At 42.7% G+C, this 46188-nt stretch carries 39 protein-coding genes and 1 pseudogene; 26 read left to right on the forward strand and 14 right to left on the reverse strand.

Annotation, left to right across the window (positions count from 1 at the left end):
• Window positions 1-266 precede the first annotated feature (266 nt).
• The 6 genes from QO187_RS10905 to QO187_RS10930 all read left to right on the forward strand — a co-directional run bounded on the left by QO187_RS10905 (window position 267) and on the right by QO187_RS10930 (window position 5828).
• The gene (locus QO187_RS10905; protein ID WP_371548351.1) at window positions 267-614 is read left to right on the forward strand and encodes a hypothetical protein; all 348 of its coding nucleotides are present in this window, start codon (window positions 267-269) and stop codon (window positions 612-614) included.
• Window positions 615-994: 380 nt separating this feature from the next.
• On the forward strand, window positions 995-2053 hold the full coding sequence (locus tag QO187_RS10910; protein WP_114701987.1) for a TRAP transporter substrate-binding protein: 1059 nt from the start codon (window positions 995-997) through the stop codon (window positions 2051-2053).
• A gap of 17 nt (window positions 2054-2070) precedes the next feature.
• On the forward strand, window positions 2071-2598 hold the full coding sequence (locus tag QO187_RS10915; protein ID WP_201508194.1) for a TRAP transporter small permease: 528 nt from the start codon (window positions 2071-2073) through the stop codon (window positions 2596-2598).
• Window positions 2595-3884, forward strand: a complete 1290-nt coding sequence (locus tag QO187_RS10920) for a TRAP transporter large permease (RefSeq protein ID WP_371548352.1) — start codon at window positions 2595-2597, stop codon at window positions 3882-3884. Before QO187_RS10915 ends, QO187_RS10920 begins: the two co-directional genes overlap by 4 nt.
• A gap of 245 nt (window positions 3885-4129) precedes the next feature.
• Window positions 4130-5182, forward strand: a complete 1053-nt coding sequence (locus QO187_RS10925; protein WP_160023294.1) for a 5'-nucleotidase — start codon at window positions 4130-4132, stop codon at window positions 5180-5182.
• Window positions 5183-5222: 40 nt separating this feature from the next.
• Window positions 5223-5828: a rhomboid family intramembrane serine protease gene (locus tag QO187_RS10930; RefSeq protein ID WP_114701886.1), complete on the forward strand. Its 606-nt coding sequence runs from the start codon at window positions 5223-5225 to the stop codon at window positions 5826-5828.
• A 63-nt stretch (window positions 5829-5891) separates the two neighbouring features.
• Here the strand turns inward: QO187_RS10930 and QO187_RS10935 are convergent, their stop codons facing one another.
• The 3 genes from QO187_RS10935 to QO187_RS10945 all read right to left on the reverse strand — a co-directional run bounded on the left by QO187_RS10935 (window position 5892) and on the right by QO187_RS10945 (window position 8735).
• Window positions 5892-6440, reverse strand: a complete 549-nt coding sequence (locus QO187_RS10935) for a hypothetical protein (RefSeq protein WP_102093497.1) — start codon at window positions 6438-6440, stop codon at window positions 5892-5894.
• Between the two features lie 161 nt (window positions 6441-6601).
• Window positions 6602-8470, reverse strand: coding sequence for a sodium:solute symporter family protein (locus QO187_RS10940; RefSeq protein ID WP_101205297.1), 1869 nt, complete (start codon window positions 8468-8470; stop codon window positions 6602-6604).
• A 4-nt stretch (window positions 8471-8474) separates the two neighbouring features.
• Window positions 8475-8735: a DUF4212 domain-containing protein gene (locus tag QO187_RS10945; RefSeq protein WP_101205298.1), complete on the reverse strand. Its 261-nt coding sequence runs from the start codon at window positions 8733-8735 to the stop codon at window positions 8475-8477.
• Window positions 8736-9487: 752 nt separating this feature from the next.
• Here QO187_RS10945 and QO187_RS10950 point away from each other — a divergent pair.
• On the forward strand, window positions 9488-10984 hold the full coding sequence (locus QO187_RS10950) for a sodium:alanine symporter family protein (RefSeq protein ID WP_102093499.1): 1497 nt from the start codon (window positions 9488-9490) through the stop codon (window positions 10982-10984).
• 136 nt (window positions 10985-11120) lie between these two features.
• Here QO187_RS10950 and QO187_RS10955 read toward each other — a convergent pair whose 3' ends face one another.
• Window positions 11121-12758, reverse strand: coding sequence for an electron transfer flavoprotein-ubiquinone oxidoreductase (locus tag QO187_RS10955; protein ID WP_371548376.1), 1638 nt, complete (start codon window positions 12756-12758; stop codon window positions 11121-11123).
• Window positions 12759-13309: 551 nt separating this feature from the next.
• On the opposite strand from QO187_RS10955, the gene QO187_RS10960 reads away from it, so the two are divergent.
• The 4 genes from QO187_RS10960 (at window position 13310) to QO187_RS10975 (ending at window position 17004) form a co-directional block, all read left to right on the forward strand.
• A complete protein-coding gene (locus QO187_RS10960) occupies window positions 13310-14122 on the forward strand; it encodes a DUF1285 domain-containing protein (RefSeq protein ID WP_102093500.1) in 813 nt (270 codons plus the stop codon).
• Between the two features lie 284 nt (window positions 14123-14406).
• Complete coding sequence (gene murI / locus QO187_RS10965) at window positions 14407-15321, forward strand: glutamate racemase (protein ID WP_371548378.1); 915 nt, start codon at window positions 14407-14409, stop codon at window positions 15319-15321.
• Window positions 15322-15492: 171 nt separating this feature from the next.
• Window positions 15493-16503 carry a DUF4062 domain-containing protein gene (locus QO187_RS10970; RefSeq protein WP_371548354.1) on the forward strand — a complete coding sequence of 337 codons (1011 nt, stop codon included), beginning with the start codon at window positions 15493-15495 and terminating at the stop codon, window positions 16501-16503.
• A 201-nt stretch (window positions 16504-16704) separates the two neighbouring features.
• On the forward strand, window positions 16705-17004 hold the full coding sequence (locus tag QO187_RS10975) for a hypothetical protein (RefSeq protein ID WP_057761845.1): 300 nt from the start codon (window positions 16705-16707) through the stop codon (window positions 17002-17004).
• Window positions 17005-17121: 117 nt separating this feature from the next.
• On the opposite strand, the gene QO187_RS10980 is transcribed toward QO187_RS10975, so the two are convergent.
• The 4 genes from QO187_RS10980 to msrA form a co-directional block, all read right to left on the reverse strand.
• A complete protein-coding gene (locus tag QO187_RS10980; protein WP_371548356.1) occupies window positions 17122-18582 on the reverse strand; it encodes a lytic murein transglycosylase in 1461 nt (486 codons plus the stop codon).
• A 226-nt stretch (window positions 18583-18808) separates the two neighbouring features.
• A complete protein-coding gene (locus tag QO187_RS10985) occupies window positions 18809-19522 on the reverse strand; it encodes a DUF1499 domain-containing protein (protein WP_371548357.1) in 714 nt (237 codons plus the stop codon).
• Between the two features lie 52 nt (window positions 19523-19574).
• Window positions 19575-20267, reverse strand: coding sequence for a thiopurine S-methyltransferase (gene tmpT, locus QO187_RS10990; RefSeq protein WP_371548358.1), 693 nt, complete (start codon window positions 20265-20267; stop codon window positions 19575-19577).
• Between the two features lie 178 nt (window positions 20268-20445).
• Window positions 20446-20967, reverse strand: a complete 522-nt coding sequence (msrA, locus tag QO187_RS10995; protein ID WP_057761837.1) for a peptide-methionine (S)-S-oxide reductase MsrA — start codon at window positions 20965-20967, stop codon at window positions 20446-20448.
• Between the two features lie 260 nt (window positions 20968-21227).
• On the opposite strand from msrA, the gene cmoA reads away from it, so the two are divergent.
• From cmoA to QO187_RS11015, 4 genes and pseudogenes are all read left to right on the forward strand, one after another.
• Window positions 21228-22025, forward strand: a complete 798-nt coding sequence (gene cmoA, locus QO187_RS11000; RefSeq protein ID WP_371548361.1) for a carboxy-S-adenosyl-L-methionine synthase CmoA — start codon at window positions 21228-21230, stop codon at window positions 22023-22025.
• Window positions 22026-22135: 110 nt separating this feature from the next.
• Window positions 22136-23830 carry an AIPR family protein gene (locus QO187_RS11005; protein WP_371548363.1) on the forward strand — a complete coding sequence of 565 codons (1695 nt, stop codon included), beginning with the start codon at window positions 22136-22138 and terminating at the stop codon, window positions 23828-23830.
• 146 nt (window positions 23831-23976) lie between these two features.
• Window positions 23977-25023: a tRNA 5-methoxyuridine(34)/uridine 5-oxyacetic acid(34) synthase CmoB gene (cmoB, locus tag QO187_RS11010; protein WP_371548365.1), complete on the forward strand. Its 1047-nt coding sequence runs from the start codon at window positions 23977-23979 to the stop codon at window positions 25021-25023.
• Window positions 25024-25114: 91 nt separating this feature from the next.
• Window positions 25115-26169 (forward strand): annotated as a pseudogene (locus QO187_RS11015) (DUF1176 domain-containing protein).
• A gap of 165 nt (window positions 26170-26334) precedes the next feature.
• Here QO187_RS11015 and QO187_RS11020 read toward each other — a convergent pair.
• Window positions 26335-26553 (reverse strand): DUF2788 domain-containing protein, encoded by a 219-nt coding sequence (locus QO187_RS11020; RefSeq protein ID WP_101205310.1) that lies wholly within the window; start codon window positions 26551-26553, stop codon window positions 26335-26337.
• A gap of 378 nt (window positions 26554-26931) precedes the next feature.
• On the opposite strand from QO187_RS11020, the gene argS reads away from it, so the two are divergent.
• The 3 genes from argS (at window position 26932) to QO187_RS11035 (ending at window position 30875) form a co-directional block, all read left to right on the forward strand.
• Entirely contained in the window at window positions 26932-28761 is a 1830-nt protein-coding gene (gene argS / locus QO187_RS11025) for an arginine--tRNA ligase (RefSeq protein ID WP_102093450.1), read from the forward strand.
• Between the two features lie 87 nt (window positions 28762-28848).
• On the forward strand, window positions 28849-29655 hold the full coding sequence (locus QO187_RS11030) for an SPOR domain-containing protein (protein WP_102093451.1): 807 nt from the start codon (window positions 28849-28851) through the stop codon (window positions 29653-29655).
• Between the two features lie 125 nt (window positions 29656-29780).
• Window positions 29781-30875, forward strand: a complete 1095-nt coding sequence (locus QO187_RS11035) for a PTS transporter subunit IIC (RefSeq protein ID WP_371548368.1) — start codon at window positions 29781-29783, stop codon at window positions 30873-30875.
• A gap of 160 nt (window positions 30876-31035) precedes the next feature.
• Here QO187_RS11035 and QO187_RS11040 read toward each other — a convergent pair whose 3' ends face one another.
• From QO187_RS11040 to clpP, 3 genes are all read right to left on the reverse strand, one after another.
• Entirely contained in the window at window positions 31036-32022 is a 987-nt protein-coding gene (locus tag QO187_RS11040; protein ID WP_371548370.1) for an SDR family NAD(P)-dependent oxidoreductase, read from the reverse strand.
• A 326-nt stretch (window positions 32023-32348) separates the two neighbouring features.
• Complete coding sequence (gene clpX, locus QO187_RS11045) at window positions 32349-33623, reverse strand: ATP-dependent protease ATP-binding subunit ClpX (RefSeq protein WP_057761822.1); 1275 nt, start codon at window positions 33621-33623, stop codon at window positions 32349-32351.
• Window positions 33624-33810: 187 nt separating this feature from the next.
• Window positions 33811-34437 (reverse strand): ATP-dependent Clp endopeptidase proteolytic subunit ClpP, encoded by a 627-nt coding sequence (gene clpP, locus QO187_RS11050; RefSeq protein ID WP_197411852.1) that lies wholly within the window; start codon window positions 34435-34437, stop codon window positions 33811-33813.
• Between the two features lie 908 nt (window positions 34438-35345).
• On the opposite strand from clpP, the gene QO187_RS11055 reads away from it, so the two are divergent.
• The 7 genes from QO187_RS11055 to QO187_RS11085 all read left to right on the forward strand — a co-directional run bounded on the left by QO187_RS11055 (window position 35346) and on the right by QO187_RS11085 (window position 42179).
• Window positions 35346-36374, forward strand: coding sequence for an urease accessory protein UreD (locus QO187_RS11055; protein WP_102093456.1), 1029 nt, complete (start codon window positions 35346-35348; stop codon window positions 36372-36374).
• 118 nt (window positions 36375-36492) lie between these two features.
• Window positions 36493-36795 carry an urease subunit gamma gene (gene ureA / locus QO187_RS11060; protein ID WP_057761815.1) on the forward strand — a complete coding sequence of 101 codons (303 nt, stop codon included), beginning with the start codon at window positions 36493-36495 and terminating at the stop codon, window positions 36793-36795.
• Between the two features lie 56 nt (window positions 36796-36851).
• Window positions 36852-39041 (forward strand): urease subunit alpha, encoded by a 2190-nt coding sequence (gene ureC / locus QO187_RS11065; RefSeq protein WP_102093457.1) that lies wholly within the window; start codon window positions 36852-36854, stop codon window positions 39039-39041.
• A gap of 165 nt (window positions 39042-39206) precedes the next feature.
• The gene (ureE, locus tag QO187_RS11070; RefSeq protein WP_102093459.1) at window positions 39207-39851 is read left to right on the forward strand and encodes an urease accessory protein UreE; all 645 of its coding nucleotides are present in this window, start codon (window positions 39207-39209) and stop codon (window positions 39849-39851) included.
• Window positions 39841-40635, forward strand: a complete 795-nt coding sequence (locus QO187_RS11075) for an urease accessory protein UreF (protein WP_102093460.1) — start codon at window positions 39841-39843, stop codon at window positions 40633-40635. The genes ureE and QO187_RS11075 overlap by 11 nt, the downstream gene beginning before the upstream one ends.
• A gap of 57 nt (window positions 40636-40692) precedes the next feature.
• Window positions 40693-41376, forward strand: a complete 684-nt coding sequence (gene ureG / locus QO187_RS11080; RefSeq protein WP_102093462.1) for an urease accessory protein UreG — start codon at window positions 40693-40695, stop codon at window positions 41374-41376.
• Window positions 41377-41426: 50 nt separating this feature from the next.
• Window positions 41427-42179, forward strand: a complete 753-nt coding sequence (locus QO187_RS11085; RefSeq protein ID WP_371548374.1) for a HupE/UreJ family protein — start codon at window positions 41427-41429, stop codon at window positions 42177-42179.
• A 153-nt stretch (window positions 42180-42332) separates the two neighbouring features.
• On the opposite strand, the gene tig is transcribed toward QO187_RS11085, so the two are convergent.
• Together tig and rdgB are read right to left on the reverse strand one after the other, a co-directional pair.
• Entirely contained in the window at window positions 42333-43682 is a 1350-nt protein-coding gene (gene tig / locus QO187_RS11090) for a trigger factor (RefSeq protein ID WP_102093465.1), read from the reverse strand.
• Between the two features lie 534 nt (window positions 43683-44216).
• Window positions 44217-44870, reverse strand: a complete 654-nt coding sequence (gene rdgB / locus QO187_RS11095) for an RdgB/HAM1 family non-canonical purine NTP pyrophosphatase (protein WP_102093467.1) — start codon at window positions 44868-44870, stop codon at window positions 44217-44219.
• 552 nt (window positions 44871-45422) lie between these two features.
• On the opposite strand from rdgB, the gene QO187_RS11100 reads away from it, so the two are divergent.
• The gene (locus QO187_RS11100; RefSeq protein ID WP_101205324.1) at window positions 45423-46052 is read left to right on the forward strand and encodes a superoxide dismutase; all 630 of its coding nucleotides are present in this window, start codon (window positions 45423-45425) and stop codon (window positions 46050-46052) included.
• Window positions 46053-46188 lie beyond the last annotated feature (136 nt).

The raw sequence follows: 46188 nt of genomic DNA on the forward strand, positions 1-46188 counted from the left end.
TCATCGTCAGCTCTCTATTCTAGATAAAGCCCCCTTTGCTAACCCAAAGGGGGCTTTTCTTTGTCAGCAGTTTGGTGATAATTCTTAGATTAACAGCCGCCAATCTCATTCAGTAAAATAATTATATTTGGTGACGGTGCTCGGTTTCAGGAGGTTTAGCACTAGATACTTCGGTCAAAACTCAAACCTTCCTACAAATCAGTTTGATGTGATACTATTTATTCACTTTTAGAATCTACTATTTGTCATTTATTTTGGAGCATATTATGGGCGTTCCACTCTACTATACTGCTGAACGTTCTACTCTCTTGACTCAACAGGAGCAAGAAAAGGTTGCGTCAATAGTTAATGAATATAATGACAAATTCGAGCATGCAGATGATGCAGAGACTTTCGATCTCTATGCATATGATGATAGTGAGTCAGAGGTCATATTAGCAGGAGCTACAAAGCTACCTGCTAGTATGGATGTAAAAGATCTTATGTATACCTTAGAGCATTGGCTACAATGTTTGACTGAGATTCGTCTTGCGGTAACTGATGCAGAATGGCATGTACATCTAGATGATAACGATGCTGTGTGGGTAGATGATAAGTGGCAAATGGAAAAGTAGCGCTTCATCGCTATTATTATTTATCTAAATGCTTATATCAGTTTCTATATATTCATATGATATTTACAAAAAAAGCTCTCAACTGCGTAGCAGGCTGAGAGCTTTTTTATGAGGAATTATTTTATTCTGCTTACTTTTTACTATTATCTATATAGACAATTCAAGTATTAAGATTATATTTATAATATGAATATATCCTTTATAATATGCTCAAAATGATTTGACTTCTATCATTATAGCTGCTAATTTTAAACTGTATTTTTATTACAGGTGTGTAAAAAATATATCTAAACCTTGTAGACAATTTAATCTAGGATGAATCAAATTGTCTGCTCGTAACACATTACTCCTATTCTCATAATTATCAAAAGGAATTGATAATGAAGTTAGCTCCTCTTTTTTCAATTGGTGCTTTAGCCGCTATTAGTCTTCTTGGCTGTTCTAACCAGTCTGCTGATACGACTGATGGTTCATCAGCTACTTCTCAAGAAACTACCGTACTACGGTTTTCACATTTTTGGCCAGCAACCTCATCTATCAGTAAAGAAGTCTTCGAGCCTTGGGCAAAACAGATAGAAACAGATTCTAATGGTCGTCTAAAAGTGGAGCTTTATCCATCAGCGGGTCTTGCTAAAGCAGACGTTACTTATGAATCTGCTGCTAAAGGTACGATCGATATCGGTTCACAAGCGCATGGTTATACCAACGGTCGCTTTCCTTTGACTCAGATTACTGAACTTCCAGGTTTATCAAATTCAGCAACTCAAATGGGCTGTATGCTACAGACCTTATATGATGACGGTACTTTAGCAGGTGAATACGAAGACTCACATTTATTATTTATGTACGGGGCTGGACCTGGGGCGCTTCATACAACTGATAAGCTAATTCGAACACCTGAAGACATGAAAGGTATGCGTATTCGCCGTCCTTCAGCTGTTGCTGGTGATATTATTGAAAGCGCTGGTGCCTCGCCAGTAGGTTTACCTGCTAATGATATGTATACCTCGTTACAGCGCGGCGTTGTTGATGGTTTGAGTTTCCCTTGGGAAGCAGTAACAGCGTTTAAAATTGATGAGATTACCAAGTATCATACCAATATTCCTTTCTATAGTTCAGCGCTTATGGTCACGATGAATAAGGACAAATATGACAACTTACCTGATGATCTAAAACAAGTTTTGGATAAAAACTCAGGGATGGCATTAGCTAATAAGGTCGGTGAAGTGTTTGATAAACATGACCAAATGGCAATTCAAGCTGCTAAAGATAAAGGTGATGAAATTATCGAAATTCCTGATCCATTAAATGATCCAGACTGGAAAGGGCCACTTGAAAGAGGAACACAAAAATATCTAAAGGATGTTAATGCTTTGGGTTTGGATGCTGATAGTGTCTATGAAAAAGCAAAAGCTGCCAGTGCTGCCTGTAAGGTTTAACCTATTGGAGGTGTCACATGGCATTTTTAGTCAAGCTCAGCGTCTTAATCTCTAGATTATGCCAGTTCATTGGTGGGATCAGTCTCATCATCATCGTACTAACCACCATGCTCGACGTCAGCGCGCGCTACATATTCAAACTCACCGGCGGTGAGTTTGGCTTTACCGTCAAAGGCAGTGTAGAGATCGTCTCCTACTTCATGCTATTTGCATTACTCGCTGCCTTTGCTGCCTTCGTTGAACGCTCACAAATCATCGTCGACGTCTTCACCCAGAAAATGCCCCAATCTATCAAGGGCTACCTCATGGCTATCTTTATGCTGGGCTTCTTCGTCATCGGTATCGTCTTCTCATGGGGACTCTACGAGAGTGCCATTGACGCTATGGAGTTTGGGAAAGTTACCCAAGACTTAAGACTCTCTATGATGCCTATCTACCTGATCAGTGCCTTGTTAAGTGCTTTTCTAGCCATACGCTCATTGATCGAATCTATCAACATATTTAAGACAGGCGAATTCTTTGACGCCGAGGAGACAGGCGCATGAGTCCAGAAATTATCGGTGCGATTGGCCTAGTGGTCATGATCTTGCTTGTCGTCCTACGCGTACCCGTCGCACTTGCCATGTTAGGTGTGGGTCTAGTAGGTTTTGGTGCGGTTACCGCGCCTAGTGGTGCCTTACAAATGCTCAAAGACATCCCAGTCGATGTCTTAGCAAAGTATGACTTTAGTGCCATTCCCTTATTTATTCTCATGGGTGTGTTTGCTACCCACTCGGGCATGGCAGGTAAACTCTTTGAAGCCACCCGGACCATATTTGGCGGGGTAAGGGGCAGTCTTGGTATTGCAGGCATTGGTTCATCCGGTATCTTTGCCTCTATCTCAGGCTCGTCACTTGCCACTGCCTCTACCATGACCAAAGTCGCGCTACCGCAAATGGAGAAGTACGGCTATCAGCCAGGGTTTGCCTGCGGTATCTTAGCCGCTGGCGGTACGCTTGGTATTATGATTCCGCCCAGTATTGCGCTACTGGTCTATGCCATCTTAACCCAGCAGTCAGTGGGTGACATGTTCATCGCTGGCTTCTTACCCGGTATGCTCGGCATGGTGATGTATTCCATCACGGTCATGATTATGGTGCGCTGGAAACCGCATTTAGCAAAACGTGGTGAGAAAACGTCTTGGAAAGCCAAGCTACTGTCACTGACTGGTCTGATACCATTTAGCTTTATCTTTATTGTGATTATTGCCGGTATCTTCTTTGGGCTATTTACCCCAACAGAAGGCGCCGCAGTAGGGGCGTTTGTCTCATGGGCTTATGCCTTTGCTAAAGGCATGCGTCTAGATGGTCTCAAGCAGTCATTGATTGAGACGCTAGCGCTCTCTGCCGTGGTGTTCTTTATGCTACTGGGTGCAGAGGCATTGGGATACTTTATTTCAGTCTCACGCTTGTCTTATACCTTGGCATCTTGGATCGGTGGATTGGCGGTCAGTCCAATGATTGTGCTGATCTGTATTCTATTCATGTACTTCCTATTGGGATTGTTCATGGATGCCTTAGCGATGCTAGTAATCACCATTCCCGTGGTATATCCCATCATTCTAGCGTTAGGGTTTGATCCGGTCTGGTTTGGCATCATTGCGGTATTGACGGTGGAGCTTGGTTTGATTACGCCGCCGATGGGGATGAATATCTTTGTGATTAAGGCGATGGCACCGCACATTAAGCTGAGCGATATGTTCCGCGGGGTGGCACCATTCATTGTCTCTGATGTGATCCGTTTGGTTATCTTGGTGATGTTCCCTGCGATCTCGCTTGTGCTGCTCGGGTAGGCTGAACCTAAACTAAAACTTAAACCATAGCTTATAAGTTATTGTATACAGCCATATTGCTAATAAAGCAGTGTGGCTTTTTTAGTATCTGATATTTTGTCTAAGAATTAAGAGAGGAACATTTTACAAACTCACAATCCATGACGCTGCATGGTGATAACTTTTCTTAGTGTTATAAAGGCCTGTGAATGTAGTAAACTGGTTTTCATCCATTTTCCTATATAACTTTATAAGTAGAGATAGTCATGGCTGTCGATTTTAGTAATACGCTTATCGTCGCAATTTCTGCGACGGCACTTTTTGATTTGACTGAGTCAGAAAACTATTTGCTAGAGCTGCTAGAGCAACGACCTGCAAGTGCTATAAAAGAATTTAGGGAGTACATGACCGAGCGTGAAAATGACCCCTTGAATATTGGTGCAGGTTATCCGCTAATTAAAGCGTTACTAAACCTAAATAAATATTGTGATAATAACGATGGACAAGAATCAGACATTGAAACACCATTGGTCGAAGTCGTTATCGTCTCAAAAAGTAGTCCAGATACAGGTATTCAGGTACTTAATGCAATTCTAGAACATGATATTAATATCTCCCGTTCTGCTTTTGTTTCAGGTAGCTCTGTTGCGCCTTATATCAAAGACTTTAATGTGGACCTATTCTTGACCACCAATCGCGACGATGCCCAGCAAGTTGCGGATGCTAATATCTGTGCCTGTGCCATACTAGACGCTACGCCTGTGAACACTTATGAGTTAGATACTGAGCAGCTGCGCATTGCCTTTGATGGGGATGCAGTGCTTTTTGATGATTCAGGTGAACTGCTATACAAACAAAAAGGGCTACGAGCCTTTCATGATCGTGAAGTACAAATGCGTGATTTGCCAATTGAAAAAGGCCCTTATGCTGAATTATTGATTAAATTGTCAAATCTGCAAGAGCGCCTACCTGCTGGTTTAAAATACTCGCCAATAAAAATTGCGCTGGTGACCGCGCGCAATGCACCAGCTGACTTACGGGCTATCAAGACATTACGAGAGTGGGGCGTGAATGTTGATATGGCATTTTTTTTGGGAGGATTAGAGAAAACAGCGGTACTCAGAACATTTGCGCCGCATATCTTCTTTGATGATTCAATCAAGCACATTGACGCAGCACGTCGATTTATTCCTACGGCCTTGGTTCCTTATCATTCGACGTCATTATTGCATGGTGACAACTATCTCACTGCTGATGAGGATGCATCATTGTTATCATTCAAACCTGCTGTGCACCCACTATTTGCTGTAAATCATTAAGTAGGTATAAAAAATTTAGGTAATAAGGATAGGATGGTATATGAATTGGCAGCAGTTGCTTAACTTAATTGTCGTGCGGATAAAGCAGGTCATTGGACTGTATGCTTTTGTGCTTATACCGATGTGGGGCATGTTTTTTCTAAATGAAGTGGCCTTATTTGGTATGTGGAATATCTTTGGTATTGTACCGCGTGCTTTAGATGTGGGTAGTATGATAGGGGTATTCGCTTCATGGACCATGCATGGCAATTTGTCGCATTTGACTGGCAATACGGTGACGCTATTACAGATTTTGTTTTTGTTTGGACTGTTTGAAAAGAATGCTTATCGCACGGTAATTAAACTGGTGGTCGCCTCAGGACTGGTCACTTGGGTTATCGGGTCGCCATCTTCTATCCATATCGGCGCATCAGGGCTTTGTTTTGCAATGTTAGGTTATATGATAGGCGGAGCTATATTTGCGCGGCGTTGGGGTTATCTGATTGCTTGTATTGTCATGGGAACTGGCTATTGGCTGACCATCAAGCAAGGGTTGATGCCGCAACAAGGCATCTCATTTGCGGCACATTTTGGTGGCTTGTGCGCTGGGCTATTGCTAGGAGCTAATTCAAAGCATACTTATTCAGCCGCTTCTCAACGCTATTAAAAGCAACTGGATGTCAGTATTTAATGAACCAGCATAATCATAACCGTACTAAGCGTTATAGGATCAGACGATTTCATCAGTACAGATTTTGATAAATAAAGGATCGTCTGTAGTCAGCTCTCGCCACGCAGTGGTCTGTTTAACATGTTCATTCACCGTCAGTGTGTTACCTTTTTCTGGTATAACGTAATCTGCACGCGCAGGAACACTGCAATCGATAACTTGTGGAACTTTCTCTACACTTCTTCGTCTTTCAAATAAATATAAATTGAATAAATATATATTTGGGTTGTCTACTTGCACACTAGTATTTCCAGTATCGGCAGCGATAAAACGTAATATTTGTGGTTTAGCATAAGACCATGGGCGGAACCATTCCGTGCTTTCTGCTGTTTTGACGACTTCTACGCCTTCTGGCAGATCTCGCACTTGTTGACCATACCAGCTGTATTCCTGGTTTATCTGGAATGCAAACATCCCAATAGCAGCAAATAAGGGAATCAGCCATTTAGGTGCACTTTTGCCTGCCAGTTTGCTGAGGTGAGTTATGATAAGTGCTAGTCCAGCCATACCAAATGCGGCAGCGATGGTAGCGATAAACTCAAAAAGCATAAAATATTCCTTAATGCGTTAGATGTGTCTAATTGAACCTCTTAGATAAAGTAAAAATCTAAAATTTAGTTATTATAGCTATAGGATAAAAAAATCACCCACAAGCAGCTACTGCCTGTGAGTGATATATAGTAACAGAAGATATATCCTCAGTTGTGAGCTTAGTGGTCGACCGCACCGCCAGCGCCACGTGGAGAACGTACGCTCTCAACCAGCTCTTGAATATGTGCTGGTGGTGGCGCAGTAGCATAAGATACAGCGAATGCTACGATGAAGTTAAGCAATGCACCAACTGCACCAAATGATAGTGGTGAGATACCAAATAACCAGTACTCTTCAGTATCAGGGAAGTTCGCTGTACCACTGATGAAGAACCAACCTTTGAACATAAAGATATAGACAAGAACGACTATTAAACCAGTCAACATACCTGCAATAGCGCCAAGATTGTTGATGCGTTTAGAGAAAATACCCATCATTAACACAGGGAACAATGAAGAGGCAGCAATACCGAAGGCCAGTGCTACGACCTGTGCGGCAAACCCTGGCGGATTCATACCTAAGTAAGTTGCTACTACAATCGCCACACCCATAGTGATACGAGCATATTTTAGCTCTTGTTTATCAGTGATATTTGGGTTTAAGTTACGTTTGATCAAGTCATGACTGATGGCTGATGAAATTGCGAGCAGTAGGCCTGCAGCGGTTGATAGTGCTGCTGCCAAACCACCTGCAGCAATCAGACCAATAACCCATGGTGGAAGCTGTGCAATTTCTGGATTCGCTAGAACTAAGATATCAGCGTTAACATCAAGCTCGTTACCTGCCCATCCAGCGTTAGCAAAACGACCATCAAGCTCTGCATCATGTGCAATACGAGCGGTTTCTACCGCTGCAGTTGCTGCAGCAACATCGCCACCGTCAGTTTGAGCAGTATTAAGGGCGATCTGAGCAGCACCTAACCCACTATCACTGTACAACTGAATACGACCATCATTGTTTAGATCGTTATACTTGATAAGACCTGTTTCTTCCCATGTCATCATCCAGTCTGGACGTTGATCATATTCTAGAGGCGCTTCTGCAACCCCTTGTGGGTAAACGGTGTCAATTAGGTTTAGACGAGCCATAGCACCTACTGCTGGAGCAGTAAAGTATAGTAGCGAGATAAATACCAGTGTCCAACCTGCTGTCCAACGTGCATCAGCCACTTTAGGTACCGTGAAAAAACGAATGATAACGTGTGGTAGACCTGCTGTACCGATCATTAGCGTCAAGGTAAATAGCACCATGTTTAGCTTGTTAGGAACGTCAGCCGTATAAGAGGCAAATCCTAAGTCAGTCACAACTTGGTTAAGCTTAGTCAAAATAGGGACACCTGACTCGACATGGTTTGAAAACAAACCAAGGCCTGGAATCGGGTTACCGGTCAACTCAAGTGAAATAAAGACAGCAGGAATAGTATAGGCAATCATCAGAACCACATACTGTGCAACCTGCGTATAGGTAATCCCTTTCATACCACCAAGTACGGCATAGAAGAAGACAACAATAGCCGCAATGATAAGACCAGTACTACTCTCAACTTCTAAGAAGCGCGAGAATGCAACACCAGCACCGGTCATCTGACCGATAACGTAAGTGGTCGATGCGGTAATCAAACAGACCACAGCAATCATAGCAGCCGTTTTTGAGTAAAAACGATCGCCGATAAAATCAGGAACCGTGAACTTACCGAACTTACGTAAATAAGGCGCTAAAAGCATCGCTAGCAGAACGTAACCGCCAGTCCAACCCATCAAATAGGTAGAAGCGCCATAACCACTAGCAGCAATAAGACCTGCCATTGAGATAAATGACGCCGCACTCATCCAGTCAGCAGCTGTTGCCATACCGTTAACGACCGGATGGACACCACCACCAGCAACATAAAATTCACTGGTTGAACCAGCACGAGCCCAAATCGCGATACCGAAATAGAGAGCGAAGGATAGACCCACAAAAATAAGATTAATTACAAATTGACTCATGGGGCTATTCCTCGTCTACGCCATATTGTTTGTCTAACTTATTCATACGCCAAGCGTAAAAGAAAATTAGGATGATAAATATACCAATGGATCCTTGCTGAGCAAACCAAAAGCCCAGATCAGTACCACCGATTTTGATACCAGCTAACAATGGACGAAACAAGATACCAAAGCCATATGAGCATAGCGCCCAAACAACCAAGCTGCCGAGAATGAGACGAATATTGGCGCGCCAATATCCAGATGGATCGTTGTGGTTTTCCATAGGACAACTCCTTTTGTCTTACCTAAAAAATATCAACCATATAAAAAGAACTGCGATTATTTCTTACCACGAAAAGTATAAAAAATAGTCAGGTACTGCTTTATATAGTGAAAACGATGATGCGTGATAGTACGTTTAATGCTCGGTAATTCTCTACTTCAAATAAAAGTAGTTAACTATTTAAGCATCGTATTGACCTAAACCATCGAATGGCAAAAATAACGTTTCTTGAGGAAGACAGAAGGGTGGACTATCCAGTGTCTTTTTAACAATCTCGTCTTCCTGACAAGAGTTTTAATCTTTTTAACACGCTAACCTGTTGTGCTTCTTGTACTGATTAATAGCTTCGATAACCATAAAACAGTCTAAACGGATATAGAATTTATATTAGCACGGTTTAATAAAGATAATTGCAAACTACTACGCATAAATAATAAGTAAATTACTAAAAATTAGTTTGCTAAATATTTATTAAAGAACCTAACGTTACGGCAACCGAGTAATTTATACGATTAAATTATCACTTAATCTATTCTATATAAGATGAAACATAAGCATTATTTATTTTGAAAATAGTTATATGAAGTCGATAAGCAAACGTGATGGTCGCATGTCGCTCAATATCTATATTATGCACGTGTCTTTTTGGTATCAGGTATTTTGCACAGAGGCTTATATAGTCCATGGTAACCAAAATATGATATCGATATAAAACTTAAGTAACGCGTATAAAGAATGAATAAGGAGCCCATATGAACGAAGGGATAGTAGGTTGGTTTAATAACATCGTAAATTATGGTGTCGGTATTATCTGGGGTAACAACGATTGGCTGATTGCTAGTAACCCTTGGTATGGATTACTGATGTTCTTACTAATTGGTGCGGGTCTTTACTTCACCGTCGTGACACGTTTTATTCAGTTTCGTCATTTTGGTCATATGTGGAAGTTGCTACGCGTGTCCAACCAAGGACGCAAAGATGGTGGTATTAGCTCATTTGAAGCATTGATGACGTCGCTGGCCGCGCGTGTTGGTACTGGTAACTTGGCAGGTGTGGCAATTGCAATCTATCTAGGTGGACCAGGTGCTGTATTCTGGATGTGGATGACGGCACTGGTCGGTATGTCGACCAGCTTTATCGAGTCAACCTTAGCACAGGCATATAAAGTACCGCACAACGATAATGTGTACCGCGGTGGCCCTGCTTATTACATCGAAAAAGGTCTAGGCAAGCGCTGGCTTGCCGTGTTTTTCTCATTATGTTTGTTAGTGGCCTTTGGTTTGGCATTTAATGGCGTACAATCCAATACCATCGCTCAAGCGACCAACGAAGCCTTTGGTGTGCCAACGTGGATGACAGGTTTGGTATTGGTAGTACTGGTAGCGCCAGTGGTATTCGGTGGTTTACGCTCAGTAGCTCGTATCGCAGGTAAAATCGTACCAGTGATGGCTATCTTGTACATCTTGCTAGCGCTATTCATTATCGTGACTAATTTCAGTCAATTCCCAGCAGCGATCGCGTTGATTGTAAAATCAGCATTTGGCTTTGAGCAGGCAGCAGGCGGTGTCATCGGTTATGGTATTGCGCAGGCAATGATTAACGGTATCAAACGTGGCTTGTTTTCTAACGAAGCAGGTATGGGTTCAGCGCCGAATGCTGCAGCAACGGCAAAGAGTCATCCTGATCATCCAGCAGTGCAGGGTTTCATGCAAATGCTTGGCGTATTTATGGATACCCTTATCATTTGTACCGCGACGGCGTCGATTATTATTTTGTCTGGTGTGGTCGACCCTAATGTCGAGCAAGAAGGTATTCAGTTAACTCAGTTGGCCTTATCGCAGTATGTGGGTGACCTAGGTGTGGTGTTCGTGGCGATTGCGATTTTCTTCTTCTCATTTACGTCTATCATCGCCAACTATAGCTACGGTGAGTCAAATCTTGAATTTATCTCTGGTGCCAAAAACGCCAAAGTGATGATTATGGTTTTCCGCTTCCTAGTGTTAGGTATGGTATTTATTGGGTCTGTTGCTAGCCTACCTGCTATATGGAACTTCGCTGACTTGTCTATGGGTCTGATGGCCTTGGTCAACTTAGTGGCAATCTTGCTGTTGTCTCCTGTAGCGCTAAGAATACTACGTGACTATGAGCGTCAGGTAAAAGAGGGTAAAACAGGCGATCAGATTAAGTTTGATCCTGATAACTTTGTAAAACTTAGAGATGAAGCCAACCGTGATGCTTGGACAGATTAAGCAGAATTGATTGGTAAAACTAGCTTGTTCTAAGCATTAAAAAACCGCCCGACTCTTATGCAGAGAAGGGCGGTTTTTATTGGAGTACAGTTTTAATGATATTAACTGTACCAGCTCAAACCAGAATTATTCTGATTTACATGTTTGGATAGTTTGGACCACCGCCACCTTCTGGTGTTACCCAAGTGATGTTCTGTGAAGGATCTTTGATATCACAGGTCTTACAATGTACACAGTTCTGCGCATTGATAACAAACTTGGCACCCTCAGCATCTTTGACGACTTCATACACACCCGCTGGGCAGTATAGACGCGCAGGCTCAGCGTACAACGGTAAGTTGATTGAGATAGGTACCGTTGGATCAGTAAGTTTTAGATGCGTTGGCTGATCTTCTGCATGGTTGGTGTTAGAGATAAATACTGACGATAACTTGTCAAATACCAGCTTACCATCAGGCTTAAGATAGGTTGGTTGATAAGCATGATTAGCACGCTCCAACTGATCGTAATCTGGGATGTTGTCATGCAAAGTGAATGGCATTTTACCTTTTAGCAAGTTGTGCTCGATAAAGGTGAAAGCGCCGCCCATGAACAGACCCATACGGTGAATCGCAGGTGAGAAGTTGCGCGACTCATAGTTATCTTGATACAACCATGACTCTTTGTACATTGTGATATAAGCAACCACTTCATCATGCTGACGTTCAGCTTGCAGCGCCTCAAAGATAGCTTCGGCTGCGAGCATGCCTGACTTCATAGAAGTATGTGTGCCTTTGATTTTTGCTGGGTTTAAGAAACCAGCATCATCACCTACCAACACGCCACCTGGGAAGGTGAACTTCGGTAGTGAGTTTAGACCACCTTTGGTCAACGCACGGGCGCCATAAGAAATACGCTTACCGCCTTCTAAAACATTTTTGATAACAGGATGTGTTTTTAAGCGCTGCATTTCATCAAATGGAGACATATAAGGGTTGTGGTAAGACAAATCGGCCACAAGACCAAAGCTTACTTGGTTGTTTTCATCAAAGTATAACCACCAGCCGCCAGTAGAGCCAGTTTCAGTCAATGGCCAGCCAAGACCATGCATGACAACACCTTGCTCATGCTTTTCAGGCTCAACTTCCCATAGCTCTTTTAGACCGATACCATAATGCTGAGGATCAGAGTCTTTATCTAGATCGAAGCGGCTGATTAAGCGTTTGCCTAAATGTCCACGGCTACCTTCCGCAAAAATAGTGTATTTGGCAAGAAGCTCATAACCAGGCTCAAAACTTGGCTTGGCTTCACCATTGGCCGCCACACCCATATCACCCGTTAATACACCTCGGACCGAACCGTCGTCATTGTATAGGATGTCATCGGCAGGGAAGCCTGGGAACATCATAACTTCAAGCTCTTCTGCCTGTACGGCCAACCAACGAACGACATTACCTAGCGAGACAATATAGTTGCCATCGTTGTGCATCGGACCTGGAATCAAAGAGTCAGGCACTTTAGTTGAGCGTGTAGCAGAGTTCAAATAATAGAAACGATCTTCTGTCGCTGGCACGTTAAGCGGTGCGCCTTTTTCTTTCCAGTCAGGGATTAGCTCATTTAGAGCGCGTGGCTCGATGACTGCACCAGACAACGTATGGGCACCAAACTCAGAGCCTTTTTCGACCACACAAACCATAAACTCATCATTACCAGCTTCAATTGCGAGCTGGCGCAAACGTATGGCAGCAGACAGACCTGCAGGTCCACCGCCAACAATGATGACATCGAACTCCATTGATTCGCGTTCGACTTCAGGTTCCGCGGCAACTGGCGCTACGACTGGTTCTACTTTATCTAGCGTTGCGGTCTCTGTCGCTACTGGTGCGTCAGCATTCACAGTATTACCATCAATAACTGGCGTTTGATTGTCTTGCTCTTGCATACCTACTCCTAAACTTTTAGTGGCTTATCTCAGGGCATCATTAGCTTAACAACTGAATAATAGACTTGCGGCGCTAACGTCACTCAGACATATGGCTGCCCGATAAAACTGTCTTTGCGGCATCAATTGACCTGTTATGGTTAATACCAATTTGTCTAAGGATATCAACGTATAACGTAAGATGTGTCATCAATACAACACCCACTTGACCATTTCAATAAAAAATCGTTACTCATTATAAAAGAAAAGTCCTACAAACACGATACGCATTTATGAGTATCGATGCTAAGGTAATGTTAAGAAAATGAGGTTGTTATAACGATAAAGTTTCATCATACCTGAAACAAAAATTTATAGTAATAATAGATAAGCCAAACTTTGAATACTAAATAAAGGAATTAATAATGAATAACGATAATAATAGTACTGAAGACAGCTATGAGAAAATAGCAGAAGCCCCGACCAGTAAGCCTTATAGCCTAGATAGCTTAGATAATTTAGATGCATTAAGCCAGTATATTAAGTCTACGAAAGGGACTCGCGAAGGGCGTGCGATACCACCGCTTGAAAAATGGCATCCTGAAGATATTGCTGATATGGATTTGATTATCAAAGCAAACGGAGAATGGTGGCATGAAGGCGGGCAAATGACCCGTGAGTCATTGGTCAGCTTGTTTGCCACGATACTATGGAAAGAAGAGAATAATGGCACTACTGAGTACTTTTTAAAGACCCCTGTACAGAAAATCCGTATCCAAGTTGAAGATGCACCACTTCTGATAAACGATGTTGGTATTGTCCATGAAGATGATATGAGTTGGTTAGAGTTTACAACGACGACAGGGGATGTGGTTCGCTTAGACGATGAGCATTCGATTGTATTAAAGGCGTATAATTCTAATAAGAGCGATTCTAATAAGAGCGACTTTAGTGAAAGCGACTTTAGTGAAAGCGACTTCAATAACAGTGACTTTAGTGAAAGCGATCAAGCGAATCAAATGAGTACAGCTGACGATGTTGCAGATTCTCAGGAATTAGCGTCTACAGAACAGGTACGCCCTTACATGATGGTCAGAAATGGCTTAACCGCACTTATCGGCCGCAATACTTTTTATCACCTGACTGAAATTGGAGCATTATCAGAAGAAAATGGTAAGACGATATTGACGCTACAGAGTGGTGGGCAGTCTTATTCATTATCGATGCCTACTGATTAAGTATTATGTTTATCTATTAATTGCTGTATGCCGATGAGTGCTATAATTTTATAATATAGCTTGATTCTATTAGTCTGAAAAATTCCTATCGTATAAAGGTAGTTGATAGATAGCTGACGTAGAGTAACGCCATACACGCAACATATATATAGCGCATTTAACTGGGTAATGAGATTGATGAAGAATATGATAATGGCATTAGCATAAAGATGGATATCAAAAACCAGACAGTCGAAAAACTCAGACCGTGTGTCGATATATCTGTTGATCAGAGTCTCAAAGCTATGAATCTAGTAGATGTCAATAAACATGCTGGTAATACAGTTGTAAGCGATAAAAACCGTAGCGCGCCCATTGGCGTGTTTGATTCTGGTGTTGGCGGCTTATCTGTTTACTTGCATTTAGCACAGCAGCTGCCTACTGAGCATTATATATATTATGCTGATACATTAAATGTACCTTATGGCAATCGTGACAGCGAAGATATTGAAATGCTAACGCTAAAAGCCGTAGAGTGGTTACATAAGCAAGGCTGTAAGCTAATAGTTATTGCGTGTAACAGCGCCTCAGCATATGCGCTAGATACTGCCCGACGCTGTTATCCACATATACCTATTGTGGGTCTTGTCCCTGCATTAAAGCCTGCGGTATTGGCGAGTAAGAGTGGTCATGTAGCGGTGCTAGCAACCAAAGCGACTTTGAATGGCACCTTATTAAATGATGTTATCATCAATTTTGCTCAACCTAATAACACAGTAGTCACTAAGTATTTTGATCCGCAACTGGTACCTTGGGTAGAAGCAGGTATGTCAGAACAAGACGAGACCGCTGAAAGATTACGTAAACTGGTACAGATATTTGCTAATGAAGGTGTCGATCAGTTAGTGCTGGGATGTACACATTATCCGTTTTTTAAGACATTCTTATTGGATGAGATTGTACAGCAGCAGCTATCAATACAAGTCATTGATTCTGGTCAAGCGATTGCTGAACGAGTTAGACAGCTATTGATTGCAAACAACTTATCTGCATCATTGATGAGTGAAAAACAAGAAAATCTGTCACAAAAAACCAGTAAGAAAAATACCATTACTAGACCGCCATTAACTTTTCATGCCACTAAATATAGTGATAGACTATGCGCTTTAGTTGAGCGCTTACTCGGTACAGAAATGGCATTGCAATACTACTCTCATTAGTTATTATCAAAGCTAGTGATATCAATACGCTGTATGCAACGCTGACTCAGTTAAAATAAATTGAGTGCATCTTTTCAAGCTAAGAGTATGCTAGGCTGAGCAAGACAAGATTTTTGTGTTCTATTTTACATCCTATCCTTTTTATGTCACGACCTACGCTTAGAGGTAATTGTGCCGAATCGTCGCTATCATATTCATATTATATGCGCTGACAATGACCAGTTGTTGGTTCTAGACAGCTTAGCGATATTTTTTCAGGCGCGCGCATTTCTGACCTATGATGTTTCTAGTAAATTATCTAAAGCCTCTTTTTATGGGCGCCAGTGTATTGATTCTTGTGATTACGCAGTTATGATCGTTGGCGACAGCTACGGGACTGTGCAAAAAAACGGCGTTAGCCAAATGCACTTAAGTTATCTAAATGCCAAAGCGAAGCTTAAGCCGCTAATTGTTCTGGTCAAAAACCACTCTCCAGACGCTGTTATCAGCCGACAACTTCAAGAGTTTATTAAGTTAGTCACCAAGCAAGACAACCAGCTACATTACTATGATACGGAAGAAGATATTGAGCCATTGCTAGTACAGGCTCACTATAATGCCGTCGCCAATAATAAAATGGTAGGTGGCTGGGTCAGAGCGAACGACGAAGAGAATACGACTAGTAAAAAGGTCGTGTATGAGAAGCCAGTCGATGTATTACCTAGTACTACCGAGGTAGAGAAAAACAGTCCTGATGAAGAAGACTTTATATCGGATAAGGTTAGTGAGCCAATTGAGTTAACGGAGTTTTTTGAGATTCAATATAGTGCTCAGGCTTATGAGGGTGGCAATCTAACGGACGTAACCAGATCACTCACACTCTCGTGGCACGAGATACTCATGACACTCATGAGAATACCGTCTACTTTTTCGAGCTATGGCTTGCAAAATGCCATCAATCGTTTGATTACCGCTAAAGCGGAAGTAGACATTAAAAAAGAGATGCCAAACGTTCATGCTGTCTCACGCTGCCAAATCTCTCAAGCTGATATCAATAATTTGCAACGTCAGCTAGTCGGTGCAAATTGGATACAACTAATGACTTATGGCACGCGGGTATCACAAGAGCTATGGAAGCTTACCTTCTACGCAAAAAACCTACTGCAAAATCATACCTCAAATACGAATAAACAAGACGAGTAATTATTCACTAGCGCGTTCAAAAATAGCCATCTAAAACGTCCACTCTCGCATCACGACTACGTTTTGTAATACAAAGCATACGTGCAATGCTTGTGAATCTTCCTCAGACCCGTAATAATAAAGTCAGTTAGTTAGCAGTATTAACAACGTTAACTATTTTAGAATGAGAACTATAATATTAATAATTAGGGAGAGCGTACGATGAGCAATGCTAAAAATGACGAACTAAAAAGAGAGATCGATGGTCTAGAAAAGTCTATGCATGATGCTGATCAGTTTCATACGTTAGAAGAGCAAGTAGCAGATATGAAACGTCGCGGTATAGATCCTAGCAAGGCCTACAAAGATTTAGACAGTAAAGCCGAAGATGAAGATTGGGGCGATGCGACTTGGAAAGAAAACGGTAAGTGGGAGCCAAAAACGGCTGCCGATTTAGACGACAAAGCTCGCGAAAATTGGAATGGTGACAATGGTCAGCCTAAGCCACCACCTATCGTCTAGATACGTATTTTGAGAAGATGAGATAAGTTCTATTAATAATTATCTATAAATAAAAAAGCCACGCTATCGTTAGCGTGGCTTTTTTGATGCATTTAAATAGCATCACTTATCTTACTACTATGAACCTTGGTCTATACGAACAAGTTTGATAGTGCCATCGGCATCAGTAACGCGGCGATAACGTGTATTACTAGAAGTTGAGGAGCTCACTGATGGTTGAGATGAGTAGCTACTAGGAGCAGTCGTTTGCTGCTGAATCAATTGTCCCATGCGATCGGCGGGTGCAGGATTCAGAGGTTTGCTGTTTGCAGGCTGCCCGTATTGAGTTTGACTCGGCGCTGCATTGCCAACGATGGCGCGATAGAACTTCTGGCCTGCGCGTCCGTCAGCTGGGAAAATACCGCGACTAGTCTGATATTGCTGGATAGCGGTACGAGTATTGTCTCCGATGATGCCATCTACACCGCCAATGTCATAACCGGCATTTAGCAAAGCTTGCTGAATGTCTTTGGCCTGCTGGCGGCTGATACCAGGATCGTCTGTCGGCCACGCAGTGATAAAGTCTGTTTTGCTGCTGTCTTCGCGAGTGATTAGATCTGATAAGTGTGCGATAGCCAGTGCGTAGTTTTCTGAGGCGTTATAAGAGTAGAAAGTGTCGAAATTTTTGCCCACCAAGAAAGCAGGGCCTTCCATACCAGCGGGTAATAATAAGCCTGCACTGCTCAAATCATATGGTAGCGGACTGCCATTAGCCAATGTCAGACCTTGGTCACGCCAGTGGCTTATCGACTTTTTGTCTTTACGATTCGAAGCGGCCCAAAATCCATCAGGTAGTTTGACTTCATAGCCCCAAGGCTCACCAGTACGATAGCCGCGATTGTCCAAGAAGTTTGCGGTAGAAGCGAGTGCATCAGGTACGCTATTGACCAAATCACGACGTCCATCACCATCGAAATCCACGGCCAATTCTAAGAAAGTACTCGGCATAAACTGTGTCTGTCCAAAAGCACCTGCCCATGATCCTGTCATATCATTTGGTGCGATATCACCGTTTTGCACGATTTTTAGCGCATTGGCGTACTCACCTTGAAAGTAGCTCTGACGACGATCGAAACAAGACAACGTCGCTAAAGACTCAAATAATGGTTTTTTACCTAACGTCTGACCAAAGTTAGATTCTACGCCCCAGACACCGAGCACATGCTCAGCTTTTACGCCATAGCGCGACTCGATTTGACGTAGAGTCGAGCCCCATTGACGCTTGGCTCGGATACCGTCCTCGACACGCTCTTTGTCTACCAATGCTGATAAGTAGTCCCAGACGTCTTTTTGAAACTCTGGCTGGTAGTTGAGTGACTGAATGACACTAGGATCAGGCTGGCTTGGGCGATAGTTATTAAAGGTATAACCATCAACACCGCTAAACTTGCTAGAGTTTTTTAGATTGTCCAAACACTGCTGAAACTCGCTATTGGATAAATCAGGTGCTGGCGGCTGAGCAGCTTGAGCAGTGGTAGCAAGGCTGATGCCGACAGCAACACTAAGCAGCGACAAAGTAGAAAAAGGAGTCAAACGCATGAAAATATCCTATAAACGTTAAAATAGTTATCGAAAGGCAAAAAATGATATTAACGTAGAGTAACCAATCTAAACAGTAAAGAAAAGCTGTCGAAGTACCAAGGTTATAAATGGTTACGATAAATTGACGCTGCCGTGAGATTAGAAGAGGATTTCATAGAGCTGAAAATGCAAAGCGTTAAACAGTACTTTATCGCGAGGACTATCTTTAGGAGATATAACCTGTTTATTTAGCTAACACACTATCTAGTTCTTCTATAAATCTATGAATCCGCGCCGCATTTTTGCCCAAATCACTCTGTCCAACTCGTGACTTACTGCGGATATCAACTAAGCGCTCGCTATCGTTGTCAGTCACACGAATGATGATATCATCTTTGAAACCAAACCAAGCAGTCGTCTCTGTTGCTTCGATGATGCCTTTATCGGCATCAGTATTTACAAGCTCCCATCCTAAACTTTCTATAGCTTGTTTGGATGCTTCAACCAATTCAGGCTTCGATTGAGCATAGGTCAATGTTTGCAAATCAGGGTAGGCAGTACGTTGTTGTTCAGCCGCTTCTGCACCTGCGTACTCTACGGGATTTGGCGCATCTGCACGTAGTGGAGCAATCGCAACAAACTCAGGCGGATTTACCAAATCGGTAGAAATATCGTGAATAGGTGGTACATTTTTGGCCGTATTCATCATGCCGAGCGGGACAGCGATTGCAGCGAGAGCAAGTACGGCTGAGGCTAGTGCGCTCTCAATACTGGCTGTATTGCGTTTAAATAATAGCTGAATAGCTAACAATACCAATGCTGCGATACCAGCAAATAACCCAAATTTAAACCCCGTAAATGCAGTGCCTAACTCTACAACGCCAAACTTATACAATGGGCCTACCAGAGCAACCAGCAGAATAGCAGTTACACTCATTAGACCGACTATCATTTTCATTCATTTTCTCCGTTGCGATTTAGCAGCTTTTTAAAAGTTACATGAGTTTGGTTCATTTATTGCTCAATAGCCAAACCTGTTCTGTGACGGTGATATCAGGTGCAGAACCTATAGAAGAAGGCACGCTTGCTAGCTCACTGATTTGGTAGTGAGCGCTATAATACTGCTCTAATTGTTCGCCATTAATAGAGAAGGGTGGTCCATTCTTTTTACGCTGATCGTAATTTAGCGTGAGTAAAAGCTGCGGTGTTATTTTATTGTTAGCACCATCAACTTTACTGGTAACGCTACTAAGTTTCCGCACTTGCTCACTATATTTCACATGCATGTCAGCTGGCAGGGCGATTAATGCCGCTTTATCATATACTGCATCAATAGAGCCAATATCTTTAGCGGTCAGTGCAAAAATATCAGCGACCCATAAAGTGATGGTCTGTCCTGACAACTGACCTTGATAGTATTTAATCATTGGGTTGTCTGCCTGTTGATAGACAGTAGGTTCGATGTTTTGCTCAGCAAAGAATTCTTGTACGGCTGTTTCGACCAACTCAATACCCACCACGTCATAGCCTTGCGTCGCTAGCCAAACCATATCAATAGATTTACCACAAAGCGGCACAAAAATGCGGCTACCCGCAGTTAGATTGAGGCGGTTAAAGTACTCAGTCAGCAATGGATTGACCGTAGATTGATTGAATCCAATGCGACCTTCTTGCCAACGTTTGTGCCAAAACTCAGGGTTCATGCTTCATTCCTCTATTTGTAAGTTTCTATATATAAGGTTCTAATCTTTATCTGATATATTTAAGGGATAAATAATAAAAAGCCAAACACCTATAGTATAAGTGTTTGGCTAGTATCTAACATTAGGCTAAGAAACTTTTTGAATAAATAATGTCTTATTCAATTTAGCGAACCCTCATTTAACTGACCATATATTTGCTAAATTCTTTACGCAGTTTGGCAAGCTTTGGCGGTATTGCAAAGTTGCAATAAGCCTGTCCTGGGTTTCTGTTGAAGAAATCTTGATGTGAGTCTTCTGCTTGATAGAATTCAACGGCAGGATGTACTTCCGTCACTACATTAACGCCCATATCGCGTAATTTATTGATGGTGCGGTCAACGGTCGGTTTTTGACTATCTTCGGTGTAAAAGACCACGCTGCGATACTGACTACCGACGTCATTGCCTTGACGATCCATCGTGGTGGGATCATGCGTGGCGAAGAAGACATCGAGTATCACTTCTAACGGGACGATAGACTCATCAAATTCGACTTTGATGACTTCGACATGGCCAGTTGTACCACTACAGACAGCTTCATAATTGGCAGAGACAGCATCGCCGCCCATGTAGCCTGAGACGACAGATTGCACACCTTTTACCGATAAAAATACAGACTCGGTGCACCAGAAGCAGCCGCCACCTAATACGATCGTTTGCATAATTTTTTCCTATTATTATAAATATGGGTTAAGCGCTATATTTGGTAGTGATGCTCTCGTTTTTCAATGTTTCTTTCAAACGCCTCATTACCCTTGGCACTATTTATTCAGCTTAGCAGGCAAGCCAAAGGCGATAAGTAACAAACAGTAATGTTATAATGGGCTTTTGCTATCTTATTTCTTTATCAACTGATAATGACAAGCGAAACCACTAAGCAAAAGTCATCCAGTAATTTTTAATTTCAGTTCTATTCTAAAAAATGAGTCATCCCATGAGCCAATCCCAGCCTGCTATCAAACATGACACCCTATTTGATAAACCGTTTACCACGCCACTGGATAAGGCCGCACGCTTTTCGTTTGACGAGCAAGTGGTGGCTTGTTTTCCTGACATGATTCGCCGCAGTGTACCCGGTTATGGACAGGTATTGGCGATGCTACCCATATTCGCCCGTCGTCATTGCAAGTATCGCCAGCAGAGCGATAGCGGTCAACGCGTTAGTCGTGTTTATGATTTGGGCTGTTCATTGGGTGCAGCCAGTATGACGCTAGCGGGTGAGTTCGACCCACAAGACTTGCAGATTAAAGCAATTGATATCTCACCAGCGATGACGACAGAGGCGACCACGCTACTGAGTGAGAATTATCCTGAGCACGATATCGAAGTAATCACAGCAGATATCCGCGATATTGAGCTTGAGCCGTGCGATATGGTGATCTTGAACTTGACGCTACAGTTTTTGCCAGCTGCAGATAGGGTAGCAGTATTAGAGAAGATTTATGCGGCATTAAGTGAAGGCGGCATATTGGTACTGACTGAAAAAACCCATGCATTTGATGAGCAGTATGATGCGTGGTTGGTTGAGCGTTATTACGACTTTAAACGTGCCAATGGCTATACCGAAATGGAAATCAGTGGCAAGCGTAATGCGTTAGAAAATGTCCTCATTACTGATACCTTAGATGAGCATCATGCACGGTTAGATCAAGTTGGGTTTGCGCGTCATCTGACATGGTTTCAGTTTTTGAACTTCGTCTCTATTGTGGCGTTTAAATAAGGCCATTTAAGTAAATAGTGGGAGTTAATCCTGCCGTCCGTTACTATCTGTCGTATCTACGCCAGACTTACAAATGATAGATTAGTCTTTAATAAAGAGAGAATTAAATCATGAGTATTATTCATATCAACCAAATTGCAAATAAAATAAAATCACTTTTTGCAAGTGATATAAACTGCGACGATTTAAATCGAGATGAACCTAACTTTGAAGATAAGCTCCTTACTCGATGCCTTGCTGCTTATGCAGTCTACCTAACCTTAGATTGTACTATAGCTGAAGCTGCCGATGCTGTAGTCGATGGGGCTGATGATAATGGGATAGATGCACTATATTATTCAGCTTTAAGTAAAAAAATGGTAATTGTACAGTCTAAATGGAGCAAAGAAGGGAGAAATGAGCCCAAAAGTGGCGATGTATCAAAATTTTGTGATGGGATTAAAGATTTGTTTAATACTGAATTTGATCGTTTTAATGATAAAGTTAAGGCTAAAAGCGACGTTATCGAAAAAGCATTAAATGAGTATGATACAAAATATGAAATAATTATAATTGATACACATAGCAAATCCGACTTAGCAGAACATGCTACTAGAAAGATTAATGATTTACTTACAGAAATGAATAACACAGGTGAAGACACTCAAGAGCAGATTGTTACTTACAGAAGATTATTTCAAGGTAAAGTTTATCAATCTTTGGCGAGAAATTCGGGTGATGAGCCTATTGATTTGGAACTGAATCTAACTAACTGGGGAATGGTTGCTGAGCCCTATAAAGCATTTTATGGCATCGTAACTGGTGACGAAATAGCTGATTGGTGGGGAGATTATAGAATTAAGCTATTTGATAAAAATATAAGACAAGTTCTTGGAATGACAGATGTTAATGCAGAGATTGAAAGTACTATTGAAAATAACCAATCTAATTTTTGGTATTTCAATAATGGTATTACCATTATATGCGACAGTATTGAAAAAAGTAAGTTAGGAGGTTCAAGTAGAGATTATGGACAGTTTAAGCTAACTAATGTTGCAATAGTAAACGGGGCTCAGACCGTCAGCACAATTGGACGTTATAAGATTGACACTCATCGCCCAATGGAGGATTTGAAAGTACATTTAAGGATAATTTCATTAAATGACACACCTAAGAACTTTGGTGAACAAGTTACTAGGACAAACAATAGACAGAATAGAATTGAAAATCGTGATTTTGTTACTCAAGACTCTGAACAGTTGAGAATAAAGACTGAATTATCAATTGAGGGTATTGAATATTCGATTATGCGATCTGAATCTTTTGAAAGTTCAGACAGAGCTTTTGATCTCAGTGAAGCAACAATATCATTAATTTGCTCTAAAAACAAAACTGCGCTAACAGCACAAGCAAAAAGAGGTATAGGTAAGTTTTACGAAAATTTAGATAAAGGTATTTATAAAGAGGTTTTCAATCAAAGTGTACAAGGTATATACGTCTATAACTGTGTAAAAATAAACAGAGTTATAGAAAAAGTTATCTCAGATGAAATACAAAAGCTATCGAAGAAAAGTGGTAAGAAATATGGAACATTGGTTCATGGTAATCGGATTATTTCTCAATTAACATTTCATACATTAGGTCTAATTAGCAAACTTAATGATTTCGATTTTGAGCCTGATGAGGACAATATTGAGCAAGTAACATTATCGATGATTAGCGAAGTTGAGCAACAACTTGAGGCACAATTTCCAGAAAATATTTTAGGAACTCTATTTAAGAATACATCTAAATGCACTTCGATTGTTAAGTCTATTCAAAGCTAGCTACTTAAGGTATTTACCTATGGGTTAATATTTTGACTAGTTTAGGCCGTTATATATAGATACTTTAAAGAAACAATAAATTATTGGTGTGCTAATCACACCATATAAAAAATCATATTTTTTGATTAACACGGTAACCTGCTTTTATGCTCAACGACACTATCATCAACGCCGAACGCGAATTGTATCTAACCCTACTAGAGCTGGCACAGCAGCAGCCGAGCGCTTATGAATGGCTTAAGCAATTACCAACATGGCTAGGTGATATAAAAGACAAAGCCAACTATGCACACGCGCCTGCTTACCAAGCGTCAGTCGCTCGTTTGCCAAACTTAGCTGTCAATAATGTCGATCTAGATAGTGATACATTGACGATTGAGGCAGATCTAAATGAATCTCAGCGCAAACAAACAACGGCACTATTAAAGCAATTGATGCCATGGCGTAAAGGCCCATTTCAAATTGGCGGTCAAATCGGCGATGATGAGTCAGGTATTAAGATTGATACCGAGTGGCATAGTGATTGGAAATGGAAACGTGTTGCGCCGCATTTAAGTAGATTGGACGGTCGCCGGGTATTGGATGTAGGCGGGGGCTCTGGCTATCATGGCTGGCGTATGGCAGGGGCTGGCGCGGATACGGTTATTATTATTGATCCATCATGTTTGTTTTATCATCAGTTTATGGCGATTCGTCATTTCATTGGTGCCGCAGACGCTAGTGATACAGGTAGCTATCGGACGCATTATATTCCTGTACCGCTTGAAGCGTTACCTGAGCACAGTCAGCTGTTCGATACCGTATTTAGCATGGGAGTGCTGTATCATCGTCAGTCACCGTTTGAGCATTTACAACAGCTTAAAGGACAGTTAGTCAAAGGTGGTGAGTTGGTACTTGAGACGTTGGTGATTGAAGGTGATGCCAATACTATACTGGTGCCGCATGACCGATATGCACAGATGAATAACGTCTATTTCTTGCCGTCGGTGGCGGCATTAATTGGCTGGTTAGAGAAAGCAGGGTTTTCAGATGTGCGCTGCGTCGATGTAGCAGTCACCTCGACTGAGGAACAACGACAAACCGAATGGATGACTTATCATTCGTTAGCAGATTTCTTAGATCCTAATGACTCGACTAAGACCGTCGAAGGATATCCTGCTCCCATGCGTGCGACTTTGATTGCCAAAAAATAGCATTGATGGTGGTAGCTAACATAAGGAAAGCACTATGAAGACATCAAAGACTTTTATTGTAGCTACCATCAGCTTGCTATCGCTACCTGCTATGGCAGGTTATGGAACTATATCCGAAGGCTGGGGCTTTGTACAAGATGACTGGCAGGTGGTTTGTGATAATACGCAGACTTGTCGAGCTGCTGGATACGCAAGTGAAGCACTAATAGATGAGCCTGCTTCAATATTGCTCACAGCATTGCCAAAAGTAGCTCTGCCAAAAGCGCAAATTCAGTTTATATCAGAAGTGCCGCTAGATGATCTTAAGCCTGCTGAGCTTTGGCTGAATAATAAAAACTATGGTGTGCTGCAACCCAACAAAGAAGATAGTCTATTATACGACTTATCAGCCAAGCAGACCCAAGCACTGGTTGATCATGCTCGTATCGCGACCAAGATAGCGATTAGAGCGGGTGATAACTACTGGCAGATCAGCGATAAAGGCATGTCAGCAGTGATGTACAAGGTCGGGTAGGGACGCCGATAGCGTTGGTCAGTAAGAATAATCCAAATCGTCAACTTCCTAAAGCAGCTCTACCAAAACCAATCATTCAAAAAGCATTTGCGTATTCAGCAAAAGACAACAAAACACTTGCTCCATCAAAGCTGGCGTATTTTCAGAAAAATATTGATAACTGGGTCGATATTAATGCCGAGCAGCTTATAGGGTCCAAAGACATAATGGGCGACTGTGAGCTAATCAACCCAAAAACTGAAACATATCAGCGAATGTCAGAGTATGGCTCTACGATGCTTGGTTGGGACTTTATGCCGGTTGATGATCGCTATACGTTAGCCGCGCATAGTTGCTGGCTAGGTGCTTACAATTCTAGTAATGGCTATTGGCTCATTGATAATGCAAAACCTAGCAAACCTACGCTTATCACGACAGCAGGAAATGATTATTTTGATGGTGAGATTTCGGCCACTCACAAAGACCGAGGTATCGGTGATTGTTGGAGCCGTACTGCATGGATATGGAATGGTAAAACGTTTGCTAAGAGCGAAGAGTCTAGTACGGGAATGTGCCGAGGTTTTGCTGGTGGAGCATGGGACCTACCAACGTATGTGAGTCAGGTTATAGAGAATAATGCTAAGGCTCAGTAGCTTTTTGATTTAGAAAACTTTGATCTAAGAAGCCTTGATTCAAAAGTCCTTGATTTAAATGACTGATACCTTATAAAGCGCAACAGTCATAAGCCATATATTACCTTTTTAGTTTTGCTACTCATTTCCTAAGCGATATAGAAAGATAACGTTAAAAATGGCTAATTAGATTAACCATTTTTTGAAAGCGACTTCCATAACTATCTTTAGGATAAAACCAACAGAACCTGCACCAAGTGCTAAGAATATCCAAAAAGTACCAGCGCGCCCAGCTTCAGACGTTTTAGAGATATCCCACATAATAAAAAACAAGAAAGCGATGAATATCGGCAACAAGACGTACAGTCCCCAACTGGTGACAGTACTGGCGGCAATAGCAAACATGGCGTAATCCTATAATAGAGTAGTAACGCGTCTTCTATATTTTAGAAGAACCGTACAAACCAATATTATAACGTGGAAGTAGTCAGGTATAAACGACTGCCCAGTATTGAGCAACAGTAACGCTACAATTCACGTTATGAGTTATTTATCTGTTTTGCATCATTGATATTAGTCAGCCCAAATCCTGATAACGGTAAGATTTTAGTGCTAATTTTGGCGCAAATGGTGCAATAAAGCGCAAAGATTGTTATATTTACAGGTTACTTATCTTTTTACATTATTCTATCCCTGCAATGTCGGTCGCTATTATAATAAGCAGTTATCGATTGCTCGCATTCGCACCGTTTTTGTTGTTTATTTAATTGAGTTCAAATTCCTATGTCACAAGCCCAAATTGATACGCTTGCATCCCTGTTTAACGATGCAATTCAAACCCTACAAGCAGATGGTACGCTACCAAGCGATTGGCAAAACAACAGTCAAATCACCCGTACAAAAGATTTAAGTCACGGTGATTTTGCCAGTAATATCGCGCTAACGGCAGCGAAAGCAGCTAAAGCCAATCCGCGTCAACTTGCTGAAAAAATCGTCAGTGCATTGCCTGACAATCAAGATATTCGCCAAGTAGAAATCGCAGGACCAGGGTTTATCAACGTATTCTTAAACTCGGAAGCTAAATTTTCTGTATTGGACGATATTTTCACGTTGCAGGACCGCTTTGGCTTGAGTAATCAGTTTGACGATCAAAAAGTCCAGGTTGAATTCGTCTCTGCCAATCCAACGTCAAGTCTGCATGTCGGTCACGGTCGCGGTGCTGCATTTGGCATGAGCGTCGCTAACTTGTTAGAAGCTATTGGCTATGACGTCACGCGTGAATATTATGTCAATGACGCTGGTCGTCAAATGGACATCTTGGCCACCAGTACATATTTGCGTTATCTACAGCTAAATGGTGAAGAGATAACTTTCCCAGTCAACGCCTATCAAGGTGATTATGTTAGTGATATCGCCCAGACGCTAAAAACACAGCATGGCGATAGCTACGTACATAGCTTTGCAAACGTTGCCAAAGATGTGCTAGAAGATGCTCAGTTTGAGATTAATGCTGACGGCGAAAAGACCTTAGTTTCAGGTGATAAAGAAGCGCATATTGATGGCTTGATTGCCAATAGTAAGTCTTTGCTAGGTGACAGCTACGCGTTATTTTTAAACGCAGCATTGAGCAGTATTTTGGCGGATATTAAAGACGACTTAAATGACTTTGGCGTGAGCTACGAGTGCTGGTTTAGCGAAAGATCTATCGATAGCGAGATTGAGCCTGTATTACAGATACTAGATGACAAAGGCTATCTATACGAAAAAGATGGCAACATCTGGTTTAAGTCGACTGATTTCGGCGATGAGAAAGACCGTGTGGTACGCCGTGCCAATGGCCAGTCGACGTATTTTGCTTCTGACATCGCTTATCATAAAAACAAGTTTGATCGCGGCTTTGATAAAGTCATTAACGTCTGGGGCGCAGACCACCATGGTTATGTCCCACGCGTAAAAGCAGCGCTACTAGCTCTTGGTATCGATGCTGAACGTCTGGATGTGGTGCTTGTACAGTTTGTGGCATTGTGGCGCGGTAGTGAAAAAGTACAAATGTCTTCGCGTTCTGGTCAGTTTGTGACCTTGCGTGAGCTACGTGCAGAAGTCGGCAACGATGCTGCACGATTCTACTATGTAGCGCGTAAGCCTGAAGTGCATGTTGATTTTGATTTAGAACTTGCCAAATCACAAAGCAAAGACAATCAAGTGTATTATATCCAGTATGCTCATGCGCGCGTTTGCCGTGTGTTAGAAAAACTGGCAACTTACGATTTGACCGTAGATGATGCTGTTGGTTTGGCACATCAAGACTTGCTAAGTGCGCCAAATGAAGACGAGCTGATTAAACTGTTAGCAGGATATCCAGCGACGTTACTTCGCGCAGCGACTGGTTACGAGCCACATGTCTTGACCAACTACCTGAAAGAGCTAGCGGCATTGTTCCATGGTTGGTATGACACCAATCGTATCTTGCCTATGAGCTTGACGTCAGGTGAAACGCCAAGTCAGGATGAGCTAGACTTAATGCAAGCACGTTTGCGCTTGTCAAAAGCCACTAGGCAAGTATTGGCAAATGGGCTTAGCCTGCTAGGCTTGTCTGCACCGTCTAGCATGTAGTGCTTTTCTAATATGTGACATGAGTATAGACAGCTGATAGCATTAATTCGATGATGATAGTTAAATCCAGTAGGGAGAACGAGATCCATGCTAGCCAAAAAACCTAAAGGCGCGACAGAAAAGCGCAAATCAAGTAGCGTATCAGGCTTATTGTGGATGTTTGTTGGGGCCGTATTGACCCTTATGATCGGGGTGTTTATCTACCTCTCACCATTATTCAATTTTAGCCCCGCTGAAGGTAGTGCTGAGAACGATCCTGATCGCCAAGTACAGCCACGTGTGGATACTGATACCGACAATGGCGATTATGAGTTCTACGATATTTTACCTAATCAAGAGATGGCAACCATCCCTGATGAAGATATCGCTGACATTGATAATGATCAAATAGGTGATATCGGTGCGTTTGAACCAGACGTCGTTGTGACTCAACCAGAGAGCGATACAGGCAGTACAGAAAGTACGGGTAGCTTTGGTGGTTCGGAAAATGCGACTGTCGAACCTGCTGGTAGTAATAATGCTGGGTCGAGTGAGGATATCGTTGTCGTTGAAGAAGATGCAACCTATGATGGTACGCCGCCTGCTACTAGCAACGCTACAACCCGCAACAATAATACAGCAGCAGGTACGGCCAGCATCCAAGCTGCCAAACCTGCGGCGACCTACATCTTGCAGATCAATAGCTTTAGTGATGCAGATGAAGCGGATCGTCGCCGTGCGCAAGTACTGATGGCGGGTGTCGATGCTCGCGTGGTCAAAAACACGACGGGCAATGGCTTGCCAATTTATCAAGTCATCTCACGTCCTTTGAATAACCGTCAAGCAGTAACGACGGCACAGCAGCGCCTACAGAACAATGGTATAGATTCTATTATCGTTGAACAGCGTCGCTAGGTTGAGTCGTTTACAGTTATTGTATTTATTAAAAAAGCGTCGTAATGACGCTTTTTTTATCTCTTTATTTTATCAAAATCTTTCTAGCTGTTTTATCCTATTAAACGTTCATTAAGAGTATGGTTATGACCGTATCTAACTCAGTAACACCGCAAGCAGGCATTATTAAAGCGTTCTTTCAAAAATACTTTATCGATGCTTTTACTGGTATGGCTTTAGGGCTATTTGTCACGTTGATTGCAGGTTTGATTATCTCGCAAATCGGCGGTTGGTTAGATTTGCCGGCATTGGTCGCGGTCGGGAAACTTGCCTCGATATTAATGGGTGCTGGTATCGGCGTAGGTATCGCTTATTATCTCAAAGCGCCAACGCTAGTGATGCTTAGCTGCCTCGTAGCGGGTATGCTTGGTGCCCATTCCGAAGCACTAATGGCAGGCACGCTCTTTACGCCGCAAGTGGGTGGGCCTGCAACCTTTGTAGCACTGCCAGGCAATCCCATCGGCGCTTATCTGACTTCTGTGTTTGCTTATCGTGCTGGCACTTGGGTCGCTGGTAAGACTAAGCTTGATATTTTATTGGTGCCATTGGTTGTATGCGGTATTGCTCTTTTAGTTTGCGCTCTGCTCAATCCGCCTATCGTAGCAGGGGTCGCAGCTATCGGTCAGGGTATTCATGCTGCTACTGAATTACAGCCACTGCTAATGGGCATCGTCATCGCCGTAGTGGTTGGTATTTTATTGACCCTACCAACGTCGAGTGCAGCCATTTGTATTGCCATTGGGCTTGGTGGATTAGCGGGCGGGGCAGCAGTGGTAGGCTGTGCTGCGCATATGATTGGTTTTGCTGTTGCAAGTTTTAAAGACAATGGCGTTAGTGGTGTCATCTCTCAGGGCTTGGGTACCAGTATGCTGCAGATCCCTAACGTGCTTAAAAAACCCATCACTCTGCTGCCTGCTGTCATTGCTAGTGCTATCGTTGGGCCTATCGCGACCGTTGGTTTTGGATTAGCTTGTACCGCGACAGGGGCGGGTATGGGTACTGCTGGTTTGGTCGGTGTGTTTGGGGTTATTGAGGCATCACAAGAAATCATGAGCACCGGTCAACTATGGACAGCGATTATTCTATTGATGTTTATATTACCTGCGGTGATTGCAGGGTTAGTGGCTTACATCATGCGCCGTATAGGTTGGTTGGTCGCTGGCGATATGAAGCTGCCTTAATGCTTGGAGCATTGAGTTAAAATATCATTAACAGTCTCAAAACTCAGTCTTATCCTTAATCAGCAATAACAACGCTTAAAAAGCCCAGCTACGACTATAGCTGGGCTTTTTATATATAAATTAATCAATTCCTCATGAAATAGGAAATGTTTACAGCATACTATTTAACGGTCTTTAGCTTCTTATGACGACGTGGTTTTAGTTTGCGGGACAGTTGATGGAAGTCGTTCAGCACTTGGCTATAATGTGAGGGAAATACACGTTGGATGGCATCAATCATCTTAGCATCGTTACCAATTAAGCAGCGTTGCTGGTTGGTCGCTGCTGCCTGTAGGATAATCCAAGCCGCTTCATTGGCATCGAACTTTAAAAACTTATTAAAACTTCTGATGGCTTTGGGCCCAGTACTCATGCCAATATCATGGATGCTTTCATTGCCGCGCGCGCTGTTGGCAATATTGGTTTTGATGCCGCCCGGATGGATACAAGTCGCTGATACCCCGCAGTTCTGTATATTTAGCTCTTGGCGTAAGCTCTCTGTGAAGCCGCGTACGGCAAATTTGCTAGAGTTGTAGGCCGACTGTGATGGCTGAGCGGTCAAACCAAACAGACTTGAGATATTGATAATATGTCCATGCTCGCCAAATTGGCTCTGTTTAACGCTGTTTTTGATTAACGTTAAAAATGCCTTAGTGCCGTAAACCACGCCCCAAAAATTAATATTCATTACCCATTCAAGCTCACTAATACTACTGCCTTCGACGGTAGAGTAGAGCGCAACACCTGCATTATTAAAGATAAAATTTACTTTGCCATGATCGCTCATGACGCTATCAGCCCATGCTTCCACCGCTGTATTGTCTGATACATCGAGTACGGTAATAGTGACGTTGACATCATAATTGGCAAGTAACTGTTTGGTCGCTGCCAGCTGTTCAGGATCGATATCTGATAATGCAACATGACAGCCCATTTTTGCTAAATGAATGGCTAGCTCACGTCCCATACCAGAGCCTGCGCCTGTGATAGCAGCGACATGGTTGCGATAGTAGGATGCAACGTCTGAGTCATCCAATGAAGTATGGTTAGAAGAAAACGGTAGATGTTGGCGCAATGAAGTCGCCATAGCGGTCATATGGTTGAGCATAATAAACAATCCTTTGTCTTATTAATCATATGGGTTGTACGGGATATATCTTGCGGTATATAGAAATAAAGTATAAAGGTCAAAACAGTCTATCTACATTAGCATGGTTTACACTGATGTCTGCTAGCGATTAATAAACGCTGCTGTCATTTCAGAGTAGATGTAATAAAAGTCGCCAATTTTCAGTAGGCAAGTTATCTAATAGACAAGCTATCTAACAAAAAAATTGGTTAAATAATAGGCATAAAAAAAGCGTCTTAGCTTATTTAGCCAGACGCTTTTTAGTAGTCCGTTAATGATAACGGACTATTTAAACTAACTATAACTTAAGCAATTTTAGGTACTTTACCTTCATTGATCACATCTGCATCAACCATTACAGTTTTAGCATTTTCCATGGAAGGTAGCTCATACATGGTCTCAAGTAGGGCGTTCTCTACAATCGAACGTAGACCACGTGCACCAGTTTTACGCTCCATGGCTTTTTTGGCGATGGCATCTAGGGCTTCTTGAGTAAAGCTAATCTCAGCACCTTCCATGTCAAACAAGTACTTGTACTGTTTTACCAGTGCGTTCTTAGGTTCTGTCAGGATTTGTACTAGGGCCGCTTCATCTAGCTCTTGCAGTGCCGCAAGTACTGGCAGACGACCGATTAGCTCAGGAATCAGACCAAACTTGATCAAATCTTCTGGCTCGACTTCTTGTAGCAAGTCTGAGCTGCGACGGCTGTCGTCTTTTGAGCTGACATCAGCGTTAAAGCCGATACCGCCTTTTTCGGTACGTTGCTGAATGACTTTATCAAGTCCAGCAAATGCACCACCAACGATGATTAGGATGTTGCTAGTGTCAACTTGGATCAACTCTTGCTGCGGATGCTTACGACCACCATGCGGCGGGATAGCAGCCACCGTACCTTCGATTAGCTTTAGCAACGCTTGCTGTACGCCTTCACCTGACACATCACGCGTGATAGATGGGTTGTCACCTTTCTTACTGATTTTGTCGATTTCATCAATATAAATGATACCTTGCTCAGCTTTAGCTACATCATAATCAGAAGCTTGGAGGAGCTTTTGTACGATGTTTTCAACGTCTTCACCAACATAACCAGCTTCGGTCAATGTCGTGGCATCAGCCATCGCAAAAGGTACATCTAACAGACGAGCCAAGGTTTGCGCAAGCAGCGTCTTACCAGAACCAGTCGGACCGATTAGCAAGATATTACTCTTAGCCAATTCTACCATTGCATCGTCAGCGCCGATCTTAGCTTTTTTGCTATCGTTGGCTAGCGTTTGGCTAACTTTTAGACGTTTGTAATGGTTATAGACGGCCACAGCCAATGCTTTTTTGGCAGCGTCCTGACCGATGACATATTCATCAAGCTTGGCACGCAGCTCTTTTGGCGTTGGTAATTTTTTATTGACCCAAGAAGTGTCTACTTCGCTATCATCATCACCGTGCTCTGCGCTGTCTGCGATTAAGTCAGTACATAGCTCGATACATTCATTGCAGATATTGGCATCGTCAGCAGCAATCAGTTGCTGTACATCGCTTTTGGCTTTACCGCAAAACGAACACTGCGGGGTATTATCTTCTGCCATAAAAGGCGCTCCTAAAATTTAAAACTGGTTAGTTTATTTGTAGTATGTCAATTATCGTATTCATTCAATGGTCATACCTTTCAATAGATCAGGCATGACATTGATAACGGTTTACTGTACGGCAAATAAACTATAAAAGGTCTTATGATTGCACTCTCAATGAAGAGGCATCACGTTAATGCTTAGATTACAAAGATTCAGGGCGACGCTCTAATACTTCGTCAACCAAGCCATATTCTTTGGCTTCTTGAGCATCTAACCAATAATCACGCTCAACGTCTTTTTCGATTTTCTCTACTGGCTGACCAGTGCGCTCAGCTAAGATACTATTTAGACGTGCACGAGTTTTAAGGATTTCACGAGCATTGATTTCGATATCTGTTGCTTGACCCTGCGCGCCGCCTGAAGGCTGGTGAATCATAACGCGAGCATTAGCAAGTGAATAGCGCTTGCCTTTTTGACCAGCAGCCAATAGGAATGAACCCATGCTGTAAGCACCGCCCATACAGATAGTAGACACCTCAGGTTTGATGAAGTTCATGGTATCAAAAATAGCCAAGCCAGCGCTTACTGAACCACCTGGTGAGTTGATATACAAATGGATATCTTTGTCAGGGTTTTCAGCTTCTAAGAATAGTAACTGGGCGACGATAAGGTTAGCCATGTTGTCTTCGACCTGACCGGTCAAAAAGATAACGCGCTCACGTAATAGGCGTGAAAAAATATCAAACGAGCGTTCACCGCGTGAGGACTGTTCAACCACCATAGGTACTAAAGCCGCTTGTGTGGTCTGTACTTCTTTGTGCGCACTCATCAGCATATCAAAATGCGGGTTGGCAGTGATGCGATCATAATCTGTCATAGAAAAGTCCTATCGATAAATGTATAAAATAAAAATGGATTGAATGATTTTATTGTCTGGTAGTTTTTGACTAATGGGTTGTTTATAAGGGGGCTGCGCTCACTATTCAAGCCTATAAAACGGGTTTGTGCATAAAATAGGTGAAAAACTGACCCTACGATATTGCTAGGACTCATTGCTTATATTAAAACTTATACTAAAAATACGTCTAGAAGTAGATAAATACTATCTTATCTATTATCAAGTCGTACAGATATTGATAGTATCTATATCGATACAAATAGCGTAAATCATGTCTGACCTGACTTTTTAACATAGAATACCTGATTAATAGCCCTACAATCCACCTATCTTACTGACTAAGCCTGCAAATAGTTATGCGTTTAGGATTTTTGCTTATCTAATGTCCTCAGAGGGTATTGCGCTAACAATAACGCTAAAAAATGCACTGTTATGGACAAAATGTACTATTTTGGTGCAAGTATCTGCTAATTTTATAAATGACTGAAGCTCAAAAAACGTTTAGAAAATAGCTGGAAATATATGATTGTTTTTATCATATAAGTTAAATAGAAAAAGCACAGACAAATCAAAGTTTTGAGCCGATAAGGTTTCTTATTTGGTTATCTGCTATCAAAAGTTGGCACAGTGCTTGTATCAATAAAAACATTGACGCTTTTATTTATCATGGTGCGCTAGGCACGATAAATGGTGTACGCTGTATTTCTTCGTTATTATTCTGACATTGCTGTCGCGAATGAACTGTAGTTAACGATTGGCAATAGAGTCTTAACGGATAGCAAATGATAGTTGTCACATAAAATACTGAAACATATTTAATTGGTAAATGAGTATATAAAATGAGTTGGGCCTCTTCTTTAGCATTAAGCTTCGACACTGTTAGCAGGACAAGTACGGCCAAAGAAGGTACGGCTGATAACTCAAAAACGCGGCTTTATCATCGCAAGCATACAGGTGCCTTGATGGTACAGCGTGCTCTATATCCTGAGCCAAGCGTACAGCAGGGTATTTGTCACATACTGATGTTGTACCCGCCAGCCGGTATCGCAGGTGGCGATACGCTGACCATAGACCTAAGTTTGGATAGTGGTAGCCACGCTGTTGTCACCACACCAGGGGCAGGTAAGTGGTACGGCAAAGACAGTGTCAGCCAAAAACATAAAGCTCCGTTGGGCGACAACGATACTCACCAAAGTATGAGTCAAGACGAGATAGCTGATTATGCTAGTCAACATATACAAGCCAACCTCGCAGCAGATACCCGTCTAGAATGGCTGCCGCAAGAGAGTATCATTTATAACGAAGCCAATATGCATGCAGTGAGCCGCTTCGATTTGAAAGATTCCTCTAGTCTACTGACATGGGAGATTAGCGTATTTGGGCGGCAAGCTTACGACGAGCAGTTTTTGCAAGGGCGTTATCATACTGGATTGAACATCTACCGAGATGGTAAGGTTATCGTTGCTGAGCGAGTGGCACAGGCAGCGCAAAATCGCTGGTTTACCTCAAATTTAGGATTAGCGAACCAGCATATTTATGGCTCGTTTTGGGCAATACCCAGCTTAAGCGATGTCCATGACAATCTTGCACTCTCCGCGTCACAAACCACGCAATCGACCGAAACTGCCCAAGCAACTATCAAGCAGTCATTAACCCGCTATCTAGATAATACTGTCGTAGCATTACGCCAAGTCATTGCTCAAGCACAAATGCCTGTCTACTGCACTCATAATTGCCAAGCGATCAATATCCGCTACATCGGCTCAGATGTACGTGGTTGTTTTGAAGCGTTTTATCAGCTGAGAGAAGTCTTGCGAGATCATTGGTGGCAACTTGAACCTTGTCGTCCACGTATTTGGGACACATAATACGGCCACTTTTAATAATGAAACTAAGATATATTGCGACTATTTTTAATCGATATTTAATGCTTTGAAAATCTCTAATCTGCTATAAATATAATGATAAGTACAATAAGGAATTGTCATGCACCTGACCCCAACAGAAAAAGACAAACTCATGCTATTTACCGCTGGTATGGTGGCTGAGCGCCGCAAAAATCGCGGTGTTAAGCTTAACTATCCCGAAGCCATCGCTTATATCAGTATGTTGCTGATGGAAGGCGCACGAGATGGTAAAAGAGTTGCCGAGCTGATGAGTGAAGGTGCTACGTATTTGTCTGCTGATGATGTCATGGAAGGTGTCGCAGAGATGGTAGATGAAGTGCAAATCGAGGCGACTTTTCCTGATGGCACCAAACTGGTCACGGTACATAATCCCATCGTGTAACGCTGTATACCATTGTTATAGCACTGACATGCTCACTATAAAATAAGGCGGCTACCATGCAAGCAGGCGAATACCATATCCAAGATGGCGATATTATCTTAAACCAAGGGCGACAGGTACAGACCATCAGTGTGAGTAATACTGGTGATAGACCTATCCAAATCGGCTCGCATTATCACTTTTATGAAGTCAATGATGCCTTGAGTTTTGACAGAGAGCAAACTCGGGGGTTTCGCCTAAATATTATCTCTGGCACCGCCGTACGTTTTGAGCCTGGCCAATCACGGGAAGTCGAATTGGTAGCATACGCTGGCAAGCAAGATGTATATGGTTTTGCTGGGCGTGTCATGGGCGCAGCTCATCCAGACAAAGCATCAGAGAGCGTCACTGATAAAAAGGTAACCACTACTTCGCAAAAGCGAGTCAGTCGTCGTATTTATGCTGAGCATTTTGGTCCTACAACAGGCGATAAAGTCCGTCTTGCCGATACCGAGCTTTGGCTACAGGTTGAAGCAGATTTAACCAGTCATAAAGATACTGCTGTTGATCAAGCAGATACGTCGCAAAGTGGTGAGAGTAGTAGCAAGCCTGTTGAAATTAAAGGTGAAGAAGTTAAATTTGGCGGTGGTAAAGTCATCCGTGATGGTATGGGGCAAGGACAATTGCTGGGTGCGGAAGTTGCCGATACAGTTATTACCAATGCATTGGTCGTTGACTATACAGGCATCTATAAAGCGGATATCGGTATCAAAGATGGTCGTATCAGTGCTATTGGAAAAGCGGGCAATCCTGATATCCAGCCTGCTATTGATATTCCTATTGGCGGTGCTACCGAAATCATCTCTGGCGAAGGCAAAATTCTCACAGCAGGTGGCGTCGACAGTCATATTCATTTTATCGCGCCTCAACAGTGTGAGACGGCGCTTATGTCAGGCGTGACCACAATGCTCGGCGGCGGCACAGGGCCAGCTCAAGGAACGCTCGCCACCACCTGTACACCGGGGGCGTATCATATTGCCTCGATGCTAAAATCTACCGATAGTATTCCTATGAATATTGGACTACTGGGTAAAGGCAATGTGAGTGTACCAGAACCCATTGCTGAACAAATCGAAGCAGGTGCCGTGGGGCTAAAGCTACATGAAGATTGGGGTACAACGCCGCAAGCCATCGATAACTGTTTGAGCGTCGCTGACGACTATGATGTGCAGGTGGCCATTCATACCGATACTTTAAATGAAAGTGGCTATCTAGAGAGTACACTTGCTGCTTTTAAAAACCGCTGTATCCATACTTTTCATACTGAAGGGGCAGGCGGTGGCCATGCGCCCGATATTTTAAAGGCTATTGGCGAGTCACATGTGCTGCCATCTTCAACCAACCCAACGCGACCATACACCGTCAATACCATTGATGAGCATCTCGATATGCTGATGGTTTGTCATCACCTGAGCCCTGCTATTGCTGAAGACGTAGCCTTTGCTGAGAGCCGTATTCGTCAAGAAACCATCGCCGCAGAAGATATCTTGCATGATTTGGGCGCAATCTCGATGATGAGTAGTGATTCACAAGCGATGGGGCGGGTGGGTGAAGTGGTCATCCGTACATGGCAAACCGCGCACAAAATGAAAGTTCAACGTGGTCATCTAGCACCAGATGCAACAGCGACCATTGAGGATGAGCAACAGTACATCACTTTGACAGACTATGATCAAAGCACGGACAACGATAACTTCCGTATCAAACGCTATATCGCAAAATATACAATAAACCCTGCGATTACTCACGGTATCAGTGATATGGTCGGCTCAATCGAAGTAGGTAAATGGGCAGATATGGTGCTCTGGTCGCCCAAGTTTTTTGGGGTAAAGCCTGAATGCATTATAAAAGGCGGGCTCATTGCTGCAGTACCGATGGGTGATATCAATGCCTCTATTCCCACACCCCAGCCTGTACATTATCGTCCTATGTTTGCGACATATCCAAAATCGGTTGCCCAAACCAGCATTACTTTTATGTCGCAAGCGGCGATCGACAAACAAGTGGATAAGCAGCTTGGATTGACCAAAGTCATTCAGCCAGTACACGGCATCCGTAAAATTCGTAAAGGCGATATGCGCTTTAACAGCTACTGCCCAGATATGGACATCAATCCTGAGACCTATGAAGTACGCGCTGATGGTAAGACACTCACCTGTGAGCCAGCTGATGTACTACCTATGGCACAGCGTTACTTTTTATTTTAGAGCTTATGATGCACGTTTATAGGATTTCTAGGACAGACAGTGAGCCATAAACTATGTATACCAATAGTCAGTTGGTTTCTTGAGTGAGATCGTGTCTTTATTCCTAACACTTTTACCATCAATACTATTGACAATAGTTTGAGCAACAACAGCCAGAGAATAATAATGAAAATATTTAATACCCGTTTAAGTACGCTTAGCGATATCCAAAAAGCACAATTGGCAGAACAGTATCAAGCCGATGATTACCTGCTGTTAGAATTTGATACTCGTCAGCATTCCCGCTTTAGAGCCATTACTGTCTCAGGTGAGGCAGTTGGTGTTGACCTGCCTCGTACAGGCGTCTTAAAAGGTGATGACGTGCTTATCAATGCAGCAGGGGAGTTGATGCAAGTGATCGCCAAACCGCAAGCAGTGACCAAAGTGACTGCTGACAATGACTTTCTACTAATGAAAGGCGCTTATCATTTGGGCAATCGTCATGTGCCATTGATGTTTGACCACAGTTTTGATCAGGGTAAGGCAGGCTATTCGCTGTATTTTGAAAACGATCATGTGCTGGCACAAATGTTAGAAAACCTTGGTTTGCATATCGAGTCTACCTCAGTGCCATTTGAGCCTGAGACGGGCGCTTATCAAACGGGCCAAGGGCATGCGCACGGCCACTCTCACTCCCATGCACATTCGCATAGTGACTCTCATAGTCATCAGGAAAGTCATAGCCATGATGAAAGCCACAGCCACAGCCACAGCCACGGACATAGCCATAGTCATCATGATGCGCCTGTAGGTCGTTCAAATGATGGTTAATACCAGTGCTCAGCCTACTCAATCTGCCCAACTTGGACAGCTACTGATGCTGGCATCGAGCAATTTGCCGATTGGTAGTTATACCTATTCGCAAGGTGTGGAGTCAGCGATTGAGTCAGGGGTTGTCTCTGATGAAGCCAGTACGCTTATATTTATGCAGGACTACCTAGCGCTTGCGGTGATTGGCTACGAGCTGCCTGTGTTAGGGCTGATAATGTGCGCGCTTAGCCAAGGTCATGAAGCGCTAGCGGCAAATCTAGCACATGATTATCACGCTGGTCTCGAGAGTAAAGAGTTTGTACTGGAGTCGAAGCAGTTGGCACAAGCGATGGTGTCTTGGCTCAACGAAGTGCTGAGTCTTGGCATACCAGCTGATATACCTGATGATGGATTTTTGCCGCTATTTGCACATATTGCTCAGCATTGGCAGCTGCCATTAGCGCAGTCAATGACCACTTATGGATTTGCGCAATTAGAGAACATGGTGCTCGCCGCTGTGAAGACAGTGCCGCTAGGACAAATGGCAGGTCAGCGTATTCTATGGCAATTACAAAGCGATTTGGGTGCTCAGGTTGATGCTCTAAGCGCTAATGTGCAACATGCTTTCGATGCTTTAATCACATCGATAAATACTATGGATACCTTAGATAAAAGTGAAGAGTCAGACTGTCAGCAGCTATGCCAAGACCTCTATGAAACGCTTAATATCTCGAATAATTTGCCTAATTTGGCTATCTTCTCAAGTATGCATGAGGAGCAATACAGTCGGTTGTTCCGCTCATAAATGTACCTTGATTTCTATTTATAATTATTAATATATAAACTGTTTTAGGAAATTAATATGTCTCTAACTCCGCTCAAACCAAAAAAATCTCACGCTGCATCAGACGTACAAACTGATAGCCAGAAACCGTCTTCTGTCTTATCGTGCTTACGCCTTGGTATTGGTGGGCCAGTTGGTAGTGGTAAGACTGCTTTGACGTTAAGGCTATGCCAAAACCTGCGTGATACGGTCAATATGGCAGTGGTGACCAATGACATCTATACCAAAGAAGATTCAGAGTTTTTGACCCGCAATGATGCCATGCCCGCTGAGCGTATCCGCGGCGTAGAGACGGGCGGCTGTCCGCATACGGCTATCCGCGAAGATGCTTCTATTAATCTGACTGCGATTGCTGAGCTACAAGCGACTTTTGAAGGGTTGGAGTTGATTATCATTGAGTCAGGTGGCGACAATCTAGCTGCGACATTTAGCCCAGAGTTGTCTGACTTGACCTTGTACGTCATTGATGTCTCTGCAGGCGATAAGATACCTCGTAAAGGTGGCCCCGGCATTACCAAGTCTGATTTGTTGATTATTAATAAGACTGACCTTGCACCAATGGTTGGTGCTTCGCTGGAAGTGATGGAACGCGATGCCAAAAAAATGCGTGGCGACAAACCTTTTGTCTTTAGCAATATGAAAACAGGCGATGGGCTAAATGAGATTATCGCCTTTATTAAAGAACATGGCATGCTTGCCTAAAGAGCAGATGAGCTTTTACCATTAAAACATAAAGAATAAGGAAAAACCGCATGACACAGTGTACAAAAGGTCTTCATATCAAAAGCTCTCGCTTTTCACAAGTGCTCTCAGCTCCTCATATCGTATCTGGTTCGGCTGTGATGATGACATCACTGATGCTACCGTCATTGGCACAAGCACACTCAGATCATATTCACTCGACTACCGCGCAAGCGCCATCGTTTTTGGGTACGTTGCAAGCAGGACTGATGCATCCAGTAACTGGCCTTGATCATCTGTTTTTGGCAGTAGGCATGGGCATGTTGTTTTATGGTCTACAAAAGCAGCGCTTAGGCATGATGTCGTTGACGGCAGGGTTGTCATTAGGCGCGATATTGGGCACGGCTGGTGTGCTGATTGGCGGTATCGCGTTTGCTGCATCATCTGGGCTAATTGAAGTGGCAATATCACTGTCGGTAGTCGTATTGGCTATGGTCTTGATGAGCCAAAAAAGCAGACAAGAGGCATTCTCTGCTCAGACCCATACAGCGCACACGCCAAGTATTCAGCAGTTGTCATTGTTTGGCTTTGGTGGTCTGGCAGTGTTTCATGGCATGGCACACGCGATGGAAGTACCAGCGAATGTCGGTGTGAGCGGTCAGCTAGGATTTTATGCAGGGATGATGATTACGATGCTAGCGCTATATGCAGTTGGTACGCTGATTAGTCAACAGTTGCAGCAACGCTTTAGTGATAGCTTGTGGTTACAGCGCGGGCTAGTGCTGCTAGGATTGAGCGCCGTATTCGCACCTGTTTTGGTGTAAAACGTGCTTCATAGTACAAGTACGATGCTTGTTGCTGAACTTCCTTAGCTAGCGAACGCCATAAAAAATGCGCCCCCGATCAAAAGGTTGGGGGCGCATTTTAGTTTTGATAACCGACTACAGCATATCTAAAAAGACAGCCTGTCGTATCAATTACATTGCTTGCTGCTGCTGCTGCTGTTGCTGAGCGGCTAGCAAGTCTTGGTAGCTAACTTCTTTGTCAGTTACTTTACCTTGTTCGATCAAGTAATCTACTACTTGGTCTTCTAGTACTACAGACTCAATGTTAGCGCGCTGCTGCTTGTCATTGGTGTAGTACTCGATGACCTCGCTTGGATCTTCGTAGTTTTCAGCAGCTTCTTTGATGAAGGTTTCAACACGCTCTTGATCTACTTCTAAGCCTTTGGTATCGATAACACGGGCAACGATGATGCCAAGACGGGCAGCACGTAGCGCTTGCTCTTCAAATAGCTCATTTGGCAGCATGTCTTTATCGAAACTATCAGCATTTGCGCCGAACTGCTGAGAGAAACGTTGCATCATCATGTTGCGTTGACGCTCGATTTCTTGCTCTAGCATCGCGTTTGGTACGTCAAACTCGTTCTTTTCTAATAATGCGTCAAAAGTCGCTTGCTTAACTTGACTACGCGCAGCGTTTTTGATTTCGCGTTCCATGTTTTTGCGTACGTCTTCTTTCAATTTCTCTACGCCACCTTCTTTTACGCCGAATAGCTCAAGGAACTCTTCATTGATTTCAGGTAACTTAGATTTTTCAACCAATTTTACGTTGATTTTGAACTGAGCTTCTTTACCAGCTAAGTTCTCAGCTTGATAATCTTCTGGGAAAGTGACGTCGATGACTTTTTCTTCGCCAGCTTTCATGCCTTTGATACCCGCTTCAAAACCTGGGATCATCTGGTTGCTACCGATAACTAGTTTAAAGTCTTCAGCAGAGCCGCCTTCGAATTTTTCGCCGTCGATAGAGCCTTCAAAGTCAAAAGTCACTTGGTTGTCTTTCGCCGCCATGCCTTTTTTCTCAACGAATTCTTCACGTTGCTTTTGTAGGTTTTCGATCATGGTGTCAACGTCTTCTTCACTAACTTGTGCAGTGTGACGCTCAACTTCGATCTCATCGATACCTTGTACATCTACTTCTGGGAAGATTTCAACAGTGGCTTGATATACCAAGAAATCGTCTTCAAGTTTTACGTCGTCGATGTTAGGCATGCCAACAGCGCGGATGTCTTCAGATTTGATCGCTTCAAATACAGTATCACGGATGACATCGTTGATAACTTCTTGTTGAATGCCAGCACCGTACTGAGAGCGGATGTGTGACATAGGGACGTTACCTTTACGGAAACCGTCAATCTTGGCAGTTTTCGCAACTTGGCGAATACGGCCTTCAACTTTGTTTTGAATTTTTTCAACGGGCACTTTAACCGTTAGTTGGGTTTCTTTATTAGATAGCTTGTTGGTTGTGACTTGTAAATCTGTAGCCATGTTAATTACACCTTTAGGATTAAGTAGTACGTTTGATTAATGAAATAGTACTTAGGGTTAAATTGTAATAGACAGACCGCGCCTCAAATTACGGGCATGTACGACGGGCTGCCGTTGAAATAAATAGGGGATAACGATAGCGCACAACGTCAAATTCAGTGCCAGTAGCAATCGCCGCTGATACTAAAAGGTGAACCTGCTGAGGTTGTCCATGCTATCAAATATCGATAATAAACCGTTAATGCACCGCATAATAACGCTTTTTGGTGAATTATACAGCCAAATAACGGATTTCAACAAAATTTTAAAAGTAGAACAGTATAATCTATCTGTTTATTAAAGTAAAAATTATCTCTTTGATGGCATGTTTCCTTATGTTGCTTGCTATTTTATGGATTAATTTTATATAAAGAGTTAGCCATATTCATAGTCAATAAATAAGATAACGGATAAAAAACAGCGATAAGGTTGTAAGCGCATTATGAGCATTGAGCGCGCTTACGGATAGTTATGGATAGAACAGCTATAAAGTACTTATAAAGGCAGTTGTGCCAATAACTGCTGGATTGCCTGACCACGATGACTGATGCTGTTTTTATCAGCAGCGCTCAGACTCGCCGCACTGGATTGCAAATCAGGTAACCAAAACAATGGATCATAGCCAAAACCGCCGTCACCATGTGGAGTCTCCAAGATTTCGCCATGCCATAATCCTTGGGCGACAATCGGTAGCGGATCATCAGCATGACGCACCATTGCCAGTACGCAAACGAACATACCTTTGATCGGAGTATCTGGCTTCGCTGCGCGGATAGGCAGCAAGTCGGCGATGAGCTTGGCGTTATTTTTACTATCGTTGCCGTGCTCACCAGCATAGCGAGCAGAGTAGATACCTGGTGCGTTACCGAGTGCGGGTACACACAGTCCTGAATCATCAGCAATCGCAGGCAGTCCACTGATACGGCTCGCATGACGGGCTTTGATAATGGCGTTTTCTACAAAGCTTAAACCATCCTCGATGGCGTCTTCAATATCGAGCTGACATTGCGGGACAATCGTCACGTCCAAGTTCGCTTCGGCAAATAGCCGTTTAAATTCAGCCAATTTGCCTTTATTGTTACTGGCCAGTACCCATTGGTTGCCAGATGTCGGATGGGTAGCAATTAACGAGGTATCAGTGGTGCTCATAGAGTCAGTCCGTTATATGAAAATGATGAAAAATTATTATTCGAGTGAGCTTTATTTACTTTCTGTAGCGCTAATCGGTAAATTATTTGACGATTGAAGTAGTTATACTAATAATGATAACGCATGAGTTTGGAGTGCGTGCAATTCCTGCTTAATAAATAACCAATCGCTATGTAGATTGTACGGGCTATAACATTTGGTAACTGATATTATTGGTTGCTATTGCTATAATAGGAGACAAGCTACAGTGAATTATATCTTATGGCTTGTGAATATTAAGTTAATAAAAGTCTATAAAGTCAGAGACTTGGCTTTTTGACGAAGAATAATAGCAATAAGTAACCGACAGGTTGATTTTGGATTCATAATGATACGTGATATTGTATTGAGCAGTACTGTGTATCAAGCGATAAAGTTCATTTCAAACAATAAACTCAGCCAATTTAGTCCGCTATTTTATAGTGTTTTTTGCGGTGTAAAAATAGCGTAAAATTCAGCTTCTATAAGCAAGTTTTTATAAACTAACGGCTAAACAGCAAGGATAAAATAATTATGTCAAACATTACTTTACCAGACCTACCATATGCAAAAGACGCACTAGAGCCACATATCAGTGCCGAAACGCTAGAGTATCATCATGACAAGCATCATGCTGCTTATGTAAACAAGCTAAAAGACATGTTGCCAGGTTCTGGTCTAGAAGATAAAACATTGCCAGAAATCATCGTAGCGACTGCTAAAGATGACAGCAAGCAAGGTATGTTCAACCAAGCAGCTCAAGTATGGAACCACACGTTCTACTGGAACTGCATGACGCCAACGAACGGCGGCGGCGAACCTACTGGCGATCTAAAAGCAAAAATCGAAGAAGATTTCGGTAGCTACGACAAGTTCCGTGAAGAGTTCAAAAACGCAGCATTGACTCAGTTTGGTTCAGGTTGGGCATGGCTAGTTGCTGATAAAGTCGGTGGCAAATTGTCAATCGCCAAAACTGCTAACGCTGACACCCCACTTGCACATGACCAAGTAGCTGTATTGACTTGTGACGTATGGGAACACGCGTACTATGTAGATTACCGTAACCGTCGTCCTGACTATGTTGACACGTTCCTAGACAAGCTAGTGAACTGGGACTACGCAAACGCAAAATATAAAGGTCAAGATGCTGGCGTTGAAGAGTAATCTTTAACGACTAAGTATTTGATTAATAAAAAAGGACGCCGCGAGGTGTCCTTTTTTTGGAGCCTTTCCTAAAAAGTGTGTAACTGCTTATAATCCACTAACAGGAGAATAAGCAATGACTACTCAATCTGACATT

Source organism: Psychrobacter sp. Arc9, from assembly GCF_041431295.1.
Taxonomy (GTDB): domain Bacteria; phylum Pseudomonadota; class Gammaproteobacteria; order Pseudomonadales; family Moraxellaceae; genus Psychrobacter.

Coding starts and splice junctions, on each gene's coding strand:
- ureC (WP_102093457.1), top strand. CDS start 36,852: ATGCAAGCAGGCGAATACCATATCCAAGATGGCGATATTATCTTAAAC.
- QO187_RS11085 (WP_371548374.1), top strand. CDS start 41,427: ATGACACAGTGTACAAAAGGTCTTCATATCAAAAGCTCTCGCTTTTCA.
- QO187_RS10935 (WP_102093497.1), bottom strand. CDS start 6,440: ATGCTTTTTGAGTTTATCGCTACCATCGCTGCCGCATTTGGTATGGCT.
- QO187_RS11005 (WP_371548363.1), top strand. CDS start 22,136: ATGAGTATTATTCATATCAACCAAATTGCAAATAAAATAAAATCACTT.
- ureE (WP_102093459.1), top strand. CDS start 39,207: ATGAAAATATTTAATACCCGTTTAAGTACGCTTAGCGATATCCAAAAA.
- QO187_RS10955 (WP_371548376.1), bottom strand. CDS start 12,758: ATGGAGTTCGATGTCATCATTGTTGGCGGTGGACCTGCAGGTCTGTCT.
- QO187_RS10905 (WP_371548351.1), top strand. CDS start 267: ATGGGCGTTCCACTCTACTATACTGCTGAACGTTCTACTCTCTTGACT.
- QO187_RS10940 (WP_101205297.1), bottom strand. CDS start 8,470: ATGAGTCAATTTGTAATTAATCTTATTTTTGTGGGTCTATCCTTCGCT.
- clpP (WP_197411852.1), bottom strand. CDS start 34,437: ATGAGTGCGCACAAAGAAGTACAGACCACACAAGCGGCTTTAGTACCT.
- QO187_RS10945 (WP_101205298.1), bottom strand. CDS start 8,735: ATGGAAAACCACAACGATCCATCTGGATATTGGCGCGCCAATATTCGT.
- cmoB (WP_371548365.1), top strand. CDS start 23,977: ATGCTCAACGACACTATCATCAACGCCGAACGCGAATTGTATCTAACC.
- QO187_RS10950 (WP_102093499.1), top strand. CDS start 9,488: ATGAACGAAGGGATAGTAGGTTGGTTTAATAACATCGTAAATTATGGT.
- ureG (WP_102093462.1), top strand. CDS start 40,693: ATGTCTCTAACTCCGCTCAAACCAAAAAAATCTCACGCTGCATCAGAC.
- argS (WP_102093450.1), top strand. CDS start 26,932: ATGTCACAAGCCCAAATTGATACGCTTGCATCCCTGTTTAACGATGCA.
- QO187_RS11075 (WP_102093460.1), top strand. CDS start 39,841: ATGATGGTTAATACCAGTGCTCAGCCTACTCAATCTGCCCAACTTGGA.
- clpX (WP_057761822.1), bottom strand. CDS start 33,623: ATGGCAGAAGATAATACCCCGCAGTGTTCGTTTTGCGGTAAAGCCAAA.
- QO187_RS11035 (WP_371548368.1), top strand. CDS start 29,781: ATGACCGTATCTAACTCAGTAACACCGCAAGCAGGCATTATTAAAGCG.
- QO187_RS10980 (WP_371548356.1), bottom strand. CDS start 18,582: ATGCGTTTGACTCCTTTTTCTACTTTGTCGCTGCTTAGTGTTGCTGTC.
- QO187_RS10975 (WP_057761845.1), top strand. CDS start 16,705: ATGAGCAATGCTAAAAATGACGAACTAAAAAGAGAGATCGATGGTCTA.
- QO187_RS10910 (WP_114701987.1), top strand. CDS start 995: ATGAAGTTAGCTCCTCTTTTTTCAATTGGTGCTTTAGCCGCTATTAGT.
- QO187_RS11030 (WP_102093451.1), top strand. CDS start 28,849: ATGCTAGCCAAAAAACCTAAAGGCGCGACAGAAAAGCGCAAATCAAGT.
- QO187_RS11040 (WP_371548370.1), bottom strand. CDS start 32,022: ATGCTCAACCATATGACCGCTATGGCGACTTCATTGCGCCAACATCTA.
- QO187_RS11055 (WP_102093456.1), top strand. CDS start 35,346: ATGAGTTGGGCCTCTTCTTTAGCATTAAGCTTCGACACTGTTAGCAGG.
- tig (WP_102093465.1), bottom strand. CDS start 43,682: ATGGCTACAGATTTACAAGTCACAACCAACAAGCTATCTAATAAAGAA.
- QO187_RS10960 (WP_102093500.1), top strand. CDS start 13,310: ATGAATAACGATAATAATAGTACTGAAGACAGCTATGAGAAAATAGCA.
- cmoA (WP_371548361.1), top strand. CDS start 21,228: ATGAGTCATCCCATGAGCCAATCCCAGCCTGCTATCAAACATGACACC.
- QO187_RS10920 (WP_371548352.1), top strand. CDS start 2,595: ATGAGTCCAGAAATTATCGGTGCGATTGGCCTAGTGGTCATGATCTTG.
- tmpT (WP_371548358.1), bottom strand. CDS start 20,267: ATGAACCCTGAGTTTTGGCACAAACGTTGGCAAGAAGGTCGCATTGGA.
- QO187_RS11020 (WP_101205310.1), bottom strand. CDS start 26,553: ATGTTTGCTATTGCCGCCAGTACTGTCACCAGTTGGGGACTGTACGTC.
- QO187_RS11100 (WP_101205324.1), top strand. CDS start 45,423: ATGTCAAACATTACTTTACCAGACCTACCATATGCAAAAGACGCACTA.
- QO187_RS10985 (WP_371548357.1), bottom strand. CDS start 19,522: ATGAAAATGATAGTCGGTCTAATGAGTGTAACTGCTATTCTGCTGGTT.
- QO187_RS10915 (WP_201508194.1), top strand. CDS start 2,071: ATGGCATTTTTAGTCAAGCTCAGCGTCTTAATCTCTAGATTATGCCAG.
- murI (WP_371548378.1), top strand. CDS start 14,407: ATGAATCTAGTAGATGTCAATAAACATGCTGGTAATACAGTTGTAAGC.
- QO187_RS10925 (WP_160023294.1), top strand. CDS start 4,130: ATGGCTGTCGATTTTAGTAATACGCTTATCGTCGCAATTTCTGCGACG.
- msrA (WP_057761837.1), bottom strand. CDS start 20,967: ATGCAAACGATCGTATTAGGTGGCGGCTGCTTCTGGTGCACCGAGTCT.
- rdgB (WP_102093467.1), bottom strand. CDS start 44,870: ATGAGCACCACTGATACCTCGTTAATTGCTACCCATCCGACATCTGGC.
- ureA (WP_057761815.1), top strand. CDS start 36,493: ATGCACCTGACCCCAACAGAAAAAGACAAACTCATGCTATTTACCGCT.
- QO187_RS10930 (WP_114701886.1), top strand. CDS start 5,223: ATGAATTGGCAGCAGTTGCTTAACTTAATTGTCGTGCGGATAAAGCAG.